Genomic DNA, 57671 nt, shown 5'->3' with positions numbered 1-57671 from the left:
TCGCTCGTGAAGTCCGACCCGCGCGTCCTGGAAGCGTACTTGGGAGGGCAGTATGCCGCTCTTGAGGGTTGAGGGCGCCGTCGCGGGCTACGGCGAGATGCAGGTGCTCAGGGGCGTCGACCTAACCGTCGAAGAGGGCGAGATCGTCTCGATCGTCGGGCCTAACGGCGCCGGCAAGTCGACCGTGATGAAGCTCATCTTCGGACTGTTGAAGCCGTGGGAGGGGTCGGTGACCTTCGCCGGACGCGACGTGTCCGGCATGGCGCCGGAGCGGCTCGTGCGGCTCGGGCTCTCCTACGTCCCGCAGGTGGACAACGTCTTCCCCAACCTGACCGTCGAGGAGAACCTCGACATGGGCGGCTACATCCGCTCCGGCTCCTTGGCGGAGCAGAAGGAGCGCGTCTACGAGCTGTTCCCGCGCCTCGCCGAGCGCCGCAAGCAGCGCGCAGGCAAGATGTCTGGCGGCGAGCGCCAGATGGTGGCGATGGGGCGCGCGTTGATGCTCGACCCGCGGCTCCTGATGCTCGACGAGCCGTCCGCCGGCCTCGCGCCGCTCCTCGTCGACATGATCTTCGACAAGATCGTCGAGGTGAACGGTACGGGCGTCGCGGTGCTCATGGTGGAGCAGAACGCCAAGAAGTCGCTGGCGCTCGCGCATAGGGGCTACGTGCTCGCTACCGGGCAGAACCAGGTCGACGGCCCCGGCCGCGACCTCCTCGAGAACCCAGAGGTCGCCCGCCTCTACCTGGGAGGTTGAGGGTGCTCCAGAGAAGCTCTGCAGCGGCCGCGGGGCCGCTCGAACGGTTCCGCCGCATCGCCTCCGGCAAGACGGGCATGCTCCTCGCGCTCGCCCTCGTGCTCGTCGCCATCCTCGTGGCGGCGGCGCTCAAGGGCGTCCCGGCCACGCAGCTCCTCTCGCTCTTCGTGAGGGGGGTGCTGCTCGGCGGCACGCTGGCGCTCGGCGCCATCGGGGTGACGCTCATCTACGCGGTGCTCAAGATGGCCAACTTCGCGCACGGCGACACGATGACGCTCGGCGCCTACCTCGGCCTGGTCGCGGTGACGCTGCTGCCGAAGGGGGCGCCCATAGCGCCGTTCTCCTTCGGGTACGAGTTCATCGTCGCCCTGCTCGTGGTCATCCCTGCCGTGGGGCTCATCGCGTTCGGGCTCGACCAGCTCGCGTTCAGGCCGTTGCGGGCCCGCCGCTCGCAGTCGGTCATGTTCGCTATGGCCGCGCTCGGCCTCGCGTTCGGCATCCGGAGCCTGATCTACATCTTCTGGGGCGCCGACTTCACGTTCTTCTACACGGGGCGCGCGCGGCCGGCCGTCGAGCTCTTCGCCGGCGTACGCGTGCGGCCGGACCAGCTCTTCATCCTCGGCCTCGCCATCGCGCTCATCGCGGGCGTCTACCTGCTCCTGGAACGGACCAAGATCGGCAAGGCGATGCGCGCCACCGCCGACAACTCCGACCTCGCCCGCATCAGCGGCATAGACACGAAACGCGTCATCCTCTGGACGTGGCTCATCGGGGGCGGGCTGGCGGGTGCCGGCGGCATGCTCTACGGGCTCGACGTCCAGCTCCGGCCGGAGATGGGCTGGTGGCTCCTCCTGCCGCTGTTCGCCTCCGTGATCCTCGGCAGCCTCGGCAACGCCTACGGCGCCCTCGCCGGGGCGTTCGTGATCGGCATCGTGTGGCAGATGAGCGGTGCATTCATCAACCCGGTCTACAGCCAGGGGATCGCCTTCCTCGTGATGATCGTCGTGCTCCTGGTGCGGCCAGAGGGACTGTTCGGGGGGAGGAAGTAGCATGACGGCCCTGCACCTGGCCAAGTCCGCGCTCCTGGCCGTGCCCCTGTGGCTCCTGCTCTCGAGCCTCCTGCGCCTCAAGCCGTCCTGGCTCAAGCACCTCGCCTCGCTCGCCGTCGGTTTCGGGGTCGCCGCGCTCGTCACGCTCGTGACGCCGACCGGCATCCTCTCGTACGTCACGACCTTCATCCTGATGGCGTGCATCTACGCCGTCCTGTCCGTCGGGCTCAACGTGCAGTGGGGGTACACGGGCCTCTTCAACATCGGCATCGCGGCGTTCTACGCCATCGGCGCGTTCACCAGCGCGCTCGTCACGACCAGGATGCCGACCGGCCTCAACGCCAGCTTCACGAAGCAGCTCTTCGGCCTCGGCATGCCCTTCTGGGTCGGTGTGCTCGCGGCCGGCCTCGTCGCCGGCCTGCTCGCCTGGCTCGTCGGCAAGCCGACCCTGAGGCTGCGCGGCGACTACCTCGCCATCGCCACCATCGGGATCGCGGAGCTCGTGCGGCTCTTCTTCCAGAACGAGCGCTGGCTGGCGAACGGACCGCAGCCCCTGCGCGGGATACCGCAGCCGCTCAGCTGCCTCTCCGGCAACGGTTGCGACTGGCTGCCCGGCTTCGTCAACTCGTTCTTCGCGCCGCTCGGACCGCGCGACTACCCGTTCGTGTACGTCGCCATCGTCGCGCTCGTCCTCTACCTCGTCTACCGCGTGCTCGAGCGCGCCATCCGCTCCCCGTGGGGCCGCGTGCTGCGCGCCGTCAGGGAGGAGGAGGCCTCGGCGGCTATGAACGGCAAGGACATCGCCGCCTTCCGCATGCAGGCGTTCGTCGTCGGAGCCGTGATCATGGGGATCGGCGGGGCGCTCTACGCCCACTACATCGTGTCGATCGACTACTCCCACTTCGACCCGCTGAACGGCACGTTCCTCGTGTGGGTGATGTTGATGCTCGGGGGCAGCGGCAACAACCGGGGCGCGATCCTCGGGGCGTTCGTGGTGTACGCCATATGGTCGGGTACGAGCTTCGTCGTCGACGCCCTGCGGCCGACGCTGGCCGCCATCTCCCCCGACCTGCCGTCGCGCGGGCCGTACCTGCGCCTGCTCTTCATCTCGATCCTGTTGGTGTTCATCGTGCTCTACCGGCCCAGGGGGATCGTCCCGGAAGAGAAGGTCGTCTCGCTCGACCGCGACCTCTAGCCGACGCCCCGAGGACCATGAGTAAGGGCGGATGCCTCCTTTCGGCATCCGCCCTCGCTTTCAAGCGTTCCAGCCCGCCGCTGGTCGCGCTCTTGCTTCGCCTTACTCTGCGGGGATCTCCGAAGCGGTGAGCACGACCGCGGTCTCGATGCTGCCGCCCTTGTACTCCCACACCGCCATCGGGGTCACGACGTCGCCGAGCGCGTCGTAGTCGACTTCACCGGCGGCGCCGGAGTAGTTGACGGCCTGGCCGGCCTTGATGAGCTCGAGGGCGTGCTGGAAGTCGCCGACGCCAACGGTCTCACCGGGGGCGTTGGAGACGTCGCGGAGGCGCTCGGCGATGCTCGCGCCGCTGACCTCGACGCCGTCGGCGACGGCCTTGGCGATGGCGAGGCCGATGGTCGCCATGGCGTCGTAGCCGGTGTCGATGTACGGGAGGGGCGGAGCCTCGCCGAAGGTCTCGGCGTAGGCCGAGGAGAACTTCACCCAGCCGTCCCAGTCGGGGTCGGCGCCCGCCGACGTGCCGTAGTGGCCTTCGACGGCGTCGGCGCCGAGCGCCGTGACGATGTCGAGGGACTGCGTGCCGTCGGTGTACTGCCAGTTCGTGAAGTTGTAGAGGTCGCGCGCCTCGGCCATGTAGACCGTGGCCTGACCGGGGTACGAGACGGCGAGGACGACCTCGGGGTTGCCGGCCAGCAGCGGCTCGAGGAGGCTGCCGTAGGTGGGCTGCGGCTCGTCGGGGTGGGCGACCTTCGCCGTGATGGTCCCGCCGCGCTTCGTGAAGGCGGCCTCGAAGGCGTCGGCCAGGCCCTGCCCGTACGGGTTGTTGACGTACAGGATGGCGGCCGTGTTGTAGCTATGACCCTCGATGATCTCGCCGCGAGCGAGCATGGCGCCGACGACGCCTTGCAGCGCGTCGGAGGCGGTCGTGCGGTAGATGACGTCGCCCGTGTCCGGGAGCATGCCCAGGAGCGGCGAGGTCGAGGCGGGCGAGATCAACACGACGTTGCTCGGGATCGCTACGGACTCGGCGACGGCGACGCTGACGCCGCTCGACAGTGAGCCGACGATGGCGACGACGCCGTCGGCGTTGATGAGCTTACGGGCGCGCTCGACGCCCTGCGCGGCGGCCGTGGCGTCGTCCTCGGTGACGATCTCGACGATCGGCCCCCCGAAGACTTCCGTGGCGGCCGCGTTGAGCTGATCGGCGGCGAGTTGCACGCCGTTGGTGATGGCCGGGCCGAACTCGGCCAGCGGGCCGGTGAACGACAGGAGCACACCGACCTTAGAGACGGGCGGGGTCTGCGCGCCGGCCAAGCCGATGAGCGCAGCCACCAGTAACCAAACTAGCTTCTTATGCACGTTCTCCTCCTAGGTTCGAGAAACGCGACGATGTCTACGTGCGGCGGTCGGCTGCATCGTAAGAAACCCCACATAGGCTGTCAACGGCGGCCGAGTCACTCGGAAAGGAAAGGTTAAGGGTCCGGCGGCGGCGAGCGGGCGCCTCGCCGCACCGCTTGTGACCAAGCGTCACCAAGAAACCTCACATCGAGCACGTTTCCTATTTACAGCTTGCAGCGATGTGCTATCCTTCCGCTCGTTGGGACGCGCCCTTCGACCTCAAGGTCACTTGGCGGCGTTCGACACCCGAGCATCGTTCGACCCCAGGAGGAAGTGTGGCCAAGTCCCGCGCCGATATCAAGCAGCTCTTGAAGGAACACGACGTCAGGTTCCTCAGGCTCCAGTTCACCGACATCCACGGGCGCAACAAGAACGTCGAGGTCCCCACCTCCCAGTTCGACAAGGCGCTCGACGGCGAGATCATGTTCGACGGCTCGTCGATCGAGGGCTTCACCCGCATCGAGGAGTCCGACATGCTCCTCAGCCCCGACTACGACACCTTCCTCCTCCTCCCGCCCGCCGTGGAGGGCAACGTCCCCGGCCAGGTGGCGCGCCTGATCTGCGACATCAACGAGCCGGACGGCACGCCGTTCGACGGCGACCCGCGCGGGGTCCTGAAGCGCCAGATCGCGAGGCTTCGCTCACTCGGGTACGACGACCTGTTCGTCGGGGTGGAGCCGGAGTTCTACCTGTTCAAGCGCGGCGTCGACGGCAGCCCGACGACCATCACGAACGACAGCGCCGGCTACTTCGACCTCGCGCCCGTCGACCGCGGCGAGGACGCCCGCCGCGACATGGTCAACGCCCTCACGAACCTCGGCTTCGAGATCGAGGCCGCGCACCACGAGGTCGGGCCCGGCCAGCACGAGATCGACTTCAAGTACGCCGACGCCATCACGACGGCCGACTCCATCCAGACCTTCCGTACGGTGGTCAAGCGCATCGCCATGAACCACGGCCTGCACGCCACCTTCATGCCCAAGCCCGTCGCCGGCATCGCCGGCTCGGGCATGCACAGCCACCTGAGCATCTTCAAAGGCGGCGAGAACGCCTTCTTCGACCCCAAGGCGCCCTATCAGCTCTCCAAGACGGCCCTCCACTGGATCGGCGGCCTCCTCGAGCACGCCCCCGGCATGGTCGCCATCACGAACCCCACGATCAACAGCTACAAGCGCCTCACCCCGGGGCACGAGGCGCCGACCAACATCGCTTGGTCCGTCTCCAACCGCAGCGCCATGGTGCGTATCCCGGCGCGGCGCGGCAACGGCACGCGCGCCGAGTTGCGGATGCCGGACCCGTCGGCCAACCCGTACCTCGCCCTGGCGGCCATGATCGCGGCCGGCATCGACGGCCTGCAGCGCAAGCTCCTGCCCCCACCGCCCGTCGAGCGCAACATCTTCGAGATGAGCGTGCGCGACCGGCGCAAGCACAAGGTCAAGGACCTGCCCGGCGACCTGAACGAGGCGCTAGAGAACCTGAGGCGCGACCGCGTCGTCATAGACGCGCTCGGCGACCACGTCTACAAGCTCTTCGTCGACGCGAAGACCCTCGAGTACGACGAGTACCGCATCGCCGTCCACGCCTGGGAGCTGGACCGCTACCTCTCGGACTACTGAGTGAGCGACCGGGGCCGGACCCTCACCCAGCCCGGAGTCGGCGCCAGGCCGCTCCGGGTGGTGGGGGTCGACCCCGGCCTGGCCAACCTCGGGCTCGGCGCCGTCCAGGAAGCGGGCAAGGAAGCGGGCTTCCTCGGCGGCGCCCTCGTCTCCACCAGCCCGCGCAGCTCGCAAGGGGAGCGGCTCGTCGTCATCAGGCGCGAGCTCAGCGCGTTCCTGGACCGCTACCGACCGGACGCCATCGCGCTCGAGGGCCAGTTCCTCAAACACCAGCGCCAGACGTCGTTCCGGGTCGGGCAGGCCGTCGGGGTCGTGCTGCTCACGGCGGCGGAGCGGGACCTGCCCGTCTTCGAGTACGGTCCGGACCAGGTAAAGCTCGCCCTCGTCGGCAGCGGCCGCGCCGACAAGGACCAGGTCGCCTTCATGGTTCGCGCCCTCTTGAAGCTGACCGCCGAGAAGCGCCCCGATCACGTCACGGACGCTCTCGCGCTCGCGTTGACCCACCTGCAGTCGCGGCGCATCGGCGCGCTGGCCGCCCTCGCGGAACGGCAGCCCTGATCCGGCCCGCGGCGACCGGCCTACGGCTAGCGCGCGACGCTGACCACCGCCCGCCCGACCCGGCTCTTACCTAGCGCCGCGGGTCAGCGGCGGCGGAGCCCGCGCGTGGCGCGGCGCCGCCTGGCCGCCCGCCTCGCGCCCCCGCCCCGCGGACCGGCGAGTCGCGGGTCCAGCCCGAACGGGGAGCCGAGCCGGCGCGTCCCATCCGGCGCCGACTGCGGCACCACGATGCGCTCCACCCCTGGGTCGACCGTCTGGGCGACGCGTTCGACGCGTGCCTCGTAAGGCCGGAGCTCCAACCACATCCCCTGACGCCGCAACTCGGCGACGTCGGCACTGCGCGTGGGGGCGCCCGTGGCGAGGTCCGTGAACGTCGCGCGCGGCGGCCCGCCCTCTCGGAGCCCGAGGGCCTCGCTCAAGGTGTCCGAGCGCAACCCACCTCCGCGCAGGGTGTCGACGTACGGCGCGCTCACGCGCACCCTGCCCGCCACGGCGCGCGGCGAGTTGTTGTAAGCGACCAGGACGGTGCCGTGAGCGCCGCCCGGGCGCCGGTCGCCGCCGACACGCCGGTTCACGAACACGAAGGCGTCCTCCACGGGACCGTCTTCCCCGACCAGGTCGAAGAGCCGGAAGGCGTCCGCGCCTGCGAACGTGCCCCGCTCGCGCAAGAGCGGCGCGATCTCACGCCTGTGGCGCTCCACGAGCGCGGGGTCCGGCCGCTCGTCCAGCTTCGGGGCCAGGTACTCCATGCCGTACTTCTCCTGCAGTCCCTCGACCTGTCCGTGCCCGAACATCGGTAGGCCCGGCAAGGTTGCCAGCAAGGTGGCGACGCCGAAGTACTTGTCGCCGGCGCCGAACTGCTCCCTGGCCGTCTCCTCGTCGGGGTTGCTCATGAAGTTGACGTAGCGCTGCAGGACCCGCGGATCGAACGCCAGCACGGACTTGAGCAGGCGCCGGTACGCCCCGTTCTCCTCGCGCATGAGCATGTGCATGAAGGCGCTGTTGTAGACCCGGTGCATGCCGAGCTCGCGCACGAAGTAGCCCTCGAGCAGCCAGAACGCCTCGGCCAGCAGGAGGGTGTCGGGAGCGCGCTCGGCCATGCGGTCGACGAGCTCACGCCAGAACTCGCGCGGCATACGCCGCTCGAACTCTGCCGCGCTCATGGCGAAGCGCGCGCGCGACGGCACGGCGCCGCCCTCGCCCGGCAGCGGGTGCCACAGACGCTGGACGTGCTTCCTCGCCAGCGTCATGGCCGCGTCGAAGCGGATGATCGGGAACCGCCCCGCCACCTCCTCGATCGTCCGCATGACGGCCTCGCGCACGTCGGCGCGCAGATAGTCGAGTTGCGCCGTGTCGTTCCACGGCATGGCCGTCCCGTCGTTGCCGTGGTAGACGTAGCGCTTCTCCCCCGTCGCCCTGTCTCGGCGCTCGAAGACGACGGCGGCGTCGGAGCCGTCGTAGTAGTGGTCCTCGACGCGCACCTCGACCGCGCCGCCGCCCGCGAGGTCGGGGCCCGTGAAGGAGTAGCCGGGGAACGGCGGCTCCGGGAGCTGCACGAACCGTTCCGGGTGGTCGACCAACCACCGCGAGTCGAGGCCGGTGTGGTTGGGCACCATGTCGCTCGCGAGGCGTAACCCGGCGGCGGCGGCGCGGCGGCTCAGCTCGGCGAGGGCCTGCTCTCCGCCGAGGTCCTCGGCCACCACGTAGTCGTATAGCGAGTAGGCGCTGGCGCCGGCATCGGCCTGGCCGCGGGCACGCTTGAGGTTGCGCGACGCCCGGCTCCGCTCCCATACCCCGATGAGCCACAAGGCGTTGAAGCCGTCATCGCGCAGCGCGGTCAAGGCCGCCTCGGGCACCTCGTCGAGCCGGCCGACCCTCACTCCGTAGGCTCGCGAGAGCTGCGCCAGCCAGACGTAGGTGCTCTTCGCCACCATCGCCACCTCGGGCATCCAAGCCCCGTCAGGCGAGTAGCGCGGGGCTCCGACGGTATCAGGGCGGTGAGCATGCTCTGGGGGAGGCGGGGGCGGTCCGGGAGCGGCCGGAGCCCGCTTGCCCTCCTCCTCCAGGAGGTCGGCCGCCCTGAGAAGCCGCTCGCCGAGGCCGGACGCGCTCGCGAGGTAGGGCGCCCATAGCCGTGCGGCAAGACGGAGCTGCCCGGCCAACGACGTTGGCTCGCGCCGCTGCGGCGCGAGGAGCAGGTCGAGCAGGTCAAGGGGGCGAGAACCCGCCCGCGCACCCGGCACCTCGGGCCCCTGCGGCGAGGCGGCGACGCCGGCAAGCGCCGCCGAGGCCGCCGCGTCGACCTCCTGCCAGGCGCCGGTCACGGCCAGCGGGTCGTCCAGCAGCGTGCGCACGCGGGCGAGCGCCGGGTTGGAGGCGGCCCGAGCCACCAACCACGTGGCTTCCATGGTCTGGGCGCCGGTCGGCGGTCCAGCGTCGTGCGGCCCGTCGGTGGCGCTGGCCACCGTCGCGACGTAGGCACGCGCGAAGGCCTCCCCGTACTCTGCGGCTTCCTCCGAGGCCGCCCCGCCCGCCCAGCGTGCCCACGCGGCGGCGAGCGGAGCGGGACCGTCGACGGCCGCGCTCGCCGCGGCGATGACGGCGTGCATGCCGTCGTGGAGGGCCGCGGCGCCGGCGAGCTCGCCGGCGCTCGGCGGCTCGCCGTCGGCCGCACCACGCGCCTCCGAGATGCGCACTGCCCACAGGGCGGCGGCATGGGCACCGGGGCGCGAGGCGTCGTCCCCGCCGCCCAGCGCGGCCGCCGGCAGCGAGTACCGGCGCCTAGCGGCAAGCGTCGTCAGGAACCGACTTCCTTCGGTCAAGGCCCGACTCTATCACGCCCGCCTGAACGCGCCCGCGACCCGGTCCCGTGAGCCTGTCTCATACGCCGGCCGGTACAATCGCCCACATGCGAAGCCGGTCCATCACCGCCGCGCGCCGTCTGGGGCCGCCGAGACGCGGTGCCGTCCTCGCGCTGGTCGCCATCGTCGCCGGCGCCCTCCTGGCCGGCTGCACCGGCGACATGGCGACGCGGGGCGAGGCTCTGCGCCTCGTGGGGCAGGACCTGCCCACGGCGGTGCTCCTGGAGCCTTACGAGGGCCAGCTCCACGCGGTCGGCGGCCTGAGGCCGTACACGTTCACGCTCGTGGGGGGCGCGCTGCCCGACGGCCTCACGCTGGAGAACGGGGTCCTGCGCGGCATCGCCACGGAAGCCGGCTCCTTCGCGATGACGATCGAGGTCTCGGACGCCAACCTCTCCCGGGTGAGCCAGGAGTACACGCTGCAGGTAGGCGCCCCGCCGCCGCCGCGGTTCGCGCTCGTGGCGCCCCAGACGGAGGTAAGGGGCCCCGTGACGCTGCGGGCGCGTCTGGAAGACGCGCGGTTGACGACGGCAGTGCGCGCTCTGGTGACGTGGGACCCCGACCGCTTCGAGCTCGAGGGGGAACCGAAGGCCTCGCGCCGCAACGTGGCGCTCCTGTGGCGCAGCGGGCCTGGTGAGCTGCAGGTCGACCTGGCCGCACTCGGCGCGACGCTGGGCGGCGACGTCGAGCTCTTCGGCTTCACGCTCACTCCCCGCACGGCGCCCGACACGGTCGCTCTACGGTACGAGGTCGAGGTCATGACCGGCAGCGGCGACCCCGCGCGGCGCCACGAGTACCTGGCCGGCTCCGTCGGCCGTCCCCAGGTCCAGGAGGGTGGGATCGGGAGCCCCACGACCGAGCAGCCGCCGAGCGAGCCGCCACCTGCCGAGGACGGCCCCTCGCAAGACGGTGACGGGAGCACCGACCTATGAGACCCCTTGCCCGAACGGCGAGACGTGGCGCCCTGCTCGTCTGCGCCCTCATCCTCGGGCTGCGGCCGTTGGCCCTCGCGACGACCTATCGCCCCGCCACGCCGGAGGCCATGGTCCTGCGGGCCGACAGCGTGTTCTTCGGCGAGGTCGCGAGCGTGACGCGCGAGCAAGACGAGGGGCTGCCATGGACGGTGGTCACTTTCGGCGACGCTCGGGTCCTGCGCGACAGGGCCGCGGAGGCCGCAGGCTCGGCCGGGGCCGGCGAGGACGAGGGCGCGCAGGTGACGCTGCGCTTCCTTGGTGGCAGCATGCTGGGCGAGTCGGACCTCGTCGTGAGCGGGCTGCCGACGTTCGCTCTCGGCCAGCGGTGGCTCGTGCTCGCTTACCAGGACGACGCCCTCGCCTCGCCCGTCGTCGGCGTCGCTCAAGGGGCGTGGCTGCTGAGTGGCACCGACGCGCTCGACACGGAAGGCCGGCCCCTCAGCGTGAGCGCGAGCGGCGCGCTCGTGCGGGGAGGCGCGGGCGAGGCCGTGGCCGCTAGCGAGGCCGAGCTCGCCGACGCCCTCACCGCGCTCCTCGCGCGCGGCACGGAGTCGCCGCCGGAGCCGGAAGCCGAGGCGTCCCCAGACGCCTCCTCCACCGGCGCGCCCTCCGAAGAAGGCGAGGCGGCACCGGGCCAAACCGGTCCGGCGCAAGCCGCCGGCGAACCGGACGCGCCCGCCGAGCCGGAGCCGGCGGCCGGGCAGGGTGCCGGGCAGCCCGGAACGCCGCCGGGCGAACCGGACGCGCCCGGCCAGGGCGACGAGGGTCCGAGCGAACCGACCTCCGCTGCCACGCTGCCGACCGCGCCGCGACCCGCCGCGCCCGCGGTCGCCTACCGCGTCGAGGACGACGGCGGACCCCTCCTCCTCTCGGAGCTGGCCTCGGACGCGGCCAAGGTGTGGGAAGAGGCGGCCCCCGGCACGGCGGTATTCGCGCAAGGCCAGGACGCGGCCACGGTCGTGCGCTACGGCGCCGACGAGCTCATGGGGTCCGACGCCCTGTCGCTGACGCTCCAACGCTCCGGTCGGATCGAAGTGCTGATCTCGCCGACGGCCGGCGCGAGCGTCACCGCCGCCCTCGTCCACGAGCTCGGCATCCTACTGGGCTTGCCGGAAGGCGGAGACGGCATCATGGCGCGAGCCCTGGCGCAGGACGCGACCGCACCCACGCCGGGGGAGGTGGCCGAGCTGTTAGAGCGCCGCGCGTACCTGCCGACGGACCTCGACAGGAGCGGGGCGGTGGACTTCTACGACCTGGCCGCGTTCGGCCGCGCTTATGGGCAGACCGGCGTCAACCTGGCCGCCGACTTCAACGGCGACGGCAAGGTAGACGATACCGACCTGGAAGCGCTGCGCGAGGCCTACGAGTTCGGGCCGCCTTCACGCACCGCACCGCCCGACTGAACCGGTCCGAGGGGGAACGCCCGGCGCACGCACACCGTCGGGGAGGCGAGTTCAGGCCGTGACGGGGGCCGGCAGGAAGAGGACGGCCACTTCCTCCTCCCCCCTGGCGAAAAGGAGCGTGCCGTTCGGCCGTGGCACCAGCAGGTAGTCGGCGAAGGAGCCCAGGACCTGCCCTGGCAGCATGGCGACGAGGCTCTCCTGCGCCGTACGGCCGCGGCCGCGGTACTGCCTCACCGTGATCTTGAGGTTCGCGAGGTCGAAGGTCATGGGCTCGTCGGTGATCGTCTTCACCTGATGCTCGGAAGCGCCGGACGCCGCGACGATGGCGGCGACGTCCGTGACGGCCGCGCCGTCGACCCCGGCGAGCCGACCGACCGTCTCGCGCATCACGGGCTCGGAGATCAGCACCCCTGCGGCCCGCGCGGCGCCGCGCAGGAGGCCGTCGAGCGCCTTCGACTTGTCCGGCGCGCGGGCGGCGACCACGTTGGCCCTCGCGACCGCCTGGTCGACCACTTCGTTGGGCTCCCCCCTGACGTTGTTCGCGATGACCTTGAAGACGGCGAGCAGCTCGCTACGCTGCGGGCTGGTCAGCACGCTGTTGACCACGAGCGCGTCGGCCAGGCGCGAGCCCAAGGAGCGCGCGTCGTTGCGGATGCGTAGGTGGACGTAGTCGCCCTCCCTGAAGGCGCCGAGCCGCAGGCGGTCGCGCTGGATGATGCCCGAGCCGTCGAGCTCCAGCTCCTCGCCGTCCAGGTAGAGCGTCCTGGCCCTGCCGACACCCGCGATGGCCAGGTCGTGGCCGGCCAGCGCCAGGCGCAGCGGCCCTACCATGCGCACGGTGACGGACGTGGCCCCGGGCGGGACCTTGTCCCAGCGCAGGATGGGGTTCACGCCGAACAGGATGCCCCCCTCCAGCTGCGGTCCGGCCGCCTCCCCGCCCACGCTCGTCGGCAGGTAGCCGGCGAGCCGCCCGAAGAACGCCTCGACGAGGTCCGTGAACATGCCGGTGTCGCGCTGGAACGCCTGGCGGTCGGAGCGCTCCTTGGCGCTGACCTCGACGAGCCTGCGCTCCAGGTCCCGGCGCTGCGCCGCCCGCTCCTCCTCCGGTAGGCGCTCCTTGCCGAGCTCCTGGAGGGCGAGCCGCAACTGCGTCGAGGTGACGGACCTGTTCGTGTCGGGCGCCATGCGGCCGGCGTACGGATCGTTCGCCACGCTCAGGGCCGCGTTCCTCACGTACGCGAACGTACCGGACTCGCCGCGCTCCAGCGGCGGCAGCGGGTTACCTACCTTGCCGCTCGTCATGACGACGTTGATGAGCTCCCTTACAATCTCGGCCAGCGAGTCGAGGTCGGAGAGCGACACGAGCGGGTCGTTCATGGTCGGGATCGGCTCGATCACCCGGAACACGCGCGGCCCGGGGTCGTGTCCGAACGTGCTGCGGTCGGCGTTGCGTTGCAGGTTCTGGAGCGTCGCGAAGACCAGCCTGGCGGTGAACCGGTCGCGCTCCGCGCGCCAGCCGGCGGCGACGCGCTGCACGTACTGCTCGAGGTCGTCCCACCAGACGCGCCTCGCCAGCCTCTGCAGGACGGCGTGCTCCTCGCGCTCCTCCGGGGTCGACCCGTGGAGGGTCGGGGTCTTCTCGGGGACCTCGCCCGCAAGCTCTACCGAGCCCTCGTCGTCCAGGACGAGCGAGACGAGGCTCGGCACGGCGGCGAGGGGCGTCTGCCCCTCGCTCGTGCTCGCCATCGTCCTGGCGGCCTCGTCGAGCCGGGCGCGCTCCGCGGCGCTGAGGCGCTCGCGCTCGCGGTTGAGCATGCCGAGCAGCTCCCACACGGAGCTGAGACCGCCGCGCACCAGGCGGGTGGAGCCGTACTCCTCCACCTTGTACTCGAGCAACTCGAGCGCGATGCTCTCCAGCCTCGGTCCCACGACGGTCAGTATACGTAAGGCGGTTCAGCGTGCGGCACGGGAAACCTCACGCACGCGGCGGCCCGGAGCGGGCGCGCGTCCAGCCGGTCGCCACCCGCCGACCTGGGCGGTGGTCCGGCGCCGGTCGCGACCCAGCCGCGCCCTCCGGCTCAGAAGCGCGCGAAGGCCTTGCGCGCGCGGGCGATCACCTCGTCGACCTGCGCCTCCTCGATCACGAGCGGGGGCAGGAAGCGCACCGTGTCGCCGCCGCCAGAGGTCGTGACGACCCCTTCGGCCAACAGCGCGTCTATGATGGGTCCGGCCGGCACGTTCATCTCCACCCCGATCAGCAGTCCGCGCCCGCGCACTTCCTTGACGGCGCCGCCGGCGGAGCGCAGCCCGGTCATCAGCCGCTCCCCGAGGCGGGTGGCGTTGGCCATGAGGTCGCGCGCCTCGAGCTCCTCGAGCACGGCGAGGCCGGCCGCCGCCGCCAGCGGGTTGCCGCCGAAGGTCGTGCCGTGACCGCCTTTCGGCATGGCGCTCGCCACCTCGTCCGTCAGCAGCAGGGCGCTGATCGGCACGCCGCCGGCCAGGCCTTTGGCGAGCGTGACCATGTCGGGGTCGACGCCGAACGCCTCGCTCGCCAGGAACGTCCCCGTGCGCCCGACGCCCGTCTGGATCTCGTCGAACACGAGCAGCGCGCCGCGGCGCTTCGTGACGGCCCGGGCGGCGGCCAGGAACTCCTGCGTGGCCGGCCGGATGCCGCTCTCGCCCTGGATCGGCTCGAGGAGGACGGCGGCCGTGCGCTCGTCGACGGCCGCTTCCAGCGCGGCGACGTCGTTGAACGGCACGAACTCCACCTCGGTGTCGTACGGTCCGAACGGCTCGCGGTACTTGGGCTCCCACGTCAGGGGCAGCACGCCCATGGTGCGGCCGGAGAACCCGCGCTGGGCCGCCACGAAGCGGCGGCGGCCCGTGGCGACGCGCGCCCACTTCAGGGCGGCCTCGTTGGCCTCGGCTCCGGAGTTGCCCAGGAAGACGCGCGTGAGGGGCGGCTTCACGAACTGGAACAGCTTGTTCGTGAACTCGGTGCGGACGTCGTTGCCGAGGTTCTGCGGACACACGATCAGACGCCGCGCCTGGCGCGCGAGCGCGTCGGCCAGGCGCTCGTTGGCGTGCCCAACGCTCGCGACGGCGATGCCGGCGAGGCAGTCGAGGTACTCGCGGCCGTCGGCGTCGTACAGGAGCGCGCCGGAGCCGCGCACGAACACGACGTCGGGGTGCCACAGCCCGCTGGAGTGGACCTCCGCCGCCGCGAGGATCTCGGCGCTACGGGAAAGCCTCGGCGTGGCGGCGGTCTGGTCGACGTTGGAACTCGGCATGCGTCTACGCTCCCTCATGGCCGGCCGCTGCGGGCGGCCTGCATCCGGGCAGCATACTGCCGGCGCGGCGCGGGCGTGCGCCTGGAAGGCTTCGGGGAGGAGCGGAGTTACTAGAACCGGTAGGCGCGGGCGGGAAGGGCGCTCAGGAGCCGATGGTCACGAAGCAGAGCGGCAGTTCGGACCGACCGTCGACCTTGAGGAGCTTCGCGAGCTCGTCGTCGTAGAAGTCGGCAGCGTACGTGGCCGCCAGCCCGAGCGCGCTGGCGGCGAGCACGAGCCCTTGAGCGGCCGCCCCCGCGTCCAGCAGGAGGTAGCGGTAGGGGCGGCCCCCGTCGGCTACCCGGTGGCGCGCCGGCACCCCGGTGAAGCAGACGGCGGCGGCCTGCGCCCCCGCCTCGATGGGAGCGAGCGCCACCTCTGCGAACTCGCCGCTCACCTCCCCCATCCTGAGCTGGTCGAGGCTGTGGTCGCGCGGGTTGTAGTGGTAGACGCCGGCGAAGAGGTCCTGGACGTTGAACACGAGCAGGTACGCCTCCAGCGAGGAGGCCGCCTGCGCCGTGACGTGCACCCTCTGCCTGCCGTAGTTGAAACCGGCCGAGCTCCATAGGAGCTGCGAGAGGTGGACCTGCTTGAGCCTGCCGCCCTCCGCGACGCCGCTCCGCTCCCGTGAGAGGGCGGTCCACATGCCCGCGCCGCCCTTGAGCTGCGGGGCGGGCAGGCTCGCCACCTCCGACGGGTTCGCGAGCACCTTGAACGGCGGCGCTATGCGCGTACGGGACGGGGGCAGCTGCCCGCGGCGATACTTCGTCTGGTCGAAGAACTCCGCACCGAACGTGCGGCCTCTGCTCGCTGTCACTAGTCCGGCTCCCGGAGGCACTCTAGCACCGCGCGAAGCGCCGCCGGCCGAGGCACGGGGTTATGCTGCCTCAGGCCGCCGCGGCGCGAGGAGCGTGAGCGCCCACGGCCGAGCCGCATGGAACTGAGAGTCAGGTTCGTAGAGACCGATCAGATGGGCGTGGTCCACCACAGCGCGTACGTCCCGTGGTTCGAGGCGGGTCGGGTCGAGTGGCTGCGGGAACGGGGCCTCAGCTACCGCGAGATGGAGGACTCGGGCCTGTCGCTCGCGGTCGCCAGCGTCGCGGTGACCTACCGGTCGGCCGCGTACTTCGACGACCTCCTAGAGGTGCATAGCACCCTGACCGAGGCGCGCAGCAGACGGGTGGCCTTCGCCTACCGGGTCTCGCGCCCGGCCGACGGGGCGCTCGTCGCCACCGCCACCACCACGCACGTGCCGACCGACCGCGCCGGGCACGCCGTCCGCCTGCCGGACCGCTGGCTGACGCCGATTCTGGAGCTGCTCGCCACCAACCCGTGAACCAACGACCAACCGCACCCAAACGCGAAGGAAAGGGCCCCGCATGAGCTCACAAGCTGTCCGTCAGGCACCGGCGAAGAGCCGGGTCGACAAGATCGTAGGCACCGCGCTGACCTTCGACGACGTGCTCCTGGTGCCGGCGCATAGCCGCGTGGTGCCGAAGGACGTCGACCTCTCGGCGCGCCTGACGGCCTCCGTGCGCCTGAACCTCCCCATCGTGTCGGCCGCCATGGACACGGTGACGGAGACGCAGATGGCCATCGCCATGGCGCGCCTCGGCGGCATCGGCGTCATCCACAAGAAGATGTCGGTGGAGGCGCAAGCCGAGATGGTGCGCAAGGTGAAGCGCTCCGAGTCGGGCATGATCGTCGATCCGATAACGCTCGAGCGGCACGCCACCCTGGCCGACGCGGACCGGCTGATGGGCGAGTACTCCATCAGCGGCGTCCCCATCGTCGAGCGCGACGGCAAGCTCGTCGGCATCCTCACGAACCGGGACATGCGGTTCGAGACCGACATGACGCGCCCCGTCGCGGACCTGATGACGTCGGACGGCCTCATCACCGTGCCCGTCGGCACGACCCTCGAGACCGCCGTTGAGATCCTCAGGGCCAACAAGGTCGAGAAGCTGCTCGTGGTCGACGACCGGGGGTACCTGAAGGGCCTGATCACGATCAAGGACATCACCAAGCGCATCGAGTACCCGCTGGCCGCCAAGGACGCCCTCGGGAGGCTGCGCGTGGCGGCCGCCGTCGGCGTGAGCCGCGACCTCGAGGAGCGCGCGGCCGCGCTCGTCGACGCCGGCGCCGACGTCCTGGTCCTGGACAGCGCCCACGGGCATAGCCAGGGCATCCTCGACGCGCTGCGCTACGTGAAGGGCGCCCACGCCGTCGACGTGATCGCCGGCAACGTCGCGACGGCCGCTGGCGCGGCCGCGCTCGTCGAGAACGGTGCCGACGGCGTCAAGGTCGGCGTCGGTCCCGGCTCGATCTGCACGACCCGCGTGGTGACGGGCGTCGGCATGCCGCAGCTCAGCGCCATCCTCGAGGTCGCCGACGTCCTCAGGGGAACGGGCGTGACGCTGGTGGCGGACGGCGGGATCAAGTACTCCGGCGACATCGCCAAGGCCGTCGCGGCCGGTGCCGACGTCGTGATGGTCGGCTCGCTCCTCGCCGGGACGAGCGAGGCCCCCGGCGAGGAGATCCTCCGGGACGGCCGCCGCTACAAGGCCTACCGCGGCATGGGCAGCCTCGGCGCGATGGCGGGCGGCAGCGCCGACCGCTACTTCCAGGACGCCTCGGCCGGCAACCAGGCCAAGCTCGTGCCGGAGGGCATCGAGGGGATGGTCGCTTACAAGGGGCCCGTCGGGGACGTCATCTACCAGGCCGCCGGCGGGCTGCGCTCCGCCATGGGCTACTGCGGCACGCCGGACATCGCGGCGCTGCAGGCGAACGCCAGGTTCGTGACCATCACCCAGGCGAGCCTGATCGAGTCGCACCCGCACGACGTGACCATCACGAAGGACGCGCCCAACTACTCCGTCTCCAAGAAGGGCTGACGCGCGCGGCCGCCCGGACCTCCGCCGTCCAGCCCCCGCGCTCGCCTGGACCCGCCGTGGGCGCTTGCCGCCGCGCCGACCCCGGTCGCCGGCAAGCGCCCGAGCCCTAGAGGAAGAGCTCCTGCTCGTGCTCGGGCGCCAGGGTGGCGAAGCGGTCCATGAGCGGCTCGACACCGAACTTCAGCGCGTGGCTGAAGGGGCTCAGTACGCGCTCCGCAGGCTGTCCGAGCGGGAGCAGATGCGCGGCCAGGCGGTCGAACTGCCTGGCCGTCGTCTCGTCGCGCGCCGCGAGGGCGGCACTCGTCTTGCCCCGCAGGCGCGCGAGCGTCTCCTCCAGGTAGTGTCGGCCGCGCCTCACCGTGCCGGCCAGCGTCGGGTCGATGCCGGCCACCTCGGCCAACAGCCCCTCGAGCTCCGCCTCGATACGACCGGCGGCCGTCCTGAACCTCTCCGCGTGTCCGTGACGTTCCAGCAGCACTCGCTCCTGCAGTTCGCCGCGCTGCGCCCTGAAGCGCGCGGCGCTGACCCCGAGGCCATCCAGCAGCCGGGCGGTCACGGGCTCGATGACGGTGGCCGTGGCCCGCTGCCACGCCAGCGGCATGGGCACGCCGTGGAAGCGGTAGACGTCCTTGAGCTGCGAGACGTAGCGCAGTTCGCCCGGGCCCAGCACGAAAACGGCCGTCGGCAGGGCGAAGTCCTGGGTCACGGGCCGCAGGCCGGCGGCCGGCGTTATCGCCGTCGGGTCCGTGGCGAGGAGGGCCATGAGGTCGTCGCGCGTGAAGCGCCGCCCCTCCACGACGAAGCCCCCGTTCGCCGCCCTGAGCAGGAGGCGCTTGCCGTCCACCTCGACGAACAGGTTCGTGGCGCCTTGCGCCCGCCCGAGCTGCGGCTCGTACCCGAGCTCCTTGAGGCGCCTGCCGGCGGCGTTGATCGCCGCCGGCGTGGCCAGTGGGTCGGCCAGCTCCCGTTCGATGACAGGCATGAAGTGCTCCGCGACGTCCGGCCTCAGCGGGTCGATGAGCACGAGGCCGGCGCCGCCGAGAAGGCGCGTGAAGAGCGCGGCGAACCAGTCGCTGTACGTCGCTACGGAGCTCGCGGCGCCCTCGATTAGCTCCCACACGGGCTGGCGGAAGCGCGGCGTGGGCGTGAGCGTCGCCAGGCTGGCCGCCACGTCGGCCACCAGCTCCTTGGTCAAGGGGACGCGGCCTACGGCAACGCCGTCCGGCAACGTGACGGCGATCCTCCGCAAGGTCTCGCTCGCGTCCAGGAGGTAGGTGTTGTCCATCTCGTGAGCGTCGTGGTCTTGCGTGGCGAGCCAGAAGACGGGCACGACGGGCCGCTCCTCCGAGTCGAGACGCTTGGCCAGCGCTATGGCGGTCATGGCTTTCGACAGGCTGTAGGTCGGCCCGAGGAGCAGACCCGTCTGCTGCCCCGTGACCACGGCGCGCGCTTCCGGGTGCGCTAGGCGCTCCAGGTTGGCGAGGACGGGCGCCGGCGCGCCGAGGGCCAGCGCGTGGCGCCTAAGCGCGGCGACGAGCGAGGCGCGTTCTGGAGGACGCGGCAGGGCGACCGCGCGCTTCAGGTCGCCTGGCGCGACCTCGAAGAAGTCGGCGAGCGAGCCGGAGGAGTAAGCGTGCGCGAAGTCGGTCGGGGGCGTCGCTCGTGGTGGCACGGCGCAGCTTATCCGGCACGGGCAGGCACCGTGACGCTTCGGGCTACGGGCTCGACCACGCCGGCATGGCGTCATACCACTTGCGGCTCCGGGCTAGCGGCCCGCGCCCAACGGCCCGGGCGACGAGGGCCCGGGCTGGCAGGCCGGCCTCTTCGTGATAGACTCACGCCGCCAGAGGTGGGACCGAAACCACCTTCCCGCGAAGGGGGAACCGCGAGCATCGCGGCGGACCGGGCTCAACGGACCTCGGGCGGCCGTATCTCACCCGGTGAGCGCGTCACGGCGCCACCGGCTTCACTTAAGACACTTATGTTGATCAATACGGATATCGTTCCTAGCGGACCATACTCAGACGTCGTCGTCCTCATAGACGTGCTAAGGACCTGCACGGTCGCGCCGATGCTCTTCGACCAGGGCGCCTCCAGCCTCTCGCTCACGCCCTCGATGCGCAGGGCGCGCGCGGAGGCCGGCAGCGGGCGGGTGCTGGTCGGCGAACGCCAGGGCGTGCCCCCCGAGGGCTTCAACCACGGCAACTCGCCGGCCAACCTCGTCCACGCCTCCGTCGCGGGCCTCGACGTGATCATGGTCTCGGAGAACGCTCCCCGTTGGCTCGACCAGCTCGGCGGGGCGCGTCACGTGCTGCTCGGCTCGCTCTACAACGCCGAGGCGGTCGCCAGGCGCGCGGCGGAGGTCGCCACCGAGCGCATCGACCTCGTCTGCTCGGGTTTCGCCGGCGAGCCCGACCTCGACGACACCCTCGCCGCCGCCCTCATCGCCGGCCTCGTGAGGCGGCAGGTCGAGGGGGCGCGGGTGAGGGGCGCTACGCGCTTCGCGACGGCGCTCCTGCGCGCTTTCCCGGAGCCGGTCGACGTGCTGTGGCGCTCGCTCGCCGGGCTCTACCTGCGCTCCATCGGCCTCGAGCAGGACATCGGCTACGCGGCGCGCGTGTCCGCGAGCGAGCGCGTGCCGGAGCTGCGCTCGGTGGCGCCGGGCGAGCACGGGCCGCTCTTCCGCTTCGAGGCCGCTTGAGCGAAAGGGGCGTGGGGGCGCCCGACGATCCGGCCATGGGAGCGGCCCCGGACCGGCTCGCGAACGCGGTGGCCGGCACGGTCGCCGGGGCTGGAGCCCGGCCGACCGTCGCTCCGGAGCGGGTCTTCGTCCTGGGCTTCCCCGTCGACGTCGTCGACCTGCAGGACGCGGTGCGCTGGGTGTCGGGCGCCGCGCTGGCGGCCGGAGCCCCCCGCCTGGTCGTGACCCTCAACCCCGAGATAGTCGTGCAGGGGCTGGCCGACCCTGAGCTCGCCGCCGCGCTCAGGAGCGCCGACCTGAGCGTGGCAGACGGCGTCGGGGTCGCCCTGGCGGCGCGGCGCGCCGGTCGCGTGCTGCCCGGGCGGGTGCCCGGCGTCGACCTCGTGACCGAGCTCTTCCGTGAGGCCGGACCGAGGCTGCGCGTGTACTTCCTCGGCGCCAAGCCGGGGGTGGCGCAGCGGGCGGCCGAGGAGGCGTCGCGCCGCTTCGGCGTGACGGTCGTCGGCCACCACCACGGCTACTTCGACCGCGTCGCCGAGGCGGGCGCCGTCTGCGCCGCCGTCAGGGCCGCGAACGCCGACCTCCTCCTGGCCGGGCTCGGCGAGGGCCAGGAGCTGTTCCTCAGCCGGCATGCACACGAGCTCGGCGCGAAGGTCCTCATCGGGGTCGGCGGCACGCTCGACGTGCTGGCCGGCGAGGTCAAACGCATGCCGGCGTGGACGACGCGCTTGGGCGTCGAGTGGCTCTTCCGGGTGACGCTCGACCGGCGGCGCTGGAAGCGCGTGCCACGGCTGGCGAAGTTCCTGTGGCTGGTGCTGCGCGAGGGGCGCCCTGGCGCAAAGGGGGGTTCAAGGTCGAGCTAGGCGCGCGGGTCTAGGGCGTCGCCGGGACGCGCGAGACGCGAGGCGCCTGTACCGCACAGCCGGGCGCGTCAAGGTCCGGCTATCTATCTGCCACAAGGCATTGGCGTGAGGCGCGCACAGCCGGGCGCGCCAAGGGCGGTCCCGCCAGGAGCCGTCCGCCTACCGAGCTCCCCAACCGGCCGGCTCCAGCCCCTCCGACTCCGCCAGGTCGCTCGGACGCCCAGCCGGGTAGCGTCCGTCGAAGCACGCCAGGCAGACGCCGGGCAGGCCCAGGGCCGTCACGAGGCCGTCCATGGTGAGGAAGTGGAGCGTGTCGGCACCGATGCGCCGCCGTATCCCCTCGATGCTCGTGGTCGCGGCCACCAGCTCCTTGCGCGCGGCCGTGTCGATGCCGTAGTAACACGGGTAGCGGATCGGCGGGCTCGAGACGCGGAAGTGCACTTCCGTCGCGCCCGCCTCGCGCAGGAGCTGCACGATGCGGCCGGACGTGGTGCCACGCACGATGGAGTCGTCGACGAGCACGACACGCTTCCCGCGCACGGCCGCCGTCGGGCGCAGCTTGAGCCTCACCTTGAGGTCGCGCAACGTCTGAGTAGGGTTGATGAACGTGCGCCCCGCGTAGGGCGACTTGTAGAGCCCGATGTCGTAAGGCACGCCGCTCCCGCGCGCGTACCCGACGGCGGCCGCGAGGCCGGACTCGGGCACGCCCACCACCACGTCCGCCTCGACCGGCGCCTCGCGAGCGAGCTCGACGCCCATGCGCACCCGGGCCGCGTGCACGTCGACGCCCTCGAGGGTGGCGTCACCGCGTGCGAAGTAGATCCACTCGAAGGCGCAGGGCGTGCTCACGCCGTGCAGGACCTGCCGCGACGTCATGCCGGTCTCGTCCACGACGACGAGCTCGCCGGGGGCGACGTCCCTCATGTACTCGGCGCCCACCAGGGCCAGCGCGGCCGGCTCGGAGGCGAACACGTAGCCGCCGTCCAGGCGACCGAGCACCAAGGGGCGCACCCCGTGCGCGTCGCGCAGGCCGATCACGCGCCGCTGGTCCATGAGGACGACGGCGAAGCCGCCTTCGAGCTCGCTCATCGCCCGCGCCGTGGCGTCCGCCAGGCCCAGGTCGCTGTAGCGGGCGATGAGGTTCAGCATCACCTCGCTGTCGTTGCTCGTCTGGAACACGACGCCCTGGGCTAGCAGGGCGTCGCGGATCTCGCGGGCGTTCGTGAAGTTCCCGTTGTGCACGAGCGCCAGGTAGCCCTTGTTCGACCGGGCGGTGAGCGGTTGCGCGTTGTAGCGCAAGCTCGAGCCCGTCACCGAGTAGCGTGTGTGCGCCACCCCCTGCTTGGCGCCAGGGAAGCGCAGCTTCTCGAGGCGCTCCTCGGTGAACACTTCCGCGACCAGGCCCATGTCCTTCTCGAGGCGCACCTGGTCGGGACCGGCCACGCAGATCCCGCACGACTCCTGGCCCCGGTGCTGCAAGGCGAAGATGCCCAGATGGCAGATGCCGGCGACATCGGCCGGTTCCGGCAACCAGACTCCGAACACGCCGCACTCCTCGCGCGGCTTGTCCGGCAGGAGGGCCTTCGGCAGCTCGATCATCCGGCCTGCGCGCCCAACGCCACCGCGAACGTGCCCTCGTGCGCGGTCCGCAACGCTTCCGAGCCAAGGGTGAGCGTCCTCCCCGCCGCGCTCACCTCGAACGTCCCGCCGTCGACCGTACCGATCACCTTCCCAGGGATGCCGACCGCCTCGCACCGCGCCAGGGTCTCGGCCACGGCGTGCTCCGCCAGCGCCAGCACCACGCGGGCGCCCGCCTCGCCGAACAGCAGCTCCGCCGCGCTCGCGCCGGCCCCGAGGTCGACCCTCAGGCCCGTGGCCGCCGCGCTCCCCGCCAGGAGCATCTCGGCGAGCGCCACCGCCAGGCCGCCCTGGCTCGTGTCATGGGCCGTGTCGCATAGCCCGTCCGCGATCAGGCCCCTTACGACCGCCTGGACCTTGGCCTCCTCCACCAGGTCGAGGGGCGGAGGGGCTCCGGCCTCCAGACCGTGGACGCGGTAGAGGTACTCGCTCGCGCCAAGCGTGCCCGCGGCCCGCCCGATCAGCAGGACGGCGTCGCCGCTGCGCTTGAGCCCCGAGGTTGCGTGCCGGCTCACGTCCTGCAGGACGCCCACCATCCCCACGGTCGGCGTCGGGTGGATGGCGCGCCGGCCCTCGGGCGCCGCGTACTCGTTGTAGAGGCTGACGTTGCCGCCGATGACCGGCGTGTCGAGGGCGAGGCAGGCACGCGCGAGCCCCGCGACGGCCCTCTCCAACTGGTAGTAGACGCCGGGGTTCGTCGGGTTGCCGAAGTTGAGGTTGTCGGTGACGGCTAGCGGCAACGCGCCGACGCAGGAGAGGTTCCTGGCCGCTTCGGCGACGGCGTGCGCCGCGCCGAGCTCCGGGTCGAGGTAGACGTAGCGGGAGTTGCAGTCGACGGTCGCGGCCACGCCCAGGTCGGTCCCCTTGACGCGCAAGACGGCGGCGTCCGCCGCGCCGGGGACGACCACCGTGTTCGTCATCACCTGATGGTCGAACTGGCGGTAGATCGGGCGCTTCGAGGCCACGGTCGGGCTCGCGAGCAGGGTCAGCAGCGCGGCGGCGGGATCGGCGGCGTCCGGCAGGTCACCGAGGTCGCGCCCACGCGCCGCGCTCACGCCGGGGTCCTCGACGCCATCGCGCACGTACTCGGGCGGTTCGTTGAGCGCCGCCACCGGGATGTCCGCCTTGAGCTCGCCGTGCTCGAAGACCTTGAAGCGGCCGTGCTCGGCGACGGTGGCCACCTCGACGGCGTCCAGCTCCCACTTGGCGAGGAGCGCGAGCAGCTCGGCTTCCTTGCCGGGCGCGGCGCTGACCACCATGCGCTCTTGCGACTCGGAGAGCATGACCTCGAGCGGCGTCATGCCGGCCTCGCGCGTAGGGACCTTGTCGACGTGGAAGTCGACGCCGAGTCCGGCCCGGTGCGCCATCTCGCCGACCGAGCTCGTGAGGCCGGCGGCGCCCATGTCCTGCACCCCCGCGACGAGGCCGGCGGCGTAGGCCTCGAGGCACGCCTCCAGGAGGAGCTTCTCCATGAACGGGTCGCCCACCTGGACGGCGGGACGGTCGGCGCCTGAGCTCCCGGAGAGGTCGGCCGAGGCGAACACCGCGCCGCCCAGGCCGTCGCGGCCCGTCTTCGAGCCGACGTAGAAGAGGCGGTTGCCAGGCCGACCGACCGTGCCTCTTTGCAGCGCGTCGTGCCTGAGCAGGCCGAGCGCCATGACGTTGACGAGCGGGTTCTCCGCGAAGCAGGGGTTGACCTCGACCTCGCCGCCCACCGTAGGCACGCCGATGGCGTTGCCGTACATGGCGATGCCGTGCACGACGCCGCCCAACAAGTAGCGGTTGCGCTCCTCGCCGAGCTCGCCGAAGCGCAGAGCGTTCAACGTGGCGAACGGCCGCGCGCCCATGGCGAAGATGTCGCGGAGGATCCCCCCTACGCCCGTGGCGGCCCCCTGGACCGGCTCGACGGCGCTCGGGTGGTTGTGGCTCTCCATCTTGAAGGCGACGGCCCAGCCCTCGCCGATGTCGACGACGCCGGCGTTCTCGCCCGGTCCTTGTAGCACCTGGGGGCCGGCGGTCGGGAGCTTGCGCAGCAGCGGCTTGGAGTTCTTGTAGCCGCAGTGCTCGCTCCACAGGGCGCCGAACATGGCGGCCTCGAGCGCGTTCGGCTGCCTGCCGACCCTGCGCACGACGTCGTCGAACTCGTGGGGCGTCAGGCCGAACGTGGCGGCGCGCGCCCTCAGGTCATCTGGCATGGTTCGGGTCACTCCCGCTCGGGTCTCGTCTGCTCTGGTCGGAGTTGGCTGTTGGCGAGGCGGCACGGCGCAGTCATCAGGCGCCGAGGATGGAGCCGAGGACGACGAGACCGTCCCGCAGGCCGTCTCCGAGCAGCGCTTCGACGGCGCGCTCGGGGTGCGGCATCATGCCGAGGACGTTGCCGCGCTCGTTCACGACGCCCGCGATGGCGTCGACGCTGCCGTTGACGTTGGCCGCCGCCGTCCGTTCACCCGCGGCGTCCACGTACCTGAAGACTACGCGTCCGTCGCCGTCGAGGCGGGTCAAGGTCTCGGCGTCGGCATGGTAGCGGCCCTCCGCATGCGCGATCGGCAGCCGCAGCACCTGACCGACGCGCGCCAGGCGCGTGAACGGCAGGTCGGCGCGCTCGACGCGCAGGTGCACGTCCTGGCACCGGAACTCCAGCTCCGCGTTCCTTACGAGTTGGCCTGGGAGCAGGCGCGCCTCGGTCAAGACCTGGAAGCCGTTGCAGATGCCGATGACCGGTCCGCCCCCGTCCGCGAACGCGTGGACCGCGCCCATGACGGGGCTGTGAGCTGCGAGGGCGCCGCACCGGAGGTAGTCGCCGTAGCTGAAGCCGCCGGGGATGACGACGGCGTCGGGAGCCCGGCCGGAGCGCGACAGGTCGTCGCTCGTATGCCAGGTCGTCCACACCTCGGCTCCGAGGACGGCCCCGAAGGCGTGGACCGCGTCCGCATCGCAGTTACTGCCGGGGAAGGTCACGATGGCCACGCGCATCTCAAGTCAGTAAGCTACCATGCGGGCAGGCCCGCGACTTGCCCCGCCCGGCGCCGGATTGGTAGTATCCTCAACCGTCCGCGCGCTATGGCAACGTCGCAGCGAGCGAGGCGCCGAGATGGCGGAACGGTAGACGCAGTTGACTCAAAATCAACCGGGGCGACCCGTGCGGGTTCGAGTCCCGCTCTCGGCACCAAACGTCTCTCGAAGAGGGTAACGGCCAGCCGACCGCGCCGCGGTCGGCGACTGGAGGCATACAAGGTGTTCTGGATCGCGTTCATCATCTTCTGCGTCGTCTCGGTGGTGCTCACCGCGGCGGTGCTCATGCAGGAGCCGAAGCAGTCCGGCCTGGGCGACGCCCTGGGCGGCGGCGGGGGCGGCGACTTCGGCGCGAGCCTCGGCGGCACGGCCGGCGGGCTGCACCGTACGACCATCTACCTGGCGGTGGCGTGGGGCTTCATGGCGCTCCTGCTGGGCCTGATCCCGCGCTGAACCCGACTTCATGGAACGTTTCCTCAAGGAACCGTGAGGCGACCGTAGCCTCACCTCCTTGCAGGACTGTCGTTTTGAGGTTACCGTAGGCCGTCGTAAACTCAAGCGTGAAGGCGCCGGTCATAGCCTTTGGTCAGCGCCCACGCCGACCTCGTCAAGTGGAGGAGAAATGAAGAGACTGCTCACCCTCATCAGCCTCATGGCGCTCGCTGCCTCAGCGTTCGCCCAGCCGTTCGTCTGGCCGGATGCCTGGTCCAACGCCACCCCGGGCGAAGCCGTCCGCGGCGGCGAACTGCGCATCAGCCTCATCGGCGACCCGCGCACGTTCAACCCCGTCACCTCGGCCGAGTCCCAGGCCCTGTCGGACTACCTCTTCACGAACGGCGCGGCCGTGCTCATAACGCGCGGCCCCGACTCCGACGAGTGGCTCCCCTACGGCGCCTCCTCCTTCACGGCGAGCGAGGACGGCATGACCGTCGACGTCACCGTGCGCGACGGCATGAAGTGGTCGGACGGCAGCCCCATCACGGCCCAGGATTACTACATCCGCTACGTCCTCGAGACCGACCCTGACGTCGGCTCCAACGGCTACGACAGCTGGTTCATGGGCGACGACCAGATCACGGTGGAGCGCGTCGGCGACAACGGCCTGCGCTTCCACTTCCCGCGCCCCGACCGTCTCGCCTTCCCCGTCGTGGCGGTCGCCCCCGTGCCGGACGCGATCTTCGGCGAGGCGTACCGCTCCGGCGGCGCCGAGGCCGTCAAGGCCCTCTGGGGCACCGACGTCGACGTCTCGACCACCGTCTGGTCGAACGCCTTCGTCCCCGCCACGTTCCAGCCGGGCGAGCGCATCATCCTCCAGCGCAACCCGTACTTCGGCGAGTGGAACGTCGACTCCGCGGGCAACGCGCTCCCGTACCTCGACACCTACAGCATGACCATCGCCGGTGACCTCGATTCCGCCCTGAACCTCTACCTGGCGGGCGACATCGACCAGTTCAACCCGCGTAACCTCGACGACATCGGCGTCATCAACAACGCCGTCAACAACGGCGACATCGACGTCAGCGTCATGGAGTCGGTCAGCCCGGTCGCGAGCAGCCAGTTCATCGTCTGGAACTGGAACAAGGCCTCCGACCCCGACAAGGAAGCCCTCTTCCGCAACGCGAACTTCCGCCGCGCCATGGCGTACGTCATGGACCGCGACGCGATCATCGACCTCGTCTACAACGGCGCCGGCATCCCGATGTACACGAACGTCTACCCGATCAACGACTACTGGGTGAACCACGACGCCGAGAAGTACCCGTACGACCCCGAGAAGGCCGCCGAGCTCATGGCCTCCATCGGCTTCGACAGCAAGAACGCCGACGGCATCCTCGTGAACGCCGAAGGCAAGACGGCCTCCTTCATCCTGGCCACGAACGCCGGCAACACGGCGCGCGAGCAGATCGCGGCCATCTTCGCCGACTCCGCCCGCGAGATCGGCGTGGACGTCCAGGTGCAGGCCATCGACTTCAACCTCCTCGTCGACCAACTCCTCTCCGAGGGCGAGGACCGTCCGTTCGACGCCATCCTCATCGGTCTCACCGGCGGTTCGCGCGACTGGCCGTTCGGGGTGAACGTCGTGCCTTGCGGTACGAACCTCCACAGCTACAACACGAGCGGCGAATGCCTCACGGCGCAAGAGACCCTCATGGGCCAGCTCTTCAACGTCGGCCGCGAGACGCTCGACACGGAAGCCGCTCGCGACATCGGCTACGAGATCCAGGCTGTCGAGGCCGATCTCGCGCCCTACCTGTACGCCGTCAGCCCGATGGCGCACTACAGCTGGTCCTCCGCCCTCCGCGGCTACCACAACGAGGGCCAGATCAACCCCCTCCTCGGCGCGTACGAGCTTCCGCTCGTCTTCATGGCCCGGTAATCCGGAGCTAGAGACCTCTCTGGGAGTGGGCGGCTACACGCCGCTCACTCCCAGTAACGACCTATCTTGAGACTTATGCTCGACGTCAACGTCGCCGAGGCGCGCCCGGCCGACGCCGGCCCGGCCGGCGTCGGCCGGGGGGCATGACCGATGTTCGTCTATATCGTCAAACGCCTGTTCCAGCTGCTCCCGACGTTCATCGGCGCGACGATGCTGATGTTCCTCATCAGCCAGCTCGTGCCGGGAGACTTCTTCAAGGCCAAGGAGCTCGAGCCGAACGTCAGGCCCGAGACCATCCAGCGCATGCGTGCGGAGTTCGGGTTGGACAAACCCGTCTACGTCCAGTACGTGAACTGGATGAAGAACCTGATGATGGGCAACCTCGGCCAGTCCTTCGTCTCCAACCAGCCCGTCTGGCAGCGTATCGCGCGGCCCATGCGCAACAGCATGTACCTCGCCATCCTCTCCATCATCTTGCTCTGGCTCGTATCCATCCCGGCGGGCGTCTACTCGGCGGTGAGACAGTACTCGTTCGGCGATCAGGCGGTGAGCCTGATCTCGTACCTCGGTCTCGCCACGCCCAACTTCTTCCTTGCCCAGGTGATAATCCTCACCCTGTTCCTGGTGAGGACGCTGACCAAGGAGTGGTTCGGCTTCAACCAGCTGATCTTCCCCGTCGCCGGCATGACGAGCAGCAACTACCTGAGCTTTAACGCGTGGGGGCAGTTCTGGGACGTCATGTGGCACATGTTCATCCCGTCGCTCGTGGTCGCCACGTCGGGCATGGCAGGCTTCACGCGCGTGCTCAGGGCACAGATGATCGAGTACCTCGGGTCCGACTTCATCAGGACGGCGCGCGCTAAGGGCGTCGGTCACGGGAAGGTGACCTACAAGCACGCCCTGCGGCCGGCCATCATCCCGTTCGTCGCCGGCATCGGCAACCTGCTGCCGAGCCTCGTCGGCGGCGCCGGGCTCGTCGAGGTCGTCATGTCGTGGCCGGGCATCACCCCCACGTTCCTTACGGCACTGCAGTCGCAGGACATCTACGTCGTCCTCGGCCTACTCGTGATCACCACCCTGCTCCTCATGGTCGGCAACCTGGTCTCAGACCTCCTTCTCGCCGCGGTCGATCCGCGCATCAGGTACAACTGAGGCCGCAGCGTGACCGATAGAGACGACCTCCTTAACACGCCGCCCGGCACCGAAAGCGCGGCCGATGCCCCCCTCACCGGGCCGGCGACCGCCACGCCACAGGCTCCGCTCGGGTCCGCGCCGAACGACTCGGTAGAGTTCGAGCGCGGCGCCGGCCCGATCCTCACGCAGGAAGGCAAGTCCCAGGGCCGTATCGTCTGGGAGCAGTTCCGTCGCCACAAGGCCGCCCTGATCGGCGGTTGGATCCTGCTGATCATGTACCTGTCGGCGATCTTCGCCGGCTTCCTCGCCCCTTACGGCATCAACGAGTACCGCCGCAGCCCGTCCGCCGCCTTCAGGCCGCCCACGCAGATCCACTGGACCGACCCCGACACGGGCAGGCTCACCCGACCGTTCGTCTACGACGTGGTCGAGACCCGTGACCCCGTCACGCGCCAGCGCGTGTACGAGGAGGACACGGACGTCCGTTACCCGATAAAGTTCTTCGTTCACCGCCCGTCGCAGTCGTACAAGATCCTCGGGCTCTTCAAGTCCGACCTGCACCTGTTCGGCGTCGACGACCCGGCCAGGGTGTTCCTCTGGGGCACGAACAACCTTGGCAAGGACCTCTTCTCGCGCGTGCTCTACGGCGGTCAGGTGAGCCTGACCATCGGCATCCTCGCGGTCTGGGTGGCGTTCTTCCTCGGCCTGCTCCTTGGCGGGATCGCCGGTTTCTACGGCGGCCTCGTCGACGACATCATCATGCGCCTCGTCGAGGTGTTCGCGGCCATACCGGGGCTCTTCTTGCTCATCGTGCTCGCGTCGCTGCTCAGGGACCCGAACAACCCTCTCGCCAAGGCGTTCGGCCTTCAGATGACGTCGGCGCAAACGTTCCTGCTCACGGTCATCGTGCTCGGCTTCGTCGGCTGGGGCGGCCTCGCCAGGGTCATCAGGAGCCTCATCCTCTCCACGAGGGAGCTCGACTACGCCGCGGCAGCCAAGGCCTTGGGCGCCGGCGAGTCGCGCATCCTGTGGCGCCACCTCCTGCCGAGCACGGCGAGCTACGTCATCGTAGACCTCACGCTCTCGATCCCCGGCTTCATCCTGGCCGAGACCGGCTTGTCGTTCCTCGGCCTCGGGCCGAGCGAGGTCGACACGGCGAGTTGGGGGCTGCTCCTGCGGGACGCGACGGCCAGGGGCATAAGCATCCAGTTCGTGCCGTGGCTACTGATACCCGGTATACCCATCCTCTTCGCAGTGTTATGCTGGAACCTGTTAGGCGATGGTCTTAGGGACGCCTTCGACCCTAAGAAGCGCAGGTAGCCCCCTCGCTGCTCGGCCGCGAGCACCGCTGGCATATTTCCACAAGCATCAGGCATATCTTGCAGGGCGCGCTGCGCACTATTCAGCCCGCCTGGCTCGGTATCCCGTATGCGTGCTGTAGCCCAAGCGGCTCGGCGTGCCAATCCAAACTGGAGGAGCGTGCGCACAGATGCCCACCAAAGACCGACTCCTTGAGGTGATCGACCTCAAGACCTACTTCGACACCGACGAGGGCACGGTCAAGGCCGTCGACGGGGTGAGCTTTCACCTCGACAAAGGCGAGACCCTGGCCGTAGTGGGCGAATCGGGCTCAGGCAAGTCCGTGATGAGCCTGTCGATGATGCGCCTCATCCCGACGCCTCCGGGCCGCATCGCCGGCGGCAAGATCCTCTTCGAGGGCAAGGACCTCGTCACGAAGACCGAGCGCGAGATGCGCAAGATCCGCGGCAACGACATCTCGATGATCTTCCAAGAGCCCATGACGAGCCTCAACCCCGTCTACACGGTCGGCGATCAGATCGCCGAGGCCATCGTCCTCCACCAGGGCAAGAGCCACCGCGAGGCCATGAAGATGGCCGCCGAGATGCTCGACCTCGTCGGCATCCCCGAGCCGGGCAAGCGCGTCAAGAACTTCCCGCACCAGATGTCGGGTGGCATGCGCCAGCGCGTGATGATCGCCATGGCCCTGTCCTGCGGGCCCAAGCTCCTGATCGCGGACGAGCCCACCACGGCCCTCGACGTGACCATCCAGGCCCAGATCCTCGACCTCATGCGTAAGCTGCAGAACGAGATCGGCATGTCCATCCTCTTCATCACGCACGACCTCGGGGTCGTCGCCGAGATGGCGGACCGCGCCGTGGTCATGTACGCGGGGCGCGCCGTCGAGGAAGCGCACGTCAACGACATCTTCGCCGACCCGCAGATGCCTTACACCCTCGGCCTCCTCAACTCGATCCCCCGCGTCGACCGCGCGGCCGAGCACCAGGACCGACTCCAGGCCATCCCCGGCAACGTGCCCAACCCGCTGAACCTGCCCCAGGGCTGCGCCTTCCACCCGCGCTGCCGGTTCGTCCAGGACAAGTGCAAGGTGGCCATCCCCAACCTCGAGGACACCGGTAACGGACACATGGTCCGGTGCGTCAGGTGGCAAGAGCTCGACCTCAAAGCGGAGATCCCGGCATGAGCAACCAGCGCAGTAAGGACAACAAGGGCGCCACTACCCAGACGGGCCCGCTCCTCGAGGTCAAGAACCTCCGCAAGTACTTCCCCATCCGCGGCGGCATCCTCTCGCGCGTCGTGGCGAACGTCAAGGCCGTCGAGGACGTGAGCTTCAACGTCCAGCGCGGCGAGGTCGTCGGCCTGGTGGGCGAGTCCGGCTCGGGCAAGACCACGGTCGGCCGCAGCATCCTCCGCCTCATCGAGCCGACCGCCGGCGAGGTGATCTTCGACGGCGTCGACGTCACCAAGCTCAGCAAGGCGCACATGCGCGAGTACCGCAAGCGCATGCAGATCATCTTCCAGGACCCGTTCGCCAGCCTCAACCCGCGCATGTCGGTCGGCGACATCATCGGCGAGGCCATGACGATCCACAACCTGGCCCGCGGCAAGGAGCGCGAGCAGCGCGTCGCGCAGCTCCTCGAGCGCGTCGGTCTCTCGCCCTCACACATGCGCCGCTACCCCCACGAGTTCTCCGGCGGTCAGCGCCAGCGTATCGGCATCGCCCGCGCGCTCGCCGTCAACCCGCAGTTCATCGTGGCCGACGAGCCGGTCTCGGCCCTCGACGTCTCCATCCAGGCGCAGGTCGTCAACCTCCTGCAGGACCTCAAGGAGGAGCTCGGCCTCACGCTGCTCTTCATCGCCCACGACCTGGGCGTCGTCGAGTACATCAGCGACCACGTGATCGTCATGTACCTCGGCCGCATCATGGAGATCGCGCCGGCGAAGGAGCTCTACGCCAACCCGATCCACCCGTACACCGAGGCACTCCTCTCGGCCGTGCCCATCCCGGACCCGACCGTGAAGCGCGATCGCATCATCCTGCAGGGCGACATCCCCTCACCCATCAACCCGCCCTCCGGCTGCGTGTTCCGCACGCGCTGCCCGATCGCGACCAAGGAGTGCGCCGACGTGGTGCCGCCGCTCGTCGAGGTAACGCCCGGGCACTTCAAGGCCTGCATCAACCGCTGAGGGAGGTGGCGTGGCTGGCGAGCGCGACGGTCGGAGCGGCAACGCGAGGCGCGTCCCGCCCCGCGAGTTGCTCCGGCTGATCCTCGCCAGCTACGCCGCTTCTCTGCCGTACGTAGTGCTGTTCGTGGTCGTCATGCTGGTGGCCACCTGGCTACTGACCGCCGTGCTCCGCTAGCCCACCATGCCCGTCGGGGCCGAGGCGCTCTTCGCGACCTCGGCCCCGACGCTTTCGCGCGGACCGCTCGGCCGGCGCCTACCGGTCCGCGCCTTCCGCGCGACACCATATACTCGGTTGCGTGACCCTCGCCGACACCATCCGCCAAGGCGTCCTGGACGCGCTCTCCGGCTTCCCGGTCCCCGGGGCCGACCGGGAAGGGCGCGTAGACGCGGAGCTGAGGCGCTTCGAGGAGCTGCTGCACGACTACCCCAAGCGGCGGGGGAAGACCCTACGCGGGCAGCTGCTGGTCCTGACCGCCCGGGCGCACGGCGCCCACGACGACGTCTCGGCCTTGGTGCTCGCCGAGGCCCTGGAGCTGTTCCAGGACTGGGTGCTGGTGCACGACGACATCGAGGACGGCTCCGAGGAGCGCCGCGGCGGGCCGGCCCTGCACCGTCAGGTGGGCATGAGCGTGGCGCTCAACGTCGGCGACGCCATGCACATGCTCATGTGGCGCCACCTCTCGCGGCTCGGCGACGGCCCACCCCTCGACCGCAGGAGGGCGCTGGCCGAGTTCACGCGCATGCTGCTCGCCACCGCGGCCGGCCAGCATCTCGACCTCGCCTGGGTCGAGGCCGGCAGGTTCGACGTGAGCGAGGCCGAGTACCTGCGCATGGTCACGCTCAAGACCGCCTACTACACCGTGGCGTCGCCGCTGGCGCTGGGCGCGGCCTGTGCCGCCGCCGTGCCGCCGCCCGGCCTCGAGGAGCACGCCATCGACCTGGGGGTCGCGTTCCAGATCCGCGACGACGTCCTCAACCTGAGCGCCTCTCCCGCCTACGGCAAGGAGCATGCCGGCGACCTGTACGAGGGCAAGCGCACCCTGATATTGGCGCACTTCCTTCGCACCGCGCCGAGCGAGCGGCGCGAGCGCGTGGTGGCGCTCCTAGCGCGCCCGCGGGCCGAGAAGACGCCGGCCGAGATGGCCGAGGTGCTGGCGGCGCTCCTCGAGGCCGGTTCCGTCGCCTACGCCCAGGCCGCCGCGGAGGCGCGCTCGGCCGCTGGCCTGGCCGGGATAAGCGCTTGGCTGAGTACCCTCCCCGACCAGGACGCCGCGCGGGCCGTCGAGGAGCTGCTCGCGAGCCTGGTGGCAAGGGCGGCTTGACAGGCCTGTTACACGCGGCCCTGGGCGCGGGGCCGGCACGCTGCCTCGGCCCGTCGCGCCAACCGGACTCGCTGGGCGGCCTCTAGCACGGGCCACGCCCAGCCGGACCGGTGTGGCCGCGCCCGAAAGGCGGATGCGTTCGACCCGGCACGTGCCTAGAGGGGGCCACGGCGGCGCGGACGAGCGGCTAGAGTCGTTCCATGACCCGCGAACGCGCCGGCTCGTCACGCGTGGAACGGGTCGCTCGTGGCGGGTCGGGCGAGCGCTCCGGCGTCAACGACCAGGGCGCGCCGGGCGAGGCTCGCCCGACCAACGACGAGGCAGCGCCAGCCACCCGATCGGAGCCGCCTGTCAGCCTCCTGACCGCCGTCGCCGCCCTGCTCGCCGGCCTCGCTCCCTGCCCTGCCTGCGGCGTGAGACCCGCCGGCGCGCCCGGCGTGTGCGGCCCGTGCCGCGCGCTGTTGCTTGCGGCCACGGCGGCGCAGACCGAGAAGCCGGGCGACGTCGTCTGGCTCGGGCCTTACGCCGGCACGTGGCTGCGGCTCGTGCACGCCCTCAAGTACCGGGGCGCCCGGCGGCTGGCCGGTTTCCTGGGCGAGCTGCTCGCCGTTCGGGTCGCCCGGGCCGGTTGGTGCTCCGGCGCCGGCGCCATCGACCTGATCGCGCACGTGCCCACGACCGCCGCGCGCGCTCGGGAAAGGGGCTTCGATCAGGCGGAGCTCCTGGCAGCCGCCGTAGCCGCCCACCTAGGCGTGCGCCGCGTGCGCGCCCTGCGCCGCGTACGCGCCACAGCGAAGCTCTCGGCGCGGGGCCGGTCGGAACGCGCCGCGCTGCTGACCGGCGCGTTGGAGGCGCGCTACCTCCCGAACCGGAGTGTGTTGCTCGTGGACGACGTCCTCACGACAGGCGCCACCCTGGAGTCGGCCAGCAAGGCGCTGCTGGACAGTGGCGCCGCGGGCGTGCGCTGCGCCGTCGTGGCGCGGACGATGCGCAGGTCGGTCTGAGCGGCGTGCTGATCGCCCCGGCCGCCTCGACGGCGGGTGCCGGCCCGCGCCCTCAGAGAACGATCAGGACCGCCGTCAGGATGCCGAGGACGGCGCCGGCGAACACCTGAGGGTAGGTATGGCCCAGGAGGGTCTTGAGGGCCTTCGGCTGGAAGCCGGCGTCGAACAGGTGCGCGAGCTCCTTCACGAGCTCGTTGATGGCCTCGGCCTGCTGACCGGCGGCCCTGCGGATGCCCGTGGCGTCGTACATCACGATGGAGCCGAACACGGCGGCTATCGCGAACGTCGGGCTACCCCAGCCGTAGAGCAGGCCGATGCTCGTCGCGAGAGCCGTGACGGAAGCCGTGTGCGAAGAAGGCATGCCGCCGGTATCCAGGAGCCGTTCCGGGGCGAAGCGCCGCTCCGTTATCAAGACGAGGGCGACCTTGAGGACCTGCGCGACGACGGTCGCCACCACGGCCGACCAGAGTGCCAGGTTCCCGATGACCCCGCTCATGCGCCCCGCCGCCGCCTGGCGGCCGTGAGCGTGTTCGCTATGACCATGACGACGGTCATGAGCCCCGTTCCCCCCGGCATGGGCGTCAGGTGGCCGGCGACGCCGGCGACGCCCGGATGCACGTCGCCCACGATGGCGCCGTCCTCACGCGTCAGGCCGACGTCGAGGACGGCGCTGCCCGGCTTGACCATATCTGGCGTTATCAGGCGCGGCCTCCCGACGGCCGCTACGAGTACGTCCGCTTCCCGCGTGAGAGCGCCGAGGTCGCGCGTGCGGGAGTGGGCGATCGTCACGGTGGCGTCGCGCTGCAGCAGCAAGGCGGCGAGCGGCTTGCCGACGAGGTTGGAGCGGCCGACGACCACCGCCCGCTTGCCAGCCAACGGCACGGCGTAATGGTCGAGGAGGGCCAACACGCCGAGCGGGGTGGCCGGCACGAGCGCGTCGCCCCCGGACCAGAGGCGCCCCACGTTGACGGGGTTGAGCCCGTCGACGTCCTTGGCCGGGTCGATCGCGGCGAGCACGCGGGTGGGGTCGACGCCGGGAACGGGGAGCTGGACGAGGATGCCGTCGACGTCATCGTCCGCGTTCAGCTCCGCGACCAGCGCGAGGAGCGCCTCCGCCCCGGTCCCTTCAGGGAGCACGACCGTCCGCGAGCGCACCCCGACCTTGGCGGCCAGCTTCTCCTTGGAGCGGACGTAGTAGGCGCTGGCGGGGTCCTCGCCTACTCGCACGAAGACGAGCTGCGGCCGGTAGGCCAGGCCGGCGACTGCGGCTTGCAGGTCCGCCACCGCCGCCGCGGAGACGACCTTGCCGTCGAGCCGCACCGCCTCAGGCGCTGCCGTCATCCCCTGCTTCCGCGCTCTGGCGAGCGGCGTCCTGGGTGGCGGCCGGAGCAGCCGCGCCGCGGTCCGCCGCCGCCCCGCCGGCGGTGGCTCCACCGGCTGCGTCCGCGCCGGCGCGCGTCCCGTCCTGCCTGATCAGCTTCGCGAGCACGCCGTTGACGAACCTCCCGGACTCGTCGCCACCGAACTTCTTGGCGAGCCGTACGGCCATCTCGATGGCCACCTCGGGCGGCTCGGAGCCGTAGCTCATCTCCGTGCTGGCGATACGCAGGACGTTCAGGTCGGTCTGGGCCATCTGGCCGAACGACCAGCCGGTGATAGCCGCGGCCAGCCGCGCGTCGAGCTCCTCGCGGTGCTCGGCGAAGGCCTGCAGCAACCCCTCGGCGAACGCCAGGTCGTCCAACCCGAGCGCGCCGCCGTAGACGGCGTCCTCAGGCGACTCCGCAGCCTCCTCCGCCACCTCGATACGCACGTTGCGCCATACTTCCAGGAGCGGCTCCGCCCCGCGTTCCGACTGGAAGAGGGTGCGGAACGCGAGCTCCCGCGCACGTTGTCTACTCACTAGCTGCCGGCCCGCCCTCGCGCGTCGCCTCGAGCTCCCACGGGTCCTGACCCGGCGCCTGCCCACCCGAGCCGCCGGGTGCCGAGGGCGACGCCGCGGCGGCCAGCTCGACCGCCTCGACCGCGACGTTCACGCTCCGGACGTTCAAGCCCGTCATGGAGGTCATGCCTTCGCGCACGGCCTGCTGCGCGGCCCTCGCGGCCTTCGGGATCTCGACCCCGTACTCGACGGCAAGCGTCAGGTCGACCCAGACGTCCTCCCCGTCCCGTTCGATGGCGATCCCGCGGGCGCGCCTGCCGCCCAGGAGGTCGCTGACGCTGGAGGGCGGCTGCGTTGGGCGCACCCCTTCAACTTGCTCGAGCGCCAGTTGGGCGATGTTGAGGAGCACGTCGCCCGCGATGGCAAGATCGGGTCCTTCCGTCATGAGCTCATCCTACGGGCGATGAAGTTCGTGTACACGTCGCCGCGCCTGAAGAAGGCGTTGCCGAGGACCTTGAGGTGGAACGGGATGGTCGTCTTGACGCCCTCCACGACGGTCTCCTTGAGTGCCCGCTCCATCCGGGCGATGGCCTCCTCGCGGCTCGGCGCCCAGGCGATGATCTTGGCGATCAGGCTGTCGTAGTTGGGGGGTATGCGGTAGCCGGCGTACACGTGCGAGTCGACGCGGACGCCGGGGCCTCCCGGCCAGTGCACGTCGGTTATCACGCCCGCGCTCGGCCTGAAGTCGTGATCCGGGTCCTCCGCGTTGACGCGCAGCTCGATGGCGTGGCCCCGCACGGCGAGCTCGGACTGTTTCAACGCCATGCCGAGCCCGGCGGCCACGCGCAACTGCTCCTGTACCAGGTCCGTCTGGGTGATCATCTCCGTGACGGGGTGCTCGACCTGGATGCGCGTGTTCATCTCGGAGAAGTAGTAGCCGCCGCTCTTGTCGACGAGGAACTCGCACGTGCCGGCGCCGCGGTAGTCGATGTACTTGGCGAGGCGCACGGCCGACTCGGCGATGCTGGCCCTGAGCTCGGGCGCGAGCGTGCTCGGGCCTTCCTCGAGCACCTTCTGGTAGCGGCGCTGGATGGAGCAGTCGCGCTCGAAGAGGTGCACGACGTTCCCCTCGCCGTCGCCGAACACCTGGATCTCGATGTGCTTGGGCTCCTCGAGGTACTTCTCCATGTAGAGCTCGGGGTTGCCGAAGGCGGCGCGCGCCTCCTCCTGAGCGTTGTAGAACTGACGCTCGAGGTCGGAGTGGTTGTGCACGACGCGCATGCCGCGGCCGCCCCCGCCGGCGGAAGCCTTGAGGATGAGGGGGAAGCCGATCTCGTCGGCGAAGCGCGTGGCGGCGGGCAGGTCGGGGAGCGGTCCGCTGCCAGGGGTGATGGGCACGCCGGCCTCGACGGCCAGCGCGCGCGCGGACGCCTTGTCGCCGATGCGGGAGATGCTCTCGGGCCTCGGACCGATGAAGGTGAGGCCGTGCTCCTCGCACATGGCGGCGAACTCCGCGTTCTCGGCCAGGAAGCCGTAGCCGGGATGGATGGCCTCGGCGCCGCTCACGAGGGCGGCCGCCAGCAGGTTGCGGACGTTGAGGTAGCTCTCGGGCGCCGGGGCGGGCCCGATGCAGATGGACTCGTCGGCCAGCAGCACGGGCAGCGAGTTCTCGTCGGCCTTGGAGTAGGCGACCACCGTCTGTACCCCGAGCTCGCGGGCCGCCCGCAGGATGCGCAACGCGATCTCGCCCCGGTTGGCGATGAGGATCTTGCGGAACATCGCGCTCACGGGCGCACTCAGGCCGGTTCGATCCGGAACAGCACCTGGCCGTACTCCACCGGCTCACCGTTCCCGACCAGCACCTCACGCACGACACCGGCGCCCTCCGCCTCGATCTCGTTCATGAGCTTCATGGCCTCGATGATGCAGAGGACGGTGCCGGCCGCGACCCGGTCGCCGACCTTGACGAACGGCCCGGCATCGGGGGCGGGCGAGGCGTAGAAGGTGCCGACGATGGGCGCCTGCACCTCAACGAGCTTGGAGGCGGGCGACGAGGCCGACGCCACGACGGGAGAGGCGGCTTCCTGCGCCGGCGCCGATGGCTGGACGGCCTGCACGGGAGCCTGCTGCACGGGGGCCGCGGCGGGCGGCAGGTAAGTGATCGTCTGCGTGGCCTCCTCGCCGCGCTTGAGGGTCAGCTTGTAGTCGCCCGTCTCGTAGGTGAACTCCCGCACGTCCGTGGCCGCGAGGGCCTCGAGGAGACGGCGGATCTCCTTCACGTCCACGTCAGGCCCTGCCCAGGTAGTCACCGGAGCGGGTGTCTACCCTGATGACCTCGCCCTGTTCGATGAAGAGGGGGACGTTGACCACCGCGCCGGACTCGAGCTTGGCCGGCTTGGAGCCGCCCGAGACCGTGTCGCCGCGCACGCCGGGGTCCGTCTCGACGATCGTCAGCTCGACGACGTTCGGCAGGGTGACCTTGAGCGGCTTGCCGCCGTAGTAGTCGACCGTGACCTCGGTGTTCTCCTTGAGGAAGCGGGAGCCGTCGCCGATCTGGCCCTTGGTGAGGATGGGCTGCTCGAACGTCTCGAGGTCCATGAACGTGTACTCGTCGCCGTCGCCGTAGAGGAAGCTCATCTGGCGGTACTCGATGAAGATGTCCTGCAGCTTCTCGGTGGCGTTGAACGAGCGCTCGACGATGGAGCCCGTCTCCAGGTTGCGGAACTTGGCCACCATCTTGGCGCCGCCGCGGCCGATCTTCTGGTGTTGGTAGTCGACGCATTCCCAGAGGCCGCCGTCCATCTCGACCTTGGTGCCGTTCCTCAGGTCAGTCACGCTGATCATCTAGTAATCCTCCGACGCGCTTGCGCCGCGGGGCGGCTCGATCTCGCGAGCTCCCGACCGCGCGGTAGCAGGGCTCAAGACGGCTCAAGCTTACCACCCGGGCCGTAAGGGCCTAGCGACCGCCGGGTCCGCTAGGCCGCCCAGGCCCCCGGGGCGACGGCCTAGCCCGCCCCGGCCCGCAGGTCGATGACGGTCGGCTCGAGGCGGGCGGCCGTGACGAGCTCGGCGTAGCGCTCCGGCGTCAGCTCGCCCTTGGCGCCCTCCATGGCGACGAAGGTCGCCTCGAGCAGGTTCGTGCCGACGCTCCGTCCACCGAAGCGCGGCGTGGTCGTGATCAGCTTGCTCGCCCCCCTGAGCCGGAGGAACTCCACGTCATCGGAGGTCGTCGTGTTCGTCAGCACGACCTTGCCGGCGAGCGAGGCCGGGGCATAACGCTTGATGAAGTGCCAGTCGCCGGCCAGGACCTCGGCCCAGTCGTAATAGCGGGCGAACTTGCGCTCGTCCGGCTCCTTCTCCTGAGCGCTCCCGGTCGGGTACAGCCACTTGAAGGGCACCTGCACGACGATGGGCGCCAGCACGTTGGCGAGGCGCACCAGACCCCCTAGCGTGCGGACGGGCACGGGCAGGCCGAGCGCGAACACGACGTCGCCGTAGAAGACGTCCGCGCCCTGGCGCGCCAGCTCCTCGGCCATGCCGAAGCGGTCGACGGCGGACACCATCAGGACGCGCCTGCCGGGCCAGGCGAGCGTAGAGGCGAGCGCCCTGATGCTCATACGCTCCAACGTGTTCTTGAGGCCGGCGCCGCAGACCACGGGCGTGAGCGTGGCGGCGCGCGCCAGGCGCAACGCGTCGCGCACGTAGTAGCGCTTGTCCTTGACGGCGAAGTAGAGGTCGATGCCGCCCAGCCCGATGGCGTCGACCTTGCCGTCGAGCTCCGCGATCATGGCGCGCGCCGCCGCGAGATCGCCGCCCGTGCCGACGCGCCTGAGGCGCACGCGCCTGCCGAGCACCTCGACCTCCTGGTCCGTGTCGCGCTTCACCGAGCCGAGCGAAACGCTCACGACGTCGAGGACCCGGTCGCTCATAGGACCATCCTCACGACGGGACACCGGCTCACGCTAGCCGCTTCGCGTACCACTCGAGGAGCGGGCGGGCGTCGATGGCGAAGCGGTAACCGAGGCTCTCCCAGAACGCCTTGGCGCGCGGGTTCTCCCCGTAGATGCTCGCGAGCAGCCGCCGGCTGCGCCCCTTGAGGCGCCCTTCCAGGTCGAGGGCGCATGCGCGACCGATGCCGTGACTCTGCATGTCGCCTCGCACGAGCATCAGGTTGACGGTGGCGTCCCCCGCCTCCGGGTAGTCGAGCTTGTAGTCGAGGTAGCCGACCACGGCCGCTCCCGTAACGGGGTCGATGCCCGCCCCCGCGCCTGCGCTCTCGGGCTCGACGAGCACGATCTCGACGTGCCGGCGTGGGTCGTTCGAGGCGGTGGCAAGGTCGGTGCGGACCTCGTCGACGGTAGGCACCGGGATCGAGATGACCTCGAAGTAGCCCGGGGTCGCCTGGTACAGCTCCTGGATGGTGGCCGCGTCGGCGGCCGAGGCGGCGCGCGTACGCACCGGGGAGAGAGTCGGAAGCAAGCCGGTCACCTCTTGGGTCAGAGCGCTGTCGTCACGCCGCTGTCCGAAGCGCCGAACGTGATGCGCGTCGCCGCGTCGGGGCACCAGGGGATTCTATCAGCGCGGCCCCGTCCGCCGTCGTGTCGCGCCTCTCACATCGGCTGGCGCCGCCTTCCCGCCGTCGTCCGAGCCCGGTCGGCGTGGGCGGCGCGCGAGCGGCGCGACCCGGCACGCAAGCGGGGTGGGCGGGCCGCGCTGGAGGCCCCGGCCGTCGCGCGCGCCCGCGTGGCTAGCCTGCTATCCCCAGGGGTGCTAGGATCGGCCGAAGCGAGAAGCAAAATGGAGGAGATTTTGTCAGAGGTCATGCCCAGCGGAAGTGACAGGGCGCCGGTAGCCAAGGCGCAGGACGCGTTCACGAAGGCCCTCCAGTTCCGCAGGGCGGACGAGGCCGTGAGCATGGGCATGCACCCGTACTTCAAGGCCATCGCCTCGCAGCACGGCGGCACGGTCACGGTCGCGGGCCGGGAGATGGTCATCACGGGCTCGAACGACTACCTGGGGCTGACCCAGGACCCGCGCCTCAAGGAGGCGGCCAGGCGCGCCCTAGACGACTTCGGCACGAGCTGCACGGGCTCGCGCTTCCTGACGGGCACCCTGACGCTGCACGAGGAGCTCGAGCGCCGCCTCGCCCTCTTCTTCCAGCGCGAAGCCGTCCTGACGTTCAGTGCCGGCTTCCTCGGCTGCCTCTCCGTCGTCTCCGCGCTCGCCGGCAGGCACGACATCCTCTACTACGACCGGGAGAACCACGCCTCGCTCTACGACGCCGCGCGCCTCTCCTACGCTACTTTGCGCAAGTACGAGCACGGCGACCTGGCCGACCTGGAGCGCATGCTCGAGGCGGACGCCGGCAAGCCGGGCGGCAGGATCATCGTCACGGACGGCGTGTTCTCGATGAGCGGCCATATCGCCGACCTGCCGGGCATCGTGAGGCTGAAGAAGCGTTACGGTGCGCGCCTTATCGTCGACGACGCCCACGCCAGCGGCGTCCTCGGCAAGCACGGCCGCGGCACGGGCGAGCATTTCGGGCTCGAGCACGAGGTCGATGTCATCGTCGGCACCTTCTCCAAGTCGTTCGCCAGCGTGGGCGGCTTCATGGCCGGCGACCGCGCGGTGGTGAACTACGTCAAGCACCATGCCAGGCCCTTCATCTTCACCGCGGCCCTGCCGGCCATGCAGATGGCCGCCGCCCTCGAGGCCCTCGACATCATCGAGTCGGAACCGGAGCACCTCGACAAGCTCTGGCGCAACGTGAAGCACCTGCGGGACGGCATGAACGCGCTCGGGTTCGACACCCTCGGGTCGCAGACCCCGATCGTGCCCGTCCTGATCGGGCCGGACGAGCTCGCCATGGCGTTCTGGAAGGCGCTCTGGGAACTAGGCGTCTTCACGACGCCCGCCCTGCCACCAGGCGTGGCCCCTGGCAGGTCCATCATCCGCACGAGCGTCAACGCCAACCACGAGCCCGAGCACCTCGACCGCCTCCTGCACGCATTCGCGGAGGTCGGCAGGCGTTTCGGCGTCATCTAGAGCGCGCATGGTCAACGTCGAGCGCGTCAGCGGTCGCCGAGCGTTCAAGGAGTTCGTCCTCTACCCCTACCGGAAGTACGCGTCGGACCCCACGTGGGTGGCGCCGCTGCGTGTCTCCCAGTTCGAGCTCCTCGACCCCAAGAAGAACCCGTTCTTCGAGCACGCGCGCGCCACCCTCTACCTGGCGCGCGAAGGCGGCAAGGTCGTCGGCCGCATCGCGCTGCTCGACGACGACCTCCACAACGAGACCCACCCGGAGGACGACCTCGCCTTCTTCGGCTTCTTCGAGGCCGAGAACGAGGCGGTGGCCGCGGCGCTGTTCGCCGCGGTGGAGGCGGAGGCGCGTAGCTTGGGCAGGCGCGCGCTGCGCGGGCCGGTCAACCCGACGATGAACGACGGCGCCGGCTTCCAGCTCGACGCCTTCGACGAGCTGCCCTACGTGATGATGCCGCAGAGCCCCGCCAAGTACCTCGCCTGGGCGACGGCCGCCGGCTACGCCAAGGTCAAGGACCTGTACGCCTTCCACCTCGTCAACGAGGGCCGGGTCCCCGAGCGCGTCAAGCGCCTCGTCGACCGGGCGCGCGAGCGGTACCGGCCGGTGATCAGGACGGCCGACATGAAGCGCATCCACCAGGAAGTGAAGGTCCTCCAGCGCATCCACCACGCGGCCTGGGAGAAGAACTGGGGCAACGTCCCCTTCACGAACTCCGAGATCGAACACCTGGCCAACGACCTCAAGATGATCGTCGATCCGGAGATGGCGCTGTTCCTCGAGTACAAGGGCGAGCCGGTCGCCGTGTGCATCGCCGTCCCGGACCTCAACCAGGTCCTGGCGCGTTTCGACGGTCGTCTCATCACCGGGATCCTCCCGCTGCTCCGGCGCAAGCGGATCGTGAACCGCGCCCGGCTCATGATCCTCGGCGTGCTGCCCGAGCACCGCAACCGCGGCTTCGACCTGGTGCTCATCGACGAGGTCGTGCGTCGCTCCAAGGCGGTCGGCATCGAAGAGGGCGAGTGCGGCTGGACCCTGGAGGACAACCACGCCATCAACCGGGCCATCGAGGCGGTCGGAGGGAAGCGCTACAAGACGTACCGGCTGGTGCAGAAGGAGTTGTGAGCGGCCCCGGGACCGGCCGTGGCGGCGCCCTGCGGCTCGTGCTGGCCGACCTCGGCGAGCTGGCGCCGCGCGGGGAGCGCGCCAAGTACTGGTTCTTGCTGTTCGCCTCGCTCGGTCTCCAGGCCGCCTTCTGGTACCTGGCCACCCCGGGGCCTACCCTCCTGCGCCTCGCGCCGCAGGACCCGGTGACGGCCCTGAGCAGCGTCGCTTGGTCCGTCGTGCTCCTCCTGGCCGTCCCCGCCGTCCTCTACCGCGCGCTGATAGGCCGCCTCGAGTGGGCCGGGCTGCGCCTCGGCGACTGGCGCTTCGGGCTCGCCGCCGCGGTCCCGCTCGCCGTCGGCGCCGCGGTGCTGATGGCGTTCGCGAGCTCCGACCCCGGCCTAGCGACCACCTACCCCTGGCCAGGTCCGTGGGCGGGCCGCAGCCTCGCCACCATGGCCATCTGGCTCGTCGCCTACGCCTGCTACTACCTCTCGTTCGAGGCCTTCTATCGGGGCTTCGTGCTCGACGTCGCCACGCGCGCGGCCTCGCCGGCGGCGGCCGTGTGGTTGAGCGTCGTGATGGCGACGCTCGTGCACCTCGGCAAGCCCGTCGTCGAGGTGCTTGCGGCCGCCCCCGCCTCGCTCCTCTTCGCGGTGCTGGCCGTGCGCTCGCGGTCCGTCCTCTACCCCGCCCTGCTGCACCTGGTCATAGGCCTCTCGCTCGACGTGGCGGTCCTCGCGCGCGCCGGACACCTGCTCAACTGACCCGCTACCTGATACCGTCGAGGCGATGAAGGTACTCGTCACCGGAGCCCACGGCTTCCTGGGGAGTCACGTCAGCGAGGCCCTGCTCGCCAACGGGGACGCCGTTCGCGCTCTCGTCACCCCCTGGGGCTCGGACGCCAACCTCGCCCACCTCATGGGCGACGAGCGCCTCGAGGTGACGCGAGCCGACCTCACCGACGAGGCGAGTGTGCGCGGGGTCTGCGAGGGCGTCGACGCCGTCGTCCACGCCGCCGCCCGCGTGGCCGACTGGGGTCCGTGGGACGCCTTCTACCGCACCAACGTGGTCGGCACGAGGGCGCTGCTGCACGAGGCGGCAGGCGCGCGGTGCTCGCGCTTCGTGTTCGTGTCGAGCGTCGCGGTCCACCGCTACTCGGGGTTCAGGAACGCCGACCCCCGCACGCAGCCGCGCGACAACGTGCGCAACGCCTACGCCTACTCGAAGATCCTCGCCGAGGACCTCGTGCTCGGCGAGAAGCGGCTCGAGGGCGTCGTCGTGCGCCCGGGCCTCTGGCCGTTCGGCGAGCGCGACGCCACGTTCGGGAGGGTAGCCAACGCCATCCTGACCGGCACGCTGCCGCTCGTGCGCCGCGGCGCCACGGTCATCAACACGGCCTACGCGCCCAACTTCGCCCAGGGGGTGGTGCTCGCCCTCCACGCCCCCGCCGCCGCCCGCCACGTGTACGTGCTCGCCGACAACGGCATGCCGAGCTGGCGGGAGCTCTTCGACGCCATCGCGGAGGCCGTCGGCGGAGGCTCTCCTCGCCTGCGGCTCCCGGGTAGGCCGACGCGCGCGCTCGCCACGGGCGTCGAGGCGACCTGGTCGACCCTCTTCCCACGCACCGAGCCGCCCGTGACCAGCTACCGGGCCGGGCTGATGCTGAACGACGTCCACTTCTCCTTGCGCCACGCCGTGGAGGAGCTCGGGTACGCGCCGCGCTACACCTGGCGCGAGGGTATCGCCAGGAGCGTCGCCGCCTTGGGAGGCGCCCTCGGCGCCGCGCCGGGCGCGGCGCCGAGCGGCGGCAAACGCCAACGCCCCGGCCAAGCGGGACACAAGCGGTGAGGCGACGCAGCGTCTTCTTCGCCACCATCGCGGCCGGCGGCGGGCACGTCGCCACGGCGACGGCCCTCTCCGAGGCGCTGCACGCCGACCACGCGGGCGAGTTCGAGACCCGCGTAAGCGACGTCATGGCCGAGTTCGGCGCCGCCGGGCTCGACCGGCGCCACAAAGCGCAGTGGAAGGCCCTGCTCGCCCAACCGCGGCTCGTCAGGTGGGGGCAGAAGGTCATGGACCTGACGCCCGCCGTGACGCGCGCCTCGCAGGGCGCGCTCCTCGACTCGTTCGCGAGAAGCATCGCCAAGGAGCTGAACGAGCTCGCCCCGGACCTCGTGGTCGCGAACCACGGCTGGCTCGCGACGGTCTTCGCAGCGGCGCGCCGCCGGTACGGGCTCCGGACGCCCGTCGTCGTCTTCGCGACCGAGCCGTTCGACGCCAGCGCGCTGTGGTCGGAGCCACGTTCGGAGCTGGTGCTGGCACCCAGCCTGGCGGCGGCGGCCGACCTCGCGCGCCTGGGCGTGCACGAGGACAGGCTGCGGGTCGTGGGCTATCCGGTCAGGCAGGCCTTCCTCCATCCGAGCGCGCGCGGCGCCGCGCGCGCCGAGCTCGGCCTCGCCCCGGGCTTCACCTGCCTACTGTCGTTGGGGGCGGAGGGCGTCGCGGGCGAGGCGGTGGCCATGGTGGAGCGCCTGCTCGCGAGCGGCGTGGCCGTGCTGGCCGTGGCCGGGCGGAACGTTGAGTTGCGGTCGCGGCTGGAGGCCTTGAGCGAGGCGCGCACGGGCCTAACGGTGTTCGGCTTCACGGACAGGATGGCCACGCTCCTTGCCGCAGCCGACATCGTCGTTGGCAAGGCCGGGCCGGCCAGCACGATGGAGGCGTTGGCCGTCGGCAGGCCCGTTCTCGTGACGGCCTACGCCGGCCTGAACGAGCTGGCGGTGGTGCGGTTCCTCGAAGCGCATGGGCTCGGCGGCTTGACGAAGGTCGGCGAGGTAGGCCTGGCGGCGGCGACCTGGCACGACGCCCCGGAGCGCCTCGCCGAGGCGGCTCGCACGGCCGCCGCCCTCGACTTCCCGGGCATGACGTCGCGCTCAGCCGCGCTCATCGGCGCGCTGGCGCGCGGCGAGACGCTCCCCCCCGCGGACTCGACCGCACTGGGCCGCTTCGAGAGCGTGAGCAAGGCGACCCTCGCCGCCGCTCGAGACCGCCGGGCCGTACCAGTACACTGGCCCACGTGAGTACGCTCTGGCGCATGGCGCTGCGCAACCTCTTCAGACACCCCTGGCGCGCACTCGCCACCACCCTTGGCATCGGACTCGGCATCGCCGCGGTGCTCACGACCCTCTCCGTCGGGGCCAACGTCGAGGCGAACCTGCGCAGCGCGCTACAAGCGGCGGCCGGCAAGGCCGACCTCGTCGTTACGCCCGGTCCGGGAGGCCGGGCGGTCTTCGATGAGGAACCGCTCCTCGCCGCCGTCAGGGCAACGGCAGGCGTCAGGACCGCCTACCCCGTGCTCCAGACGCGCGCGGAACCGGTCCGGTCGGAGCGCGTCGTGGACCGTTCGGTCATCCCGGGCATCGACAGCGGCTTCCAGATCCAGGGCCGCCTCACGGAACACCCTGACGACCTGCCAGCGAGCCTCGACGGCGGCACGCTGCCCGCCCCCGGGTCGCTCGGCATCGCCATCGCGGACGGCTTCGCGCGCTCGCGGGGGATCGCGGTCGGCGACTCCGTGGCGTTCACCACCTCGGGCGGGCCAGCAGAGCTCACCGTGACCGGGCTCCTGGACGACGCCGTCGGGGTAGCGAGCACCAACGGGGGCCGCGTGGGCATCATGCACCTGGCCGACCTCCAACGTGTGCTCCGCCTGGAAGGGCGCGTCTCGAACCTGGAGGTTGAGGCCGTCAGCGCCGACCAGGTCGACGCCACGAGGCTCAGGCTCGCCGCCGTCGTCGGGGACGACTACACCGTCACCCTGCCAGCCACGACCGGTGACTTCACGTTCGGCATCGTCCAGACGTTGCAGTCGGGGCTGAGCGTACTGGCCGCCACGCTCCTCGCCCTCGGCGCGTTCCTCGCCTACAACAGCCTCATGGCGACCGTGGTCGAACGGGGCGGCGAGTACGCGCTACTACGCACCATCTGCATGACGCGCGGCGGCATCAGGCGGCTCGCCGTCTACGAGGCGGTGGTGCTCGCCGGCCTTGGCGTAGTGGCCGGCGTCCTGCTCGGCATCGCGCTCTCCTACCTCATGACGTACGTGAACGCCGCCACCCTCGGTTACGAGTTCAGGACGCTCGTGATCCCCGTCAAGAACGTGGTGGTGGCGAGCGTCCTCGGCGTGGCGGCGGCGCTCGTGGCCGGCGTCGTCCCCGCGCTGAACGCGGGCAAGGCGTCGCCGATAGCCTCGCTCCAGGCGACCGCCGGCCCCGTGGCGCGGAGCACGCTGTCGCTCGGCCTGCTCGCGACCGGGCTCGGCGTGGTCGCGGCCCTCCTGCCGTGGCCCGGCACCGCCGCCCTCTACGCCACTACCGCGGCGCTCGGGCTCTTCTTCGTAGGCGTCTCGCTCACCGCGCCCGCCCTGCTGCCGACCGTCAGCCGCATGGCGAGGGGCCCGCTTACCAGGCTCCTCGGCGCCCCGGGCCGGCTCGGCGCGGACGCGGCCCAGCGCAACGCCGGTCGCAACGGCGTGGCGATCGGCACCGTCGTGGTCGGCACGGGCCTCGTGATCGGCGTCGGGAGCATGGTGGCGAGCACCAACCGCGCCATCTCGGACTGGATCGACACGACCGTCGTCGGCGACCTGTTCGTGACGACCCCCGTCACGTTCCCGGACGACTTCGGCGCGCGGGCCGGCGCGGTACCCGGCGTCGACGTCGTGAGCGGCGTCAAGATCACGGCCGTGCGGTTCAGGGAGCTGGCCGATGACCAAGGGCCGGCGAGCGCTGGTCAAGGACCGGCGGCCGACAGTCGCGGGCGCTCCGTCGCGCTCGTGCTCGTGGACCCCGAGCGCTTCAACCCGCGGGGCGGCTTCGGGCGCTTCCAGTACCTGCCCGGTCAGGGCGACGACGAGGCGGGCTACCGCGCGCTCGTCGCCGGCCAGATGCTAGTGGCCAACACCATGCGCGACCGCTACGGCATCGGGCGCGGCGACAGCGTGGAGCTGCGGACCTCGGACGGCTTCGAGGCGTTCCCGGTGGGCGGCGTGGTCGTCGACTTCACGGGCGGGGGCGAGGCCGTCATCGGCAGCATCGGGAGCATCGAGCGGTTCGGGGGCGGCAACCCCAACCTCTACATCGTCACCGTCCTCCCGGGCGACACGCAGGCGGCGGTACGCGAACGGCTCATCGCGGCCTTCCCGGAGCTGGCCCTCGACGTCACCCTCAACGCCGACTACCGCCAGCACATCCTCGCCGTTACGAGCCAGGCGTTCGCCACGACGCGCATCCTCCTCGCCATCGCCGTGCTCGTGGCGGCGCTCGGCGTAGCCAACACGTTGGGCATGAACCTCGTCAACAAGGGCCACGAGATCGCCGTGCTGCGCACCATCGGCTTGACGCGGGGCGGGGTGCGGGCGCTCGTGACGGCGGAAGGCGTGATCGTGACGGCCATCGGCGCCGTGATCGGCGTCGGCTTCGGCCTGCTCCTCGCCAACGTGATCACGAACGGCGCGGGCGCCCTGACGGGCTTCGTGCTGCAGACGCGGCTGCCGTGGCACCTGGTGCTGCTTGCCCTGCTGGCGTCGCCGGTCGTCGGGCTCGTCGCGTCGCTCTTCCCTGCCCGGCGGGCGGCCCGCATGGCACCGACGAAAGCCTTCGCCTCCTGGAGTGAGCATGTCTGAACGACCCTTCTCGATCTCGGCCCGCGACCTGCGCAAGACCTACCACCTGGGCGACGAGACCATCCCGGCGCTGGCAGGGGTCACCCTCGAGGTCGCCGTCGGCGAGTTCGTGGCCGTCATGGGCCCGAGCGGGAGCGGCAAGACCACGCTGCTGCACATGCTCGGACTCCTCGACCAACCCGACTCCGGCGCGGTGGAGGTGGCGGGGCGGAAGACGGCCGGGCTATCCGACGACGAGCTGACGGCCATGCGCCGCGACCACCTGGGCTTCATCTTCCAGTCGTTCGAGCTCATCCCGTCCTTGAGCGCCCGGGAGAACATCCTCCTCCCCGCCGAGGTGGCGGGGCGCCTCGCCGAGGCCCGCGCCAAGCTCCCCGGCCTCACCGCCCTGCTCGGCATCGAGGACCGCCTCGACCACCGGCCACGGCAGCTGTCCGGCGGTCAACGTCAGCGGGTCGCCCTCGCGCGCGCGCTCATCAACGACCCGGCCGTGGTCCTGGCCGACGAGCCGACCGGCAACCTCGACACGAAGACCGGCGCCGAGGTCCTCGCCCTCCTCCGGCGCGGGGTGGACGAGTCCGGCTGGACCGTCGTGATGGTCACGCACGACCCGGCCGCCGCCACGGTCGCGGACCGCATCGTCTTCTTGCGCGACGGCCGCGTGGCCGGGGACGTGAGCGCCAAGGGCACCGAGGTCCGTCAAGCGATCGACATGTTCCTGGCCAGCTGAGCGTCCGGACATGTTCAGGGCACTCGCCGGACTCGTAGCTCGTTACCCACGTTGGGTGTTGGGCGCGTGGTTCGTGGTGAGCGCCGTGTCGCTGCCGTTCGCCTCGCGGGTCGGCGACGTGTTGAACGCGCAGCCGGAGGCACCCCGCGATGGCACCGCGGCCGCGGTCCAGACCCTGCTCGCCACGGCGTTCCAGGGCGGCGAGGAAGTGACGCTCGTGGCCGTCGCGCACGGCGTGAGCGTGAGGGCGGGAAGCCCCGAGTACGCCGAGGCCCTCGACGACGTGAAGACGCGCCTCCTGCGCATCCCGGGAACGACCTCCGTGCGCGACTACCGCACCGCGAGCGGCCTCGACCTGCTCGACGAGGCGAACGACCTCTCGGTGCTCCTCGTCGGACTCGACGCCTCCGGCCTGACCGAGGGCAAGCGCGTCACCGAGGCCGTGCGCGCTGCCCTCGACAGCGTCGGGGCGCTGCGCTTCGACCTCTCCGGCGGCCCGGCGACCGTCGTCGAGCTCGAGCAGGTGAGCGAGCGCGACGCCCGCCGGGCCGAGGTGTTCGGCCTGCCCATCTCCCTCCTCATCCTCGTGGTGGCGTTCGGGGCGGTCGTGGCGTCCGTGCTGCCGCTCCTCAGCGCCGTCACGACGATCGTCACGTCGTTGGGCCTGCTGTACTTCGTAGGCCAGCAGATCGAGTTCGCCGTGTTCACCGAGACCATCGTCACGATGCTCGGGCTGGCGACCGGCATCGACTACGCGCTGCTCATCGTCAACCGCTTCAGGGAGGAGTTGCGCAGCACGTTCGACGCGCGCAAGGCCGCCGCGCGCACGGCCGAGACGGCCGGCAAGGCCGTGGCGTTCAGCGGCCTCACCGTGATAGTCGGGCTCATGGCGCTCCTCGTGCCGCCCGTCGCGTTCATCCGCTCCATCGGGGTCGGGGCCATGGTCGTGCTGTTCGTCAGCGTCCTCGTCGCGATCACGGCGGTGCCCGCCACGCTCGCGCTCCTCGGGCACCGCGTGAACTGGCTGCGCGTGACGAAGCGCGAGCCCGGGCTGCGCAGCCGCGCGTTCTGGCGGGGCCAGGCCACGCGCATCATGCGGCGTCCGCGCTTCTGGTTCGTGACGGGCGTGCTGGTGCTCGTCGGCCTCTCGCTACCGGGGCTCAGGATGCAGGTGGCCGACCCGGGCGCCCGCGGCCTGACATCGAGCACCGACGCCCGGCGCACCCTGAACGCGCTCGAGGGGCTCGGGCTCGAGGGACTGCTGAACCCGTTCGACGTCGTCGTCGACTTCGGCCCGGAGGGCTTCTACCGGCCCGAGAACGTGCGCAAGGTCTCGCTCCTCACGCAGCGGCTGCGCGAGCTCGAGCACGTGGCCGGCGTCTCGTCGCCCATGGCGCTCGAGAGCATCCCGAAGCTCTTCCTCTACCAGTACTACGCGACCGCCGAGCTCGCGCTGGCGAGCGAGATCGCGCCGCTCGCCCGGGCGACGGTGTCGGGCGACGGCCGCTACGCCCTCGCCAAGCTCGTTCCCGTCGGGGCGCTCACGCCGGCGCAGGGGGCGCAGGTCTACGAGGGGATCGAGGCCGCACTCTCCGAGCTGGGCCTGCGAGGCGCGATCGGCGGGGTGTACGTGCAGGGGACCGAGTGGACGCACGCGCTGTACGCCTACTTCCCGCTCGCGCTCGCGCTCGTGGCCCTCACCACGGCGTTCCTCCTCGGCATGGCCTTCAAGTCGCTCCTCATCCCCATCAAGGCCGTGCTGCTCAACGCCCTCACCGTCTGCGCCGCGTTCGGGGTCATGACGCTCGTCCACCAGGACGGGATCCTCTACCGCCTGTTCGGGCTGGGCGAGGTCCTGGGCTACGTCGACACGTCCGCCCCGCTGTTCATCTTCGCCATCGTCTTCGGGCTGAGCATGGACTACGAGGTCTTCATGGTGGCGCGCATCCACGAGGCGCACGAACGGGGCATGTCGGACCACGACGCGGTCGCCACCGCCATCTCGACTACTGGCGGCGTCATCACGAGCGCCGCCGCCGTCATGGTGACGGTGTTCGCCCTGCTCATCTTCTCGCACGTCGAGCTGATCCGCACCCTGGGGCTCGGCCTGAGCGTGGCGGTGATCCTCGACGCGACGCTCGTCAGGCTCGCCCTCGTCCCGTCGGTGATGACGCTGGCGGGCAGGTCGAACTGGTGGCTGCCGCGCTTCGGAGCGCGCCGCTCTGGCGAGCACGAGTGAACCGCCCCGGTCGCGCAGAGCCGCGGACGCCGGGCGGGCCGTCGGCCGCGACGCGCGGCGGCGGCCGGCGCGCTCGCCGCGTCACGTCGGGCGCCGGCGCGCTCGAGCGTCGCGCACTGCGTCGTTAACGCAACGCGTCGCGCAGGATGGTGGTCGCGCCCAAGGTCGTGGTCGCTATGCCGGGCGCGTCGAGGCGCCACGCGCCGTTCACTTGTAGGCTGAGCCCGCCCACGCCCACCGAGGCGGCCTGGACCTGCGCCGCGATGGCCGCGCCGAGCGTGAGGGGGGCGAACGTGAACTCGATGGCTACGGGCACGGTGCCACCGCCCGGCACCTGGACGGGCGCGAGCGCGACGGTAGCGGCCGTCGCGCCGCCCACGGAGAGCGTGGCCTGCGGCACCTCGGCGAGGTAGCCGATGAGGCCGGGGTTCGTCAACTCGCCTCGCAAGCTCAGCCTCACCCGGTCGATCGCCTCGAAGCGCAGCTCCGAGCCCGTGAGGGCCAACTGCGGCGCCGCCAGGCCGGCCGGCCTGGACAGCTCGCCCCGAGCCACGGTGAAGGTCGGGAACCGTTGCGGGGCGCCGAGGACGTCGATGGTGACGGCAGCGTCGAAGCGGTACTGGACGGGGTTGCCGGCGACGAAGTTGGCGATCACGTCGAGCAGGGCCGGGGCGGCGCCGAGGGGCACCTTGACGTCGAGCACGAGCGGCGCGCTGGCGCGGGCAGGGAGATCGATGCCTCCACGGAACGAGGAGGCCGCCGCCCGCGCATCCCTCAGGTACAGGTCGCCGTCGAGGCCGGCGAGGCGCACGCCGACCGGGTTCGGGTTCTCGACGGTGAGCGCCAGGCGGAAGAGCGCGGAGCCGTCACCCACGCCGGGAGGGTCGATGCGGACGAAGCCAGAATCGGCGGCGTTCAGCTTGAACGTCGGCGGTGAGAGGACGGCGGCGCCCGGGGCGCAGGCCGCGAGCAGCGCGGCGCCGGCCAACACGGCAGCGAGGAGCGTGGCGAAAGAGCGGGCCTTCACGCTGCCCAGCGTACCCGGCGCCGCGAGCAGCGCGCAGTCGGTTAGTTCGCAGGTCGGCCGCTACCGGTATCATCCGGCATGACCGCCCCCGAGCCGTCGACCGTGGCGCGCGAGGTGCGCGACGCGGTGGCGGTGCTCACCCTCGACCGCCCGGAGCGCCGGAACGCGCTCTCGCGCGCCTTGCGAACCGACCTCACCGCCGCCCTGGCGTGGGCGGAGAGCGACGCAGCCGTGCGAGCGGTCGTGCTGACGGGAGCGGGCAAGGCGTTCTGCGCCGGCCTCGACCTGGCCGAGTTGGAGGGCACCCTCGCGTACGACGAGGCGAAGCATAGGCGCGACTCCGAGGAGTTGGCAGAGCTCTACCTACGGCTGCTCACCCTCGCGAAGCCGGTGATCGCGGCCGTCAACGGCCCCGCGGTGGCCGGCGGGGCCGGGCTCGTGAGCGCCTGCGACCTCGCGGTGATGGGGCGGGGCGCTACGCTCGGCTACACGGAAGCGCGCATCGGCTTCGTGGCCGCGCTCGTCGGCGTGCTGCTCGTGCGCCAGGTGGGCGAGAAGCACGCCCGCGACCTGCTCCTCAGTGCGCGCCTCGTCGGGGCCGAGGAGGCCGAGCGCATGGGCATCGTCAACACCGTGGTCGCCGACGACGAGGTCCTCGAGTCGGCGTGCGCCAAGGCGGCGGAGCTCGCCCGCAACGCGCCCGGCTCGCTCGCGCTCACGAAGCGGCTGCTCCTCGAGGCGCCGGGCCGTCCCCTCGAGGAGGGGCTGCGGCTGGCCGTCGCCATCAACGTCGCGGCCAGGACGGGCGAGGAGCTCGCCGAGGGAGTGCGCGCCTTCCTAGAGCGGCGCGAGCCACGCTGGCGAGCGTGAGCGCCCGACCCTCGCGTCGCCTCCACGCTCAGCAACACCTTGCTTCGCATGAGGCGACGCAGTACGCTACTAAGCATGTGTAACTTACACACGATCCTGGGCTCGCGCGCATGACGGGTACGCCGCGCGTGCTGCTCCTCTGCGGCGGTCGCTCCGCGGAGCACGAGGTGTCGCTCGCGTCCGCCCGGGCGGTCATGGCGGCCGCCGCAGAGCTGCCCGTCACCCCAATCGTGATCGGCAAGGACGGCAGTCTGCTCGGGCCAGCCGCGTCGCGGCGGGCGCTCGCCCTCGCGCCGGGGCAGGCGCCGACCGAGCCCGCCGCCGAAACCCGATCGGGCGACGCGCGGGCGGACCGGTGGGGCGACGCGCATGATGGCCCACGGGGCGACCTGCAGACGCACCAACCGCATGATTCGCAGGCGGACGAACGAGACGACCCGAGAACGAGCCCACAGGCGAACCTGCAGGCGAACCTGCAGGCGAACCTGCAGGCGAACCTGCAGGCCAACCTGCAGGCGACGTTGCGGGGCTTCGACGTCGTCTTCCCCCTCCTCCACGGTCCTTACGGCGAGGACGGCCGCGTCCAGGGGCTCCTCGACGTGATGGGCATCCCCTACGTCGGCTCCGGCGTCCTCGCCAGCGCGGTCGGGATGGACAAGCTGGCGATGAAGGCGGCGTTCGCCGCCCACGGCCTCCCACAGGTCGCCTACGAGCCCGTCACGAGCCGCGGCTGGCGGACGGCGCCGGAGGAGGTCCGCGCCCGCCTCGGGCGCCTCGGGTATCCGCTGTTCGTCAAGCCGGCCAACCTCGGCTCGAGCATCGGCATCTCCAGGGTGGCGGACGCGGCCGGCCTGGAGGAGGCCTTGGCGACGGCGCTGGCGCACGACCGCCGCGTGATCGTGGAGGCCGCCGCCGTCGGCGCGCGCGAGCTGGAGGTCGCGGTCCTCGGCAACGATGCCCCGGCTGCCAGCCCCGTCGGCGAGGTCAAGTACGCGAGCGCGTTCTACGACTACGAGGCCAAGTACTCCGACGGGCTCGCCGAGCTCTGCGTGCCGGCGGACGTTCCGGAGGCGGTGGCGGCGGCCTGCCGGGAGGCGGCGCTGCGCGCCTTCACGGCCATCGACGCCAGGGGGTTGGCGCGCGTCGACTTCTTCTACCTGCCGGACAGCGGCGCGCTGCTCCTCAACGAGATCAACACCATGCCGGGCTTCACGCCGCACAGCATGTACCCGCGGCTCTGGGCGCAGGCCGGCGTCGCCTTCCCCGAGCTCGTGGGGCGCCTATTGACCCTGGCCCTCGAACCCGGTTAGCCGGCGCGCCGGCCAGCCGGCACCTGCTATACTCTCGCGCAACGCTGCACGATGGAGGCCGGACCGCTACCGAAGCCGACACCAGTACCACCGTAACGGCACCGGCCACCGAGGCTCGCGAGCCGCGAGCCGAAGCGTCCGAGGGTGCGGTTCGCCCACTCGAGAACCTGAACGGGGCGCGGGTGCTCATCCTGAACGCCTCTTTCGAACCCCTGCACGTCTGCTCCGTGAAGCGCGCGGTGACGCTCCTGATGCACGACGTGGTCGAGCGGGTCGAGGACTCCGGCTACTTCCTGCGCTCCCCCAACGCCCTCTTCCCCGTGCCTAGCGTGGTCAAGCTGCACCGCTTCGTGCGCGGACCGTTCAGGCAGCGCGTGGCGTTCAACCGCAAGAACGTCTTCCGCCGCGACGACCACACCTGCCAGTACTGCTCACGCCATACGTTCGACCTGACGCTCGACCACGTGATGCCGCGGAGCCGGGGCGGCGGGACGACCTGGGAGAACGTCGTGGCCTGCTGCAAGGCCTGCAACGCCAAGAAGCGCGACCGGACGCCCGAGGAGGCTGGGCTGCGCCTGCTGCGCAAGCCGTACGCGCCGCGCTTCATGTTCTCGAGCGCCTACGGGGTCATGCCCGACATAGACCCGATCTGGGAGCGCTACCTGCCCGCTCATCGCGGGAGGCCCTGACGCACCCCCGAGCCATGCCCCGCCGTGGGCGTGGGGCGGGCGATCAGCGCGGCAACCGCACCAACAGCGGCGTCTTCTCCAAGGCCGTGAAGCCGAGCGAGGCGAGGATGACGCCGAGCTTGGGGTCGGCCGAGCCCTGGGTCGTGTGCACGTTACCGACCGGGCTCCTCCCCGCCAGCTCGCGCAAGGTGCTGACCACCAGCCGCCTGAGCATCTCGCTGTCGCCCCGGTGGCTCCTGAGCACTCCGACGGCCGTCAGCTCGTAGCTCGCGTCGAGCTCCTGACTCGTGGCGCCGGTGAACGCGTAGCCGACCGGGTCCTGGTCGAGCCCGTCACGCGCCACGAACCAGAGGTCCGGCTGGAACGCCCCGGCCTGGCGCTTCATGTACGACCACCTGGCGTCGCCGACGCGCCCGCCCTCGCACGCCTCGAACAGCTCACGGAAGCCCGCCTCGCTGTCGGGCTGCCAAGCCTCGAGGACGAGCGGCCGCCCGAGGGGCGGGACCTC

The 57671-nt window shown here is 71.0% G+C and carries 52 protein-coding genes and 1 tRNA gene (2 of these 53 only partly in view); 33 read left to right on the top strand and 20 right to left on the bottom strand.

What is annotated here, in order from left to right; all coding sequences use genetic code 11:
* The 4 genes in view from M9914_02155 to M9914_02140 are tightly spaced (at most 2 nt apart) and all read left to right on the top strand, a layout consistent with a single transcriptional unit that may run on beyond the window.
* Positions 1-72, top strand: the final stretch of a protein-coding gene (locus M9914_02155) for an ABC transporter ATP-binding protein (protein ID MCO5172974.1). The gene continues 708 nt to the left of window position 1, outside the view; 72 of the gene's 780 nt are visible here — the last part of the coding sequence; its start codon lies off the left edge, out of view; it ends in the stop codon at positions 70-72.
* Positions 53-757 carry an ABC transporter ATP-binding protein gene (locus M9914_02150; GenBank protein MCO5172973.1) on the top strand — a complete coding sequence of 235 codons (705 nt, stop codon included), beginning with the start codon at positions 53-55 and terminating at the stop codon, positions 755-757. Before M9914_02155 ends, M9914_02150 begins: the two co-directional genes overlap by 20 nt.
* A 2-nt stretch (positions 758-759) precedes the next feature.
* The gene (locus M9914_02145) at positions 760-1806 is read left to right on the top strand and encodes a branched-chain amino acid ABC transporter permease (GenBank protein MCO5172972.1); all 1047 of its coding nucleotides are present in this window, start codon (positions 760-762) and stop codon (positions 1804-1806) included.
* A gap of 1 nt (position 1807) precedes the next feature.
* Positions 1808-3001, top strand: coding sequence for a branched-chain amino acid ABC transporter permease (locus tag M9914_02140; GenBank protein ID MCO5172971.1), 1194 nt, complete (start codon positions 1808-1810; stop codon positions 2999-3001).
* Positions 3002-3103: 102 nt separating this feature from the next.
* On the opposite strand, the gene M9914_02135 is transcribed toward M9914_02140, so the two are convergent.
* The gene (locus tag M9914_02135) at positions 3104-4363 is read right to left on the bottom strand and encodes an ABC transporter substrate-binding protein (protein MCO5172970.1); all 1260 of its coding nucleotides are present in this window, start codon (positions 4361-4363) and stop codon (positions 3104-3106) included.
* A gap of 314 nt (positions 4364-4677) precedes the next feature.
* Between M9914_02135 and glnA the strand changes: the two genes are divergently transcribed.
* Together glnA and ruvC are read left to right on the top strand one after the other, a co-directional pair.
* A complete protein-coding gene (gene glnA, locus M9914_02130; GenBank protein MCO5172969.1) occupies positions 4678-6018 on the top strand; it encodes a type I glutamate--ammonia ligase in 1341 nt (446 codons plus the stop codon).
* Positions 6019-6576 carry a crossover junction endodeoxyribonuclease RuvC gene (gene ruvC / locus M9914_02125; GenBank protein ID MCO5172968.1) on the top strand — a complete coding sequence of 186 codons (558 nt, stop codon included), beginning with the start codon at positions 6019-6021 and terminating at the stop codon, positions 6574-6576.
* Between the two features lie 83 nt (positions 6577-6659).
* Here the strand turns inward: ruvC and M9914_02120 are convergent, their stop codons facing one another.
* A complete protein-coding gene (locus tag M9914_02120; protein ID MCO5172967.1) occupies positions 6660-9398 on the bottom strand; it encodes an alpha-amylase family glycosyl hydrolase in 2739 nt (912 codons plus the stop codon).
* Between the two features lie 86 nt (positions 9399-9484).
* On the opposite strand from M9914_02120, the gene M9914_02115 reads away from it, so the two are divergent.
* On the top strand, positions 9485-10369 hold the full coding sequence (locus M9914_02115; GenBank protein ID MCO5172966.1) for an Ig domain-containing protein: 885 nt from the start codon (positions 9485-9487) through the stop codon (positions 10367-10369).
* The gene (locus M9914_02110) at positions 10366-11814 is read left to right on the top strand and encodes a hypothetical protein (GenBank protein MCO5172965.1); all 1449 of its coding nucleotides are present in this window, start codon (positions 10366-10368) and stop codon (positions 11812-11814) included. The genes M9914_02115 and M9914_02110 overlap by 4 nt, the downstream gene beginning before the upstream one ends.
* 51 nt (positions 11815-11865) lie before the next feature.
* Here M9914_02110 and M9914_02105 read toward each other — a convergent pair whose 3' ends face one another.
* The 3 genes from M9914_02105 to M9914_02095 form a co-directional block, all read right to left on the bottom strand.
* A complete protein-coding gene (locus tag M9914_02105) occupies positions 11866-13743 on the bottom strand; it encodes a hypothetical protein (protein MCO5172964.1) in 1878 nt (625 codons plus the stop codon).
* A gap of 149 nt (positions 13744-13892) precedes the next feature.
* On the bottom strand, positions 13893-15104 hold the full coding sequence (locus M9914_02100) for an aminotransferase class III-fold pyridoxal phosphate-dependent enzyme (GenBank protein ID MCO5172963.1): 1212 nt from the start codon (positions 15102-15104) through the stop codon (positions 13893-13895).
* Positions 15105-15246: 142 nt separating this feature from the next.
* Entirely contained in the window at positions 15247-15960 is a 714-nt protein-coding gene (locus tag M9914_02095) for a SagB family peptide dehydrogenase (protein MCO5172962.1), read from the bottom strand.
* Between the two features lie 117 nt (positions 15961-16077).
* Here M9914_02095 and M9914_02090 point away from each other — a divergent pair, with 117 nt between their 5' ends.
* Both M9914_02090 and guaB read left to right on the top strand, forming a co-directional pair.
* Entirely contained in the window at positions 16078-16479 is a 402-nt protein-coding gene (locus M9914_02090; GenBank protein MCO5172961.1) for an acyl-CoA thioesterase, read from the top strand.
* Between the two features lie 43 nt (positions 16480-16522).
* Positions 16523-18037: an IMP dehydrogenase gene (gene guaB, locus M9914_02085; GenBank protein ID MCO5172960.1), complete on the top strand. Its 1515-nt coding sequence runs from the start codon at positions 16523-16525 to the stop codon at positions 18035-18037.
* A gap of 106 nt (positions 18038-18143) precedes the next feature.
* Here the strand turns inward: guaB and bshC are convergent, their stop codons facing one another.
* On the bottom strand, positions 18144-19709 hold the full coding sequence (bshC, locus tag M9914_02080) for a bacillithiol biosynthesis cysteine-adding enzyme BshC (protein MCO5172959.1): 1566 nt from the start codon (positions 19707-19709) through the stop codon (positions 18144-18146).
* Between the two features lie 309 nt (positions 19710-20018).
* Here bshC and M9914_02075 point away from each other — a divergent pair, with 309 nt between their 5' ends.
* A complete protein-coding gene (locus M9914_02075; GenBank protein ID MCO5172958.1) occupies positions 20019-20738 on the top strand; it encodes a 2-phosphosulfolactate phosphatase in 720 nt (239 codons plus the stop codon).
* Positions 20735-21601: a WecB/TagA/CpsF family glycosyltransferase gene (locus M9914_02070; protein MCO5172957.1), complete on the top strand. Its 867-nt coding sequence runs from the start codon at positions 20735-20737 to the stop codon at positions 21599-21601. Before M9914_02075 ends, M9914_02070 begins: the two co-directional genes overlap by 4 nt.
* Before the next feature lie 159 nt (positions 21602-21760).
* On the opposite strand, the gene purF is transcribed toward M9914_02070, so the two are convergent.
* The 3 genes from purF to purQ all read right to left on the bottom strand — a co-directional run bounded on the left by purF (position 21761) and on the right by purQ (position 26212).
* The gene (gene purF, locus M9914_02065) at positions 21761-23200 is read right to left on the bottom strand and encodes an amidophosphoribosyltransferase (GenBank protein ID MCO5172956.1); all 1440 of its coding nucleotides are present in this window, start codon (positions 23198-23200) and stop codon (positions 21761-21763) included.
* On the bottom strand, positions 23197-25434 hold the full coding sequence (gene purL / locus M9914_02060) for a phosphoribosylformylglycinamidine synthase subunit PurL (GenBank protein MCO5172955.1): 2238 nt from the start codon (positions 25432-25434) through the stop codon (positions 23197-23199). The genes purF and purL overlap by 4 nt, the downstream gene beginning before the upstream one ends.
* Positions 25435-25510: 76 nt before the next feature.
* Positions 25511-26212 (bottom strand): phosphoribosylformylglycinamidine synthase subunit PurQ, encoded by a 702-nt coding sequence (gene purQ, locus M9914_02055; protein ID MCO5172954.1) that lies wholly within the window; start codon positions 26210-26212, stop codon positions 25511-25513.
* Positions 26213-26324: 112 nt separating this feature from the next.
* Between purQ and M9914_02050 the strand changes: the two genes are divergently transcribed.
* The 10 genes from M9914_02050 (at position 26325) to M9914_02005 (ending at position 35595) form a co-directional block, all read left to right on the top strand.
* A tRNA-Leu gene (locus tag M9914_02050) sits at positions 26325-26408 on the top strand.
* A gap of 65 nt (positions 26409-26473) precedes the next feature.
* Positions 26474-26704 carry a preprotein translocase subunit SecG gene (secG, locus tag M9914_02045; GenBank protein MCO5172953.1) on the top strand — a complete coding sequence of 77 codons (231 nt, stop codon included), beginning with the start codon at positions 26474-26476 and terminating at the stop codon, positions 26702-26704.
* Positions 26705-26873: 169 nt separating this feature from the next.
* Positions 26874-28628, top strand: a complete 1755-nt coding sequence (locus M9914_02040) for an ABC transporter substrate-binding protein (GenBank protein MCO5172952.1) — start codon at positions 26874-26876, stop codon at positions 28626-28628.
* 150 nt (positions 28629-28778) lie between these two features.
* Entirely contained in the window at positions 28779-29780 is a 1002-nt protein-coding gene (locus M9914_02035; protein MCO5172951.1) for an ABC transporter permease, read from the top strand.
* A gap of 9 nt (positions 29781-29789) precedes the next feature.
* Complete coding sequence (locus M9914_02030; protein MCO5172950.1) at positions 29790-31082, top strand: ABC transporter permease; 1293 nt, start codon at positions 29790-29792, stop codon at positions 31080-31082.
* Positions 31083-31251: 169 nt separating this feature from the next.
* Positions 31252-32265: an ABC transporter ATP-binding protein gene (locus M9914_02025; GenBank protein ID MCO5172949.1), complete on the top strand. Its 1014-nt coding sequence runs from the start codon at positions 31252-31254 to the stop codon at positions 32263-32265.
* A complete protein-coding gene (locus M9914_02020) occupies positions 32262-33269 on the top strand; it encodes an ATP-binding cassette domain-containing protein (protein ID MCO5172948.1) in 1008 nt (335 codons plus the stop codon). The genes M9914_02025 and M9914_02020 overlap by 4 nt, the downstream gene beginning before the upstream one ends.
* Before the next feature lie 10 nt (positions 33270-33279).
* Positions 33280-33444 carry a hypothetical protein gene (locus tag M9914_02015; GenBank protein ID MCO5172947.1) on the top strand — a complete coding sequence of 55 codons (165 nt, stop codon included), beginning with the start codon at positions 33280-33282 and terminating at the stop codon, positions 33442-33444.
* A 121-nt stretch (positions 33445-33565) separates the two neighbouring features.
* Positions 33566-34591, top strand: a complete 1026-nt coding sequence (locus tag M9914_02010) for a polyprenyl synthetase family protein (GenBank protein MCO5172946.1) — start codon at positions 33566-33568, stop codon at positions 34589-34591.
* A 200-nt stretch (positions 34592-34791) separates the two neighbouring features.
* Positions 34792-35595: a hypothetical protein gene (locus M9914_02005; protein ID MCO5172945.1), complete on the top strand. Its 804-nt coding sequence runs from the start codon at positions 34792-34794 to the stop codon at positions 35593-35595.
* Positions 35596-35647: 52 nt separating this feature from the next.
* Here the strand turns inward: M9914_02005 and M9914_02000 are convergent, their stop codons facing one another.
* The 9 genes from M9914_02000 to M9914_01960 all read right to left on the bottom strand — a co-directional run bounded on the left by M9914_02000 (position 35648) and on the right by M9914_01960 (position 41932).
* The gene (locus M9914_02000; GenBank protein ID MCO5172944.1) at positions 35648-36091 is read right to left on the bottom strand and encodes a divergent PAP2 family protein; all 444 of its coding nucleotides are present in this window, start codon (positions 36089-36091) and stop codon (positions 35648-35650) included.
* The gene (locus tag M9914_01995) at positions 36088-36936 is read right to left on the bottom strand and encodes a bifunctional 5,10-methylene-tetrahydrofolate dehydrogenase/5,10-methylene-tetrahydrofolate cyclohydrolase (GenBank protein MCO5172943.1); all 849 of its coding nucleotides are present in this window, start codon (positions 36934-36936) and stop codon (positions 36088-36090) included. Before M9914_01995 ends, M9914_02000 begins: the two co-directional genes overlap by 4 nt.
* On the bottom strand, positions 36920-37495 hold the full coding sequence (nusB, locus tag M9914_01990; GenBank protein MCO5172942.1) for a transcription antitermination factor NusB: 576 nt from the start codon (positions 37493-37495) through the stop codon (positions 36920-36922). The genes M9914_01995 and nusB overlap by 17 nt, the downstream gene beginning before the upstream one ends.
* Complete coding sequence (locus tag M9914_01985; protein MCO5172941.1) at positions 37488-37919, bottom strand: Asp23/Gls24 family envelope stress response protein; 432 nt, start codon at positions 37917-37919, stop codon at positions 37488-37490. The genes nusB and M9914_01985 overlap by 8 nt, the downstream gene beginning before the upstream one ends.
* Entirely contained in the window at positions 37916-39253 is a 1338-nt protein-coding gene (gene accC, locus M9914_01980; GenBank protein ID MCO5172940.1) for an acetyl-CoA carboxylase biotin carboxylase subunit, read from the bottom strand. The genes M9914_01985 and accC overlap by 4 nt, the downstream gene beginning before the upstream one ends.
* Positions 39254-39270: 17 nt before the next feature.
* Entirely contained in the window at positions 39271-39783 is a 513-nt protein-coding gene (gene accB / locus M9914_01975) for an acetyl-CoA carboxylase biotin carboxyl carrier protein (GenBank protein MCO5172939.1), read from the bottom strand.
* On the bottom strand, positions 39761-40318 hold the full coding sequence (gene efp / locus M9914_01970) for an elongation factor P (protein MCO5172938.1): 558 nt from the start codon (positions 40316-40318) through the stop codon (positions 39761-39763). The genes accB and efp overlap by 23 nt, the downstream gene beginning before the upstream one ends.
* A 161-nt stretch (positions 40319-40479) precedes the next feature.
* Complete coding sequence (locus M9914_01965; GenBank protein ID MCO5172937.1) at positions 40480-41403, bottom strand: quinate 5-dehydrogenase; 924 nt, start codon at positions 41401-41403, stop codon at positions 40480-40482.
* Between the two features lie 28 nt (positions 41404-41431).
* The gene (locus M9914_01960; protein MCO5172936.1) at positions 41432-41932 is read right to left on the bottom strand and encodes a GNAT family N-acetyltransferase; all 501 of its coding nucleotides are present in this window, start codon (positions 41930-41932) and stop codon (positions 41432-41434) included.
* Between the two features lie 363 nt (positions 41933-42295).
* Between M9914_01960 and M9914_01955 the strand changes: the two genes are divergently transcribed.
* From M9914_01955 to M9914_01920, 8 genes are read left to right on the top strand one after another with little or no spacing between them, the layout of a single operon-like run.
* Positions 42296-43519 (top strand): pyridoxal phosphate-dependent aminotransferase family protein, encoded by a 1224-nt coding sequence (locus M9914_01955; protein ID MCO5172935.1) that lies wholly within the window; start codon positions 42296-42298, stop codon positions 43517-43519.
* Positions 43520-43526: 7 nt separating this feature from the next.
* Positions 43527-44636, top strand: a complete 1110-nt coding sequence (locus tag M9914_01950; protein MCO5172934.1) for a hypothetical protein — start codon at positions 43527-43529, stop codon at positions 44634-44636.
* The gene (locus M9914_01945) at positions 44633-45382 is read left to right on the top strand and encodes a CPBP family intramembrane metalloprotease (GenBank protein MCO5172933.1); all 750 of its coding nucleotides are present in this window, start codon (positions 44633-44635) and stop codon (positions 45380-45382) included. Before M9914_01950 ends, M9914_01945 begins: the two co-directional genes overlap by 4 nt.
* Positions 45383-45407: 25 nt before the next feature.
* Positions 45408-46466: an NAD-dependent epimerase/dehydratase family protein gene (locus M9914_01940; protein MCO5172932.1), complete on the top strand. Its 1059-nt coding sequence runs from the start codon at positions 45408-45410 to the stop codon at positions 46464-46466.
* Positions 46463-47695 carry a glycosyltransferase gene (locus M9914_01935; protein MCO5172931.1) on the top strand — a complete coding sequence of 411 codons (1233 nt, stop codon included), beginning with the start codon at positions 46463-46465 and terminating at the stop codon, positions 47693-47695. Before M9914_01940 ends, M9914_01935 begins: the two co-directional genes overlap by 4 nt.
* The gene (locus M9914_01930) at positions 47692-50298 is read left to right on the top strand and encodes an FtsX-like permease family protein (GenBank protein MCO5172930.1); all 2607 of its coding nucleotides are present in this window, start codon (positions 47692-47694) and stop codon (positions 50296-50298) included. Before M9914_01935 ends, M9914_01930 begins: the two co-directional genes overlap by 4 nt.
* The gene (locus M9914_01925; GenBank protein MCO5172929.1) at positions 50291-51028 is read left to right on the top strand and encodes an ABC transporter ATP-binding protein; all 738 of its coding nucleotides are present in this window, start codon (positions 50291-50293) and stop codon (positions 51026-51028) included. The genes M9914_01930 and M9914_01925 overlap by 8 nt, the downstream gene beginning before the upstream one ends.
* 10 nt (positions 51029-51038) lie before the next feature.
* Positions 51039-53267 carry an MMPL family transporter gene (locus M9914_01920; protein MCO5172928.1) on the top strand — a complete coding sequence of 743 codons (2229 nt, stop codon included), beginning with the start codon at positions 51039-51041 and terminating at the stop codon, positions 53265-53267.
* 124 nt (positions 53268-53391) lie between these two features.
* Here the strand turns inward: M9914_01920 and M9914_01915 are convergent, their stop codons facing one another.
* A complete protein-coding gene (locus tag M9914_01915) occupies positions 53392-54294 on the bottom strand; it encodes an LEA type 2 family protein (GenBank protein ID MCO5172927.1) in 903 nt (300 codons plus the stop codon).
* A gap of 78 nt (positions 54295-54372) precedes the next feature.
* Between M9914_01915 and M9914_01910 the strand changes: the two genes are divergently transcribed.
* The 3 genes from M9914_01910 (at position 54373) to M9914_01900 (ending at position 57163) form a co-directional block, all read left to right on the top strand.
* Entirely contained in the window at positions 54373-55164 is a 792-nt protein-coding gene (locus M9914_01910; protein ID MCO5172926.1) for an enoyl-CoA hydratase/isomerase family protein, read from the top strand.
* 110 nt (positions 55165-55274) lie between these two features.
* Positions 55275-56474: a D-alanine--D-alanine ligase gene (locus tag M9914_01905; GenBank protein MCO5172925.1), complete on the top strand. Its 1200-nt coding sequence runs from the start codon at positions 55275-55277 to the stop codon at positions 56472-56474.
* A gap of 182 nt (positions 56475-56656) precedes the next feature.
* Entirely contained in the window at positions 56657-57163 is a 507-nt protein-coding gene (locus tag M9914_01900; GenBank protein MCO5172924.1) for an HNH endonuclease, read from the top strand.
* A gap of 43 nt (positions 57164-57206) precedes the next feature.
* Here the strand turns inward: M9914_01900 and M9914_01895 are convergent, their stop codons facing one another.
* On the bottom strand, positions 57207-57671 hold the 3' portion of the coding sequence (locus tag M9914_01895; protein MCO5172923.1) for a hypothetical protein. 426 nt of this gene lie beyond the right edge of the window; the window shows 465 of its 891 coding nt (coding positions 427-891); the start codon falls outside the window, past its right edge — the gene reads right to left on this strand; its stop codon occupies positions 57207-57209.

Source organism: Trueperaceae bacterium (genome assembly GCA_023954415.1).
GTDB lineage: Bacteria > Deinococcota > Deinococci > Deinococcales > Trueperaceae > JAAYYF01.
The sequence above is the reverse complement of the archived record's forward strand: the minus strand, read 5'-3'. Positions and strand labels throughout refer to the sequence as shown.

Coding starts and splice junctions, on each gene's coding strand:
- M9914_02150 (MCO5172973.1), top strand. CDS start 53: ATGCCGCTCTTGAGGGTTGAGGGCGCCGTCGCGGGCTACGGCGAGATG.
- M9914_02140 (MCO5172971.1), top strand. CDS start 1,808: ATGACGGCCCTGCACCTGGCCAAGTCCGCGCTCCTGGCCGTGCCCCTG.
- M9914_02115 (MCO5172966.1), top strand. CDS start 9,485: ATGCGAAGCCGGTCCATCACCGCCGCGCGCCGTCTGGGGCCGCCGAGA.
- M9914_02110 (MCO5172965.1), top strand. CDS start 10,366: ATGAGACCCCTTGCCCGAACGGCGAGACGTGGCGCCCTGCTCGTCTGC.
- M9914_02100 (MCO5172963.1), bottom strand. CDS start 15,104: ATGCCGAGTTCCAACGTCGACCAGACCGCCGCCACGCCGAGGCTTTCC.
- M9914_02090 (MCO5172961.1), top strand. CDS start 16,078: ATGGAACTGAGAGTCAGGTTCGTAGAGACCGATCAGATGGGCGTGGTC.
- guaB (MCO5172960.1), top strand. CDS start 16,523: ATGAGCTCACAAGCTGTCCGTCAGGCACCGGCGAAGAGCCGGGTCGAC.
- M9914_02075 (MCO5172958.1), top strand. CDS start 20,019: ATGTTGATCAATACGGATATCGTTCCTAGCGGACCATACTCAGACGTC.
- purF (MCO5172956.1), bottom strand. CDS start 23,200: ATGATCGAGCTGCCGAAGGCCCTCCTGCCGGACAAGCCGCGCGAGGAG.
- purL (MCO5172955.1), bottom strand. CDS start 25,434: ATGCCAGATGACCTGAGGGCGCGCGCCGCCACGTTCGGCCTGACGCCC.
- purQ (MCO5172954.1), bottom strand. CDS start 26,212: ATGCGCGTGGCCATCGTGACCTTCCCCGGCAGTAACTGCGATGCGGAC.
- M9914_02040 (MCO5172952.1), top strand. CDS start 26,874: ATGAAGAGACTGCTCACCCTCATCAGCCTCATGGCGCTCGCTGCCTCA.
- M9914_02035 (MCO5172951.1), top strand. CDS start 28,779: ATGTTCGTCTATATCGTCAAACGCCTGTTCCAGCTGCTCCCGACGTTC.
- M9914_02025 (MCO5172949.1), top strand. CDS start 31,252: ATGCCCACCAAAGACCGACTCCTTGAGGTGATCGACCTCAAGACCTAC.
- M9914_02020 (MCO5172948.1), top strand. CDS start 32,262: ATGAGCAACCAGCGCAGTAAGGACAACAAGGGCGCCACTACCCAGACG.
- M9914_02005 (MCO5172945.1), top strand. CDS start 34,792: ATGACCCGCGAACGCGCCGGCTCGTCACGCGTGGAACGGGTCGCTCGT.
- M9914_02000 (MCO5172944.1), bottom strand. CDS start 36,091: ATGAGCGGGGTCATCGGGAACCTGGCACTCTGGTCGGCCGTGGTGGCG.
- M9914_01995 (MCO5172943.1), bottom strand. CDS start 36,936: ATGACGGCAGCGCCTGAGGCGGTGCGGCTCGACGGCAAGGTCGTCTCC.
- M9914_01985 (MCO5172941.1), bottom strand. CDS start 37,919: ATGACGGAAGGACCCGATCTTGCCATCGCGGGCGACGTGCTCCTCAAC.
- accC (MCO5172940.1), bottom strand. CDS start 39,253: ATGTTCCGCAAGATCCTCATCGCCAACCGGGGCGAGATCGCGTTGCGC.
- efp (MCO5172938.1), bottom strand. CDS start 40,318: ATGATCAGCGTGACTGACCTGAGGAACGGCACCAAGGTCGAGATGGAC.
- M9914_01965 (MCO5172937.1), bottom strand. CDS start 41,403: ATGAGCGACCGGGTCCTCGACGTCGTGAGCGTTTCGCTCGGCTCGGTG.
- M9914_01955 (MCO5172935.1), top strand. CDS start 42,296: ATGCCCAGCGGAAGTGACAGGGCGCCGGTAGCCAAGGCGCAGGACGCG.
- M9914_01950 (MCO5172934.1), top strand. CDS start 43,527: ATGGTCAACGTCGAGCGCGTCAGCGGTCGCCGAGCGTTCAAGGAGTTC.
- M9914_01940 (MCO5172932.1), top strand. CDS start 45,408: ATGAAGGTACTCGTCACCGGAGCCCACGGCTTCCTGGGGAGTCACGTC.
- M9914_01925 (MCO5172929.1), top strand. CDS start 50,291: ATGTCTGAACGACCCTTCTCGATCTCGGCCCGCGACCTGCGCAAGACC.
- M9914_01920 (MCO5172928.1), top strand. CDS start 51,039: ATGTTCAGGGCACTCGCCGGACTCGTAGCTCGTTACCCACGTTGGGTG.
- M9914_01910 (MCO5172926.1), top strand. CDS start 54,373: ATGACCGCCCCCGAGCCGTCGACCGTGGCGCGCGAGGTGCGCGACGCG.
- M9914_01905 (MCO5172925.1), top strand. CDS start 55,275: ATGACGGGTACGCCGCGCGTGCTGCTCCTCTGCGGCGGTCGCTCCGCG.